The 56,534-nt window shown below is 71.8% G+C and carries 47 protein-coding genes (1 of these 47 cut by a window edge); 21 read left to right on the top strand and 26 right to left on the bottom strand.

Annotation, left to right across the window (positions count from 1 at the left end):
* Positions 1-654 (top strand): alpha/beta hydrolase (locus AB0I52_RS19865; RefSeq protein WP_363074280.1); only part of this gene is annotated, 654 nt, incomplete at its 5' end.
* A 111-nt stretch (positions 655-765) separates the two neighbouring features.
* Here the strand turns inward: AB0I52_RS19865 and AB0I52_RS19860 are convergent.
* On the bottom strand, positions 766-1,665 hold the full coding sequence (locus AB0I52_RS19860; protein WP_363074278.1) for a D-alanyl-D-alanine carboxypeptidase: 900 nt from the start codon (positions 1,663-1,665) through the stop codon (positions 766-768).
* A 209-nt stretch (positions 1,666-1,874) separates the two neighbouring features.
* Here AB0I52_RS19860 and AB0I52_RS19855 point away from each other — a divergent pair, with 209 nt between their 5' ends.
* Positions 1,875-2,555, top strand: coding sequence for a GntR family transcriptional regulator (locus tag AB0I52_RS19855; RefSeq protein WP_363074276.1), 681 nt, complete (start codon positions 1,875-1,877; stop codon positions 2,553-2,555).
* Entirely contained in the window at positions 2,552-3,862 is a 1,311-nt protein-coding gene (locus tag AB0I52_RS19850; protein ID WP_363074274.1) for an MFS transporter, read from the top strand. The genes AB0I52_RS19855 and AB0I52_RS19850 overlap by 4 nt, the downstream gene beginning before the upstream one ends.
* A 146-nt stretch (positions 3,863-4,008) precedes the next feature.
* Here AB0I52_RS19850 and AB0I52_RS19845 read toward each other — a convergent pair whose 3' ends face one another.
* Positions 4,009-4,833 carry a maleylpyruvate isomerase family mycothiol-dependent enzyme gene (locus AB0I52_RS19845; protein ID WP_363074272.1) on the bottom strand — a complete coding sequence of 275 codons (825 nt, stop codon included), beginning with the start codon at positions 4,831-4,833 and terminating at the stop codon, positions 4,009-4,011.
* 178 nt (positions 4,834-5,011) lie between these two features.
* Between AB0I52_RS19845 and AB0I52_RS19840 the strand changes: the two genes are divergently transcribed.
* Positions 5,012-5,812, top strand: a complete 801-nt coding sequence (locus AB0I52_RS19840; protein WP_363074270.1) for a carbon-nitrogen family hydrolase — start codon at positions 5,012-5,014, stop codon at positions 5,810-5,812.
* Between the two features lie 104 nt (positions 5,813-5,916).
* On the opposite strand, the gene AB0I52_RS19835 is transcribed toward AB0I52_RS19840, so the two are convergent.
* Positions 5,917-6,408, bottom strand: a complete 492-nt coding sequence (locus AB0I52_RS19835; protein ID WP_363074268.1) for an LURP-one-related family protein — start codon at positions 6,406-6,408, stop codon at positions 5,917-5,919.
* A 64-nt stretch (positions 6,409-6,472) separates the two neighbouring features.
* Here AB0I52_RS19835 and AB0I52_RS19830 point away from each other — a divergent pair, with 64 nt between their 5' ends.
* Positions 6,473-8,284 (top strand): NHL domain-containing thioredoxin family protein, encoded by a 1,812-nt coding sequence (locus AB0I52_RS19830; protein WP_363074266.1) that lies wholly within the window; start codon positions 6,473-6,475, stop codon positions 8,282-8,284.
* Positions 8,285-8,315: 31 nt separating this feature from the next.
* Here the strand turns inward: AB0I52_RS19830 and AB0I52_RS19825 are convergent, their stop codons facing one another.
* The 7 genes from AB0I52_RS19825 to AB0I52_RS19795 all read right to left on the bottom strand — a co-directional run bounded on the left by AB0I52_RS19825 (position 8,316) and on the right by AB0I52_RS19795 (position 17,013).
* Complete coding sequence (locus tag AB0I52_RS19825) at positions 8,316-8,996, bottom strand: DUF4232 domain-containing protein (protein ID WP_363074264.1); 681 nt, start codon at positions 8,994-8,996, stop codon at positions 8,316-8,318.
* Positions 8,997-9,131: 135 nt separating this feature from the next.
* Positions 9,132-11,924: a BTAD domain-containing putative transcriptional regulator gene (locus AB0I52_RS19820; protein WP_363074262.1), complete on the bottom strand. Its 2,793-nt coding sequence runs from the start codon at positions 11,922-11,924 to the stop codon at positions 9,132-9,134.
* Positions 11,925-12,047: 123 nt separating this feature from the next.
* A complete protein-coding gene (locus tag AB0I52_RS19815; protein ID WP_363074260.1) occupies positions 12,048-12,266 on the bottom strand; it encodes a DUF6458 family protein in 219 nt (72 codons plus the stop codon).
* A gap of 100 nt (positions 12,267-12,366) precedes the next feature.
* Positions 12,367-13,665, bottom strand: a complete 1,299-nt coding sequence (locus AB0I52_RS19810; RefSeq protein ID WP_363074258.1) for a M18 family aminopeptidase — start codon at positions 13,663-13,665, stop codon at positions 12,367-12,369.
* Positions 13,666-13,726: 61 nt separating this feature from the next.
* On the bottom strand, positions 13,727-14,395 hold the full coding sequence (locus AB0I52_RS19805) for a hypothetical protein (protein WP_363074256.1): 669 nt from the start codon (positions 14,393-14,395) through the stop codon (positions 13,727-13,729).
* Between the two features lie 58 nt (positions 14,396-14,453).
* On the bottom strand, positions 14,454-15,077 hold the full coding sequence (locus tag AB0I52_RS19800; protein WP_363074254.1) for a Uma2 family endonuclease: 624 nt from the start codon (positions 15,075-15,077) through the stop codon (positions 14,454-14,456).
* A 109-nt stretch (positions 15,078-15,186) separates the two neighbouring features.
* Positions 15,187-17,013 (bottom strand): acyl-CoA dehydrogenase, encoded by a 1,827-nt coding sequence (locus AB0I52_RS19795; RefSeq protein WP_363074252.1) that lies wholly within the window; start codon positions 17,011-17,013, stop codon positions 15,187-15,189.
* Between the two features lie 205 nt (positions 17,014-17,218).
* Between AB0I52_RS19795 and AB0I52_RS19790 the strand changes: the two genes are divergently transcribed.
* The 3 genes from AB0I52_RS19790 to AB0I52_RS19780 all read left to right on the top strand — a co-directional run bounded on the left by AB0I52_RS19790 (position 17,219) and on the right by AB0I52_RS19780 (position 19,985).
* Positions 17,219-17,659 (top strand): SseB family protein, encoded by a 441-nt coding sequence (locus tag AB0I52_RS19790; protein ID WP_285569696.1) that lies wholly within the window; start codon positions 17,219-17,221, stop codon positions 17,657-17,659.
* A gap of 151 nt (positions 17,660-17,810) precedes the next feature.
* Positions 17,811-18,767: a pirin family protein gene (locus AB0I52_RS19785; protein WP_363074250.1), complete on the top strand. Its 957-nt coding sequence runs from the start codon at positions 17,811-17,813 to the stop codon at positions 18,765-18,767.
* A gap of 81 nt (positions 18,768-18,848) precedes the next feature.
* Positions 18,849-19,985 carry an AI-2E family transporter gene (locus AB0I52_RS19780; RefSeq protein WP_363074248.1) on the top strand — a complete coding sequence of 379 codons (1,137 nt, stop codon included), beginning with the start codon at positions 18,849-18,851 and terminating at the stop codon, positions 19,983-19,985.
* Between the two features lie 62 nt (positions 19,986-20,047).
* On the opposite strand, the gene AB0I52_RS19775 is transcribed toward AB0I52_RS19780, so the two are convergent.
* Positions 20,048-22,198 carry a SpoIIE family protein phosphatase gene (locus tag AB0I52_RS19775; protein ID WP_363074246.1) on the bottom strand — a complete coding sequence of 717 codons (2,151 nt, stop codon included), beginning with the start codon at positions 22,196-22,198 and terminating at the stop codon, positions 20,048-20,050.
* A 164-nt stretch (positions 22,199-22,362) separates the two neighbouring features.
* On the opposite strand from AB0I52_RS19775, the gene aspS reads away from it, so the two are divergent.
* The 3 genes from aspS (at position 22,363) to AB0I52_RS19760 (ending at position 26,030) form a co-directional block, all read left to right on the top strand.
* Positions 22,363-24,180, top strand: coding sequence for an aspartate--tRNA ligase (gene aspS / locus AB0I52_RS19770; RefSeq protein ID WP_363074245.1), 1,818 nt, complete (start codon positions 22,363-22,365; stop codon positions 24,178-24,180).
* 359 nt (positions 24,181-24,539) lie between these two features.
* The gene (locus AB0I52_RS19765) at positions 24,540-25,385 is read left to right on the top strand and encodes a L,D-transpeptidase family protein (RefSeq protein ID WP_363074243.1); all 846 of its coding nucleotides are present in this window, start codon (positions 24,540-24,542) and stop codon (positions 25,383-25,385) included.
* A 69-nt stretch (positions 25,386-25,454) separates the two neighbouring features.
* Positions 25,455-26,030, top strand: a complete 576-nt coding sequence (locus tag AB0I52_RS19760; protein WP_363074294.1) for a Uma2 family endonuclease — start codon at positions 25,455-25,457, stop codon at positions 26,028-26,030.
* 69 nt (positions 26,031-26,099) lie between these two features.
* Here the strand turns inward: AB0I52_RS19760 and metG are convergent, their stop codons facing one another.
* Positions 26,100-27,713, bottom strand: coding sequence for a methionine--tRNA ligase (gene metG, locus AB0I52_RS19755; protein ID WP_363074241.1), 1,614 nt, complete (start codon positions 27,711-27,713; stop codon positions 26,100-26,102).
* Positions 27,714-27,862: 149 nt separating this feature from the next.
* On the opposite strand from metG, the gene AB0I52_RS19750 reads away from it, so the two are divergent.
* Together AB0I52_RS19750 and AB0I52_RS19745 are read left to right on the top strand one after the other, a co-directional pair.
* Positions 27,863-28,516 carry a response regulator transcription factor gene (locus AB0I52_RS19750; protein WP_363074292.1) on the top strand — a complete coding sequence of 218 codons (654 nt, stop codon included), beginning with the start codon at positions 27,863-27,865 and terminating at the stop codon, positions 28,514-28,516.
* Positions 28,513-29,709, top strand: a complete 1,197-nt coding sequence (locus AB0I52_RS19745) for a HAMP domain-containing sensor histidine kinase (protein ID WP_363074239.1) — start codon at positions 28,513-28,515, stop codon at positions 29,707-29,709. Before AB0I52_RS19750 ends, AB0I52_RS19745 begins: the two co-directional genes overlap by 4 nt.
* On the opposite strand, the gene AB0I52_RS19740 is transcribed toward AB0I52_RS19745, so the two are convergent.
* A complete protein-coding gene (locus AB0I52_RS19740; protein ID WP_363074237.1) occupies positions 29,658-31,013 on the bottom strand; it encodes a VWA domain-containing protein in 1,356 nt (451 codons plus the stop codon). The two genes, AB0I52_RS19745 and AB0I52_RS19740, sit on opposite strands and share 52 nt — an antisense overlap.
* A 288-nt stretch (positions 31,014-31,301) precedes the next feature.
* On the opposite strand from AB0I52_RS19740, the gene AB0I52_RS19735 reads away from it, so the two are divergent.
* Positions 31,302-31,706, top strand: coding sequence for a S4 domain-containing protein (locus AB0I52_RS19735; protein WP_363074235.1), 405 nt, complete (start codon positions 31,302-31,304; stop codon positions 31,704-31,706).
* A gap of 62 nt (positions 31,707-31,768) precedes the next feature.
* On the opposite strand, the gene AB0I52_RS19730 is transcribed toward AB0I52_RS19735, so the two are convergent.
* The 4 genes from AB0I52_RS19730 to AB0I52_RS19715 form a co-directional block, all read right to left on the bottom strand.
* Entirely contained in the window at positions 31,769-33,685 is a 1,917-nt protein-coding gene (locus tag AB0I52_RS19730) for an FUSC family protein (protein WP_363074290.1), read from the bottom strand.
* 159 nt (positions 33,686-33,844) lie between these two features.
* Positions 33,845-34,096: a DUF2630 family protein gene (locus AB0I52_RS19725; protein WP_363074233.1), complete on the bottom strand. Its 252-nt coding sequence runs from the start codon at positions 34,094-34,096 to the stop codon at positions 33,845-33,847.
* A 54-nt stretch (positions 34,097-34,150) separates the two neighbouring features.
* Positions 34,151-35,110 carry an NADP-dependent oxidoreductase gene (locus AB0I52_RS19720; RefSeq protein WP_363074231.1) on the bottom strand — a complete coding sequence of 320 codons (960 nt, stop codon included), beginning with the start codon at positions 35,108-35,110 and terminating at the stop codon, positions 34,151-34,153.
* Between the two features lie 93 nt (positions 35,111-35,203).
* Complete coding sequence (locus AB0I52_RS19715) at positions 35,204-36,100, bottom strand: hypothetical protein (RefSeq protein ID WP_363074229.1); 897 nt, start codon at positions 36,098-36,100, stop codon at positions 35,204-35,206.
* A 121-nt stretch (positions 36,101-36,221) separates the two neighbouring features.
* Between AB0I52_RS19715 and AB0I52_RS19710 the strand changes: the two genes are divergently transcribed.
* A complete protein-coding gene (locus AB0I52_RS19710; RefSeq protein WP_363074227.1) occupies positions 36,222-36,620 on the top strand; it encodes a hypothetical protein in 399 nt (132 codons plus the stop codon).
* Between the two features lie 219 nt (positions 36,621-36,839).
* Here the strand turns inward: AB0I52_RS19710 and AB0I52_RS19705 are convergent, their stop codons facing one another.
* From AB0I52_RS19705 to AB0I52_RS19695, 3 genes are all read right to left on the bottom strand, one after another.
* Positions 36,840-37,262 carry a universal stress protein gene (locus AB0I52_RS19705; RefSeq protein ID WP_363074225.1) on the bottom strand — a complete coding sequence of 141 codons (423 nt, stop codon included), beginning with the start codon at positions 37,260-37,262 and terminating at the stop codon, positions 36,840-36,842.
* Positions 37,263-37,397: 135 nt separating this feature from the next.
* On the bottom strand, positions 37,398-38,051 hold the full coding sequence (locus tag AB0I52_RS19700; protein WP_363074223.1) for an FMN reductase: 654 nt from the start codon (positions 38,049-38,051) through the stop codon (positions 37,398-37,400).
* A 4-nt stretch (positions 38,052-38,055) separates the two neighbouring features.
* Positions 38,056-39,144 carry an LLM class flavin-dependent oxidoreductase gene (locus AB0I52_RS19695; RefSeq protein WP_363074221.1) on the bottom strand — a complete coding sequence of 363 codons (1,089 nt, stop codon included), beginning with the start codon at positions 39,142-39,144 and terminating at the stop codon, positions 38,056-38,058.
* Positions 39,145-39,364: 220 nt separating this feature from the next.
* On the opposite strand from AB0I52_RS19695, the gene AB0I52_RS19690 reads away from it, so the two are divergent.
* From AB0I52_RS19690 to trpS, 3 genes are all read left to right on the top strand, one after another.
* Positions 39,365-39,508: a DUF6126 family protein gene (locus AB0I52_RS19690; RefSeq protein WP_363074288.1), complete on the top strand. Its 144-nt coding sequence runs from the start codon at positions 39,365-39,367 to the stop codon at positions 39,506-39,508.
* A gap of 229 nt (positions 39,509-39,737) precedes the next feature.
* Positions 39,738-40,217, top strand: coding sequence for a hypothetical protein (locus AB0I52_RS19685; RefSeq protein ID WP_363074219.1), 480 nt, complete (start codon positions 39,738-39,740; stop codon positions 40,215-40,217).
* 610 nt (positions 40,218-40,827) lie between these two features.
* Positions 40,828-41,889, top strand: a complete 1,062-nt coding sequence (trpS, locus tag AB0I52_RS19680) for a tryptophan--tRNA ligase (RefSeq protein WP_363074217.1) — start codon at positions 40,828-40,830, stop codon at positions 41,887-41,889.
* Positions 41,890-41,893: 4 nt separating this feature from the next.
* On the opposite strand, the gene AB0I52_RS19675 is transcribed toward trpS, so the two are convergent.
* The 4 genes from AB0I52_RS19675 to AB0I52_RS19660 all read right to left on the bottom strand — a co-directional run bounded on the left by AB0I52_RS19675 (position 41,894) and on the right by AB0I52_RS19660 (position 51,993).
* On the bottom strand, positions 41,894-43,882 hold the full coding sequence (locus AB0I52_RS19675; RefSeq protein ID WP_363074215.1) for an NAD-binding protein: 1,989 nt from the start codon (positions 43,880-43,882) through the stop codon (positions 41,894-41,896).
* 33 nt (positions 43,883-43,915) lie between these two features.
* Positions 43,916-48,898: a DNA repair ATPase gene (locus AB0I52_RS19670; protein WP_363074213.1), complete on the bottom strand. Its 4,983-nt coding sequence runs from the start codon at positions 48,896-48,898 to the stop codon at positions 43,916-43,918.
* A gap of 199 nt (positions 48,899-49,097) precedes the next feature.
* Complete coding sequence (locus AB0I52_RS19665; protein ID WP_363074211.1) at positions 49,098-51,200, bottom strand: flotillin family protein; 2,103 nt, start codon at positions 51,198-51,200, stop codon at positions 49,098-49,100.
* A gap of 133 nt (positions 51,201-51,333) precedes the next feature.
* Entirely contained in the window at positions 51,334-51,993 is a 660-nt protein-coding gene (locus AB0I52_RS19660; RefSeq protein ID WP_363074209.1) for a hypothetical protein, read from the bottom strand.
* Between the two features lie 306 nt (positions 51,994-52,299).
* On the opposite strand from AB0I52_RS19660, the gene AB0I52_RS19655 reads away from it, so the two are divergent.
* Both AB0I52_RS19655 and AB0I52_RS19650 read left to right on the top strand, forming a co-directional pair.
* The gene (locus tag AB0I52_RS19655) at positions 52,300-53,385 is read left to right on the top strand and encodes a helix-turn-helix domain-containing protein (protein ID WP_363074207.1); all 1,086 of its coding nucleotides are present in this window, start codon (positions 52,300-52,302) and stop codon (positions 53,383-53,385) included.
* Between the two features lie 176 nt (positions 53,386-53,561).
* Positions 53,562-55,058 (top strand): MFS transporter, encoded by a 1,497-nt coding sequence (locus AB0I52_RS19650; protein WP_363074205.1) that lies wholly within the window; start codon positions 53,562-53,564, stop codon positions 55,056-55,058.
* A 9-nt stretch (positions 55,059-55,067) separates the two neighbouring features.
* On the opposite strand, the gene AB0I52_RS19645 is transcribed toward AB0I52_RS19650, so the two are convergent.
* A complete protein-coding gene (locus tag AB0I52_RS19645) occupies positions 55,068-55,595 on the bottom strand; it encodes a nitroreductase family deazaflavin-dependent oxidoreductase (RefSeq protein WP_363074203.1) in 528 nt (175 codons plus the stop codon).
* A 130-nt stretch (positions 55,596-55,725) separates the two neighbouring features.
* Between AB0I52_RS19645 and AB0I52_RS19640 the strand changes: the two genes are divergently transcribed.
* Positions 55,726-56,289 (top strand): MarR family transcriptional regulator, encoded by a 564-nt coding sequence (locus AB0I52_RS19640; RefSeq protein WP_363074201.1) that lies wholly within the window; start codon positions 55,726-55,728, stop codon positions 56,287-56,289.
* A gap of 3 nt (positions 56,290-56,292) precedes the next feature.
* On the opposite strand, the gene AB0I52_RS19635 is transcribed toward AB0I52_RS19640, so the two are convergent.
* A protein-coding gene (locus tag AB0I52_RS19635) for a cation:proton antiporter (RefSeq protein ID WP_363074199.1) crosses the window boundary here: on the bottom strand, positions 56,293-56,534 show its 3' end. 1,009 nt of this gene lie beyond the right edge of the window; only the last 242 of its 1,251 coding nucleotides appear in the window; its start codon lies off the right edge, out of view — the gene reads right to left on this strand; its stop codon occupies positions 56,293-56,295.

Below are 56,534 nucleotides of genomic sequence, written 5' to 3'. Positions count from 1 at the left end.
CGCGCGCCCCTGGTCCTGATCGGCCACGACGGCGCCAAGCACAAGAAGCACCCGGCGATGACGGGCCGCGCCCACCGTCTCGTGAACCACTGCGGCTTCCATGTCGCCGTCATCGACGCGCCCGGTCACGGCGACCGGCCGCGCACCGCGCACGACGAGCAGGAGCGGGCCGCGCTGTCCGAGGCGTGGGCGACGGGCGAGCCGGTGGGCCCGATCGTCGTGCGCTACAACGAGCATCTGGCGGAGCTCTCCCTGCCCGAGTGGCGGGCGACCCTGGACGCGCTCCAGGAGCTTCCGGAGATCGGGACCGGCGGACCGGTCGGCTACTTCGGCGTCAGGATGGGCACCGCGACCGGAGTGCCGCTCGTGGCGGCCGAGCCCAGGATCACGGCCGCGGCCTTCGGTCTGTACTGGTCCGAGGCCGTGGCCGAGAAGGCGAAGGAGATCACCGTTCCGGTCGAGTTCGCCATGCAGTGGGACGACGAGCACATCCCGCGCGAGGCCGGCCTCGCGCTGTTCGACGCCTTCGCCTCGACGGAGAAGACGTTGCACGCCAACGCGGGCAAGCAGGGGGAGATGCCCAGGTTCGAGGCCGACAGCGCCGTCCGGTTCCTCGCCCGGCACCTCGGCGGTGCGGCGACCTCACCGGCCTGAGGATGAGCGGCAACGGAGGAGGGGCCCCGCGGACTTTCCGCGGGACCCCTCCTCCGTGACGCCGAGCAGGACCGAGCAGGACCGAGCAGGACCTGGCAGGCCCCGGCAGGGCTACTTCTTGAAGCCGTAGTCCATGAGCTTCTTCGCGTCCGCGGTCCGGGTGGACTCGGACGTGGCCGTCAGGACCGTACCGATGACCGTCTTGCCCTTGCGGGTCGCGGCGAAGACCAGGCAGTACTTGGCGGCCGGGCCGGAGCCCGTCTTCACACCGATCGCGCCGCTGTAGGAGCCCAGCAGCTTGTTGGTGTTCGTCCACGACATGTAGCGGTAGCCGCCGCTCTTCGTCGTGACCTTCTGCTTCGTCGACTTGGTCTTGACGACGTTGCGGAAGGTGGTGTACTTCATCGCGCTGCTCGCGAGCTTCGTCAGATCGCGCGGGGTCGAGTAGTTGGACCCGTTCCCTATGCCGTCGAACGAGTCGAAGTGGGTGTTCTTCAGCCCGAGCGTCTTCGCGGTGCTGTTCATCTTGCCGATGAACGACTTCACCCGGGCCGCACGCGTGGAGCCGGAGCCGAACTTGTCGGCCAGGGCGTACGCGGCGTCGCAGCCGGACGGCAGCATCAGGCCGTACAGCAGCTGGCCGACCGTGACCTTGTCGCCCACGATGAGGCGGGCCGAGGACGCGCCCTTGGAGACGATGTAGTCGCTGTACGCCTTCTGGATCGTGACCTTGGAATTCAGGTTGAGGCCCTTCTGGGCCAGCACCACCCGGGCGGTCATGATCTTCGTGGTCGAGCCGGTCGAACGGCGGGTGTCCGCGGCCTTGGTGAAGAGGGTCTTCCCGGTGCCGTTGTTCATCACGAAGCCGCCCTTGGCGACGATCGTCGGCGGCTTCGGCGTGGCGGCCTGTGCCGTGGAGGCGAACGCGCCGCCCGCCATGACGGCACCTGCGGTGAGGGCCACCGTGGCGGATACGGATACGCGCCTTATGCCCTTAATGCCGATATTCAAGTTGAACGCTCCAAATGCCCCTGGAATGCGGCCACATGAGGGTGCCGCGCGATGATGAGACTTATGGGACCGATGAATGGTTGTGGTGTGCGAGAGGGTGATTTCTCGGGACATCCCGAAGCGCCGATTCCGCGGGCGCGCACGAGCCGTGGGCGTCCGCATACTGGAACGGTTCCGTCATGCGTACATGTTGTATCTATGCTGTGCGCATGCCAGCCTCCGCCCCAGCGCCGTCCCCCGTCCACCCGGCCGTGAAGCGGCCCCCGGCCGCCGAGCGCGTCTACACCCACATCAAGGAAGCGGTCCTGGACCGCCGGTACGAGGGCGGGACGCTCCTCACCGAGGGCGATCTCGCCAACGCCGTGGGGGTCTCCCGCACGCCCGTGCGCGAGGCGCTGCTCCGGCTGGAGGTGGAGGGGCTGATCAAGCTCTATCCGAAGAAGGGCGCCCTGGTGCTCGCCGTCTCCGCGCAGGAGATCGCGGACGTCGTGGAGACCCGGCTGCTCGTCGAGGAGTTCGCCGTGCGCCGGGCCGTGCCCGCGTCGGCGAAGCTGATCGCCCGGCTGGAGGAACTGCTGGAGGAGCAGCGGCAGATGTCGGAGGCGGGCGATCTGGCTGCCGTCTCGGTGAAGGACCGCTGCTTCCACGCCGAGATCGTCCGGCACGCCGGCAACGAGATCCTCTCCCGCCTCTACGACCAGCTGCGCGACCGCCAGCTGCGGATGGGCGTCGCCGTCATGGAGGCCCACCCCGGCAGGATCGCCGCCAACATCGCCGAGCACGGCGAGCTGCTGGACGCGATCAGGGCCGGTGACGCGGACGGCGCCGCGCACGTCGTGCGCCGTCATGTGAGCCGGGTCAAGGTGCTGGTCAGGGGTGAGGACCGGTGAGTTCCGCCGCCTCCCCCACCCTGTCCCTGCCCGGCGATCCGCCCGGCGGCCGGCGTGCCGCCCGGGTCTGGGGCATCGGGGTCGCCGTCTACTTCGTCGCCATCATCTTCCGGACCAGCCTGGGCGTCGCGGGGCTCGACGCCGCCGACCGGTTCCACGTCAACGCCTCGGCGCTCTCCACCTTCTCCATCCTCCAGCTGCTGGTCTACGCGGGCATGCAGATACCCGTCGGCCTGATGGTGGACCGGCTGGGCACCAAGAAGGTGCTCACCATCGGCGCCGTCCTGTTCACCCTCGGGCAGCTCGGCTTCGCGCTCTCCCCCTCGTACGGTGCCGCGCTGGCCTCCCGCGCCCTGCTGGGCTGTGGTGACGCGATGACGTTCATCAGCGTGCTGCGGCTGGGGGCGCGCTGGTTCCCGGCCCGGCGCGGCCCGATGATCGGGCAGGTCGCCGCGCTCTTCGGAATGGCGGGCAACCTCGTCTCTACGCTGGTGATCGCCCGCTCCCTGCACGGCCTCGGCTGGACCACCACCTTCGTCGGCAGCTCGCTGGCCGGGGTCGTGGTGCTGGTCCTGCTGCTGCTCTTCCTGAAGGACCACCCCGAGGGGCACGCGCCGCCGCCCGCCGAGCACACCGGCGGGGCGTACGTGCGCAAGCAGATCGCCGCCGCCTGGCGGGAACCCGGCACCCGGCTCGGGATGTGGGTGCACTTCACCACGCAGTTCCCGGCCATGGTGTTCCTGCTGCTGTGGGGGATGCCGTTCCTGGTCGAGGCGCAGGGGCTGAGCCGGGGGACCGCGGGGGAGCTGCTCACCCTGGTGGTGCTCTCCAACATGGCCGTCGGCCTCGTCTACGGGCAGATCATCGCCCGCCACCACGCGGCCCGTGTCCCGCTCGCGCTGGGCACGGTCGCGATGACGGCGCTGCTGTGGGCGTCGGTCATCCTGCACCCCGGGGACCGTGCGCCGATGTGGCTCCTGGTCACGCTGTGCGTGGTGCTCGGCGCCTGTGGACCCGCGTCGATGATCGGCTTCGACTTCGCCCGCCCGGCCAACCCGCCGGAGCGCCAGGGCACCGCGTCGGGGATCGTCAACATGGGCGGTTTCGTCGCCTCGATGACCACGCTGTTCGCCGTCGGCGTGCTGCTGGACGCGACCGGCGACAACTACCGCATCGCGTTCGCCTCGGTCTTCGTCCTGGAGGCGCTCGGGGTCGTGCAGATCCTGCGGCTGCGGGCCAGGGCCGCGCACCGGGAGCGCGAGCACCATGTGATCAGCCGGGTGGAGGCCGTGCACGTACCCGCGTAACCGTGGAAACGGCGGCGTATCCGTGGAAACGGCGGCGTATCCGTGGAAACGGCGGCGTATCCGTGGAAACGGCGGCGTATCCGTGGAAACGGCGGCGCGCCCGTCCCCCTCCGCGGTGCGTGGGGCGGGCGCGCCGGTTGCCGTGACTACGGGGTGACGGCGAAGTTCTGCAGGATGGCGGTGGCCAGCTCCTGGTCGCCCTCGGCCTTGATGCCGTCCGCGACCGCGCTCGCCCGCACCCGGCCGCAGGCCAGCCGTACGTACGTCTCCCAGTCCATCGCCAGCGTCACCGCGGGGCCCAGCGACGGCGCGCCGTCCACCGATCCGCGGCCCTCCGCGTCGACCCGGACGGTGCGCAGGAACTCCACCGGTCCGTGCACGTCCAGCACGACCGCCGAGTTGGGCGGTGCGCCCGCGTCCTTGGCGACCACCTTGGGCAGTGCGGCCAGCAGGGTGTCGCGGACGATCGCGGCACCGGGAGAGTCCAGGTTGCCGGGCTTGCCCAGCGTCGTACGCAGGTCCTGCTCGTGTACCCAGACGTCGAAGGCGCGCATCCGCAGCGCCAGTTCGAGGGTCTGCTCGGCGCCGAGCGGTGCGCGCGTCATGGTCTCCGGGTCACGCGTCTCGTTGCGCAGCTGACGGGCCCGGCGGATGATCGTGTACTCCAGCTCGGAGGTCATCTCCGGCGCGGTGTGGTGGCGCCGCACATCGACCTGCATCTCCATGTAGCGGGCGAAGTCGTTCTGCACATGGTAGAGATCGCGCGGCAGCGTGTGGATGGGGCGCGGGTCGCCGAGCTGCTCGCACTCCATGCCGATGATGTGCGACACGATGTCGCGCACCGACCAGTTGGGACATGGAGTACGGCCGTTCCACTCCCCCTCGGTGAGCGGGTTCACCAGCTCGGCTATCGACTCGATGGAATGGGTCCAGGCGTCGGCGTAGGTCTGGAGGCTGGGATGGACGGTCACGGGACCCCTCGTGCGGTTCTGCGGTGCATGGGCTGGAGAACTGGGCGCGGACGGCGGGCTGCGAGCTGCAATGAGGTTCGGTCGGTCCAAGCTACGCTGCGAGCAGGCACCCCGGCAGTGCTTTCGTGTGACGATCGTAGGCCCGTGTTGACGGCTCATATGCCAGGACGGTGGTAGTGTGCGCGCCTCTCTCATCCAGATCGCAGTAGAACTGGACGAATCCGTCATCGCGCGCAGGGAGCGAGCGGCTTCGCTGGTCGCCGCCCAGCGGGGTGCGGATCTGGTGGTCCTGCCCGAACTCTGGCCGGTCGGAGCCTTCGCCTACACGGAATTCGAGGACGAGGCCGAGCCGCTGTCGGGCCCCACCCACGAGGTGATGGCCAGGGCCGCCGCCGATGCCGGGGTCTGGCTGCACGCCGGCTCCTTCGTCGAGCGGGCCGGCGACGGCACGCTCTACAACACCACGCTCGTCTTCACTCCCGAGGGCGAGCGGGCCGCCGCGTACCGCAAGATCCACCGCTTCGGCTTCGACAAGGGCGAGGCGGTCATGATGGGCGCCGGCGAGGAGCTGGTCACGCTCACCCTGCCGCAGACCACGATCGGCCTCGCCACCTGCTACGACCTGCGCTTCCCCGAGATGTTCCGCGGGCTGGTCGACGCGGGCGCCGAGACCCTGGTCGTCGCGGCGGGCTGGCCCGAGCGCCGCCGCGCCCACTGGACGCTGCTCGCCCAGGCACGGGCCGTCGAGAACCAGGCGTACGTACTGGCCGTCGGATGCGCCGGAACCCACGCCGGAGTCCCGCAGGCCGGGCACAGCATCGTCGTCGACCCCTGGGGCGAGGTGCTCGCCGAGGCGGGCGCGGACGAAGAGGTGCTGAGCGTGGAGTTCGACCCGTCGCGGGTCGCCGCCACCCGCGAGCAGTTCCCGGCCCTCAAGGACCGCCGCCTGGGACTCGCGCCGCCGGCCGTTCGCCGCTAAGGGCTTGCAGGGAAGCAACACCTTGATTCCCTGCAAGCCCTTAGCCGGGAGCCCGTCCGTACGGAACCGGTGCCTGTTTCACGTGAAACAGGCACCGCTGCCGCTCAGTCCTCGTGCTCCTTCTCCGCGAGCACGATGACGCACACCGCCACCGCGATCAACAGGGCCGTGTCGGCGTCCTCCCGCACGATGTCGATCCCGTACGTGTCCCGGATGGTCAGCCAGCGGCGCGAGATCTGGGCCAGCAGCTCCCCGTCGTACTCCACCGCGAACTCGCGGTCCAGGATCTTGCCGCTGACGTCGAGCTCGGTGCCGTCCACCAGCGTCACCCGGTAGTGGTTGCGCAGCAGCGACAGACGCTTCCGCTTGACCTTGGCCAGCTGCTCGCCGTCCCGCTCGATCAGCATCGTGTCGCGCAGGCTGATCAGCTTCTGCTTGATCTCGGCGACGGTCCGGCCCTGGGCGTCCTTCAACTCGAAGGTGTCACGCACCCGCATGGCCTTGCCGTCGACGAGGAAGACCTTGCGGCCGTCCGCGTCCTCGATCCAGTAGTCGTCGCCGATGCCGAACAGTCGCTCACGTACGAGAAGTCTCATGGCTCACAGGTTCCCCGAGGTACCTGTGGAATGCGTGGACGCCACGGTGATGTTGACTGTTCACATGGCAACACGTGCGCGCGTCAGAGCCCCCGAACTGATCGGCAAGGGCGGCTGGCTCAATACAGGCGACCGGCAGTACACCCTCGCTGACCTGCGAGGACGTATTGTGATCTTGGATTTCTGGACGTTCTGCTGTGTGAACTGCCTGCATGTCCTCGATGAGCTGCGCGAGCTGGAGGAGAAGCACCGCGACACCGTGGTGATCATCGGCGTCCACTCGCCGAAGTTCGTCCACGAGGCGGAGCACCAGGCCGTGATCGACGCCGTCGAGCGGTACGAGGTGCACCACCCGGTCCTGGACGATCCCGAGCTCGCCACCTGGAAGCAGTACGCCGTACGCGCCTGGCCGACGCTCGTCGTCGTCGACCCCGAGGGCTATGTCGTCGCCCAGCACGCGGGCGAGGGCCACGCCCACGCCATCGAGAAGCTGGTCGAGGAGCTGGAGGCCGAGCACGCCGCGAAGGGCACCCTGCGCCGCGGCGACGGGCCGTACGTGGCGCCCGAGCCGGTCGCGACGCATCTGCGGTTCCCCGGGAAGGCGCTGCCGCTGGCCGACGGCGGCTTCCTGGTCTCCGACACCACCCGGCACCGGCTGGTCGAGCTGGACGCGGACGGGGAGACCGTCCGCCGCCACTTCGGCACCGGCGACCGCGGGTTCACCGACGGCGGGCCCGAGGAGGTCCGGTTCAGCGAGCCGCAGGGGCTGGCGGTGCTGCCCGACGGGCGGATCGCCGTCGCCGACACGGTGAACCACGCGATCCGCGCGCTCGACCTCACCACCGGTGCGACGACCACCCTCGCCGGCAGCGGCCGCCAGTGGTGGCAGGGGGCGCCGACCAGCGGCGCGGGCCACGAGGTCGACCTCTCCTCGCCGTGGGACGTCGCCTGGTTCGGCGGCAGGCTCTGGATCGCCATGGCGGGCGTGCACCAGCTGTGGACGTACGACCCCGCCGACGGCACCGTGCGGGTCGCGGCGGGCACCACGAACGAGGGCCTGGTCGACGGTCCGGGCGACGAGGCCTGGTTCGCCCAGCCGTCCGGGCTCGCCGCCACCGCCGACCGGCTCTGGGTCGCGGACTCGGAGACGTCCGCGCTGCGCTACGTCGACCTGGAGGGCGCCGTCCACACCGCTGTGGGCACCGGACTCTTCGACTTCGGCCACCGCGACGGGGCCGCCGGCCAGGCGCTGCTCCAGCACCCGCTGGGCGTCACCGCGCTGCCCGACGGGTCCGTCGCCGTCTGCGACACGTACAACCACGCCCTGCGCCGCTACGACCCGGCGAGCGGTGAGGTCACCACGCTCGCCACGGATCTGCGCGAGCCCAGCGACGCCGTGCTGGTGGACGGCGATCTCGTGGTCGTCGAGTCCGCCCGGCACCGGCTGACCCGGCTGCGGCTGCCCGAGGAAGCGGTACGCGTCGCCGATCAGGCGCACCGCACCCAGCGCGTCGCCACCGAGATCGCCCCGGGCACCCTCCGGCTCGACGTCGTCTTCCGGGCGCCCGCCGGCCAGAAGCTGGACACCCGGTACGGGCCCTCGACCCGGCTGCTGGTCTCCTCGACCCCGCCGGAGCTGCTGGCCGGGGGCGAGGGCGCGGGCACCGATCTGTTCCGCGACCTGGTCCTCGCGGACGGGGTGACCGAGGGCGTCCTGCACGTCTCGGCGATGGCCGCGTCCTGCGACGACGATCCCGCGAACGAGTACCCGGCCTGCCATGTCCACCAACAGGACTGGGGCGTCCCCGTCCGCGTCGTCGCGGAGGGGACGCCCCGGCTGCCGCTCGTGCTCGCGGGGATGGACGAGCAGAGCTGACAGCGGTCCGGAGGGGACGGGGACGAGCGGTTCAGAAGTCGTCGGCGCCGTTGCGCAGCTCGTACGTCCAGTAGCCGGTCTTGTACTTCGCCGGGTCGACGGCGATGCCCTCGGCGCCGGGTGCCCGCACGGTGGCCTGGCCGTCGCCGCCCTGGAGCCACACGGCGAACGCGGTCACGGGCTCGACGTCCTCGTCGGCGCCGCCGTCCGACAGCTTCACCAGCGCGTACGCCGGTGCGCCGGCGTCGAGCACGATGCGGGCCTCGGGCTTGCTCTTGGCGACCGACGGGATGTTCTGCTTGTGGCTCTCCAGGAACTGGATCTCCGGGAAGCCCTTCATCTCGCACTTGTGGCCCGAGGTGTTCTTCGCCGTCAGGACGATGTGCGTGTACGGCGGGCCGTCCTGGGTGGCGGCGCTGATCCTGACGTCCTTGGTGGTGCAGAGCGGGGTGCTCGCGGACCCGGTGGTGCCCTTCGCCGCACCGCCGCCGGTGCTGCCGCCCTTGGCGGTCACGGGGGTCTTGGCGGCGTCGGCCTTGGTGGCGGTGCCGTCCTCGGACTTGGCGGCGGACGCCGGCGCGGAATTGCTCGCCGTGCCCTCCGCCTTGGTGCCGGTGCCGCTGTTACTGCCGCCGCAGGCGGTGAGCGCCAGGGCGAGTACGGCGGTGGTCGTGGCGGCCAGGGCCGTGGTGCGGTAGCGGAAGGCAGACATGTGGTTTCCCCCGTGTGGACGGTAAGGCGAGGGACCGGCGCGTTGGTGAGTCGCGCCCGCCCGGTTGACAACCATGAGTCTTCCGGGTGCCGCTCACGTTCGGCTGCCGTGCGGCTAACGTTCCGCTGACGCCGGTCACCCGTCGTCGGTGAGCCGCCGTACCGCCTGTTCGTACCGCCGCACGTACTCCGTCCCCGACGTCACCCGCAGCAGCGCCTCCAGTGACTGCACCACGCCCTCGTCGTACCCGGCGCGCTCCGCCTCCGCGGCTGCCAGGTCCAGCAGCCGGATGCCCTCGTCCTCCGTGCCGAGCGCCAGGTGCGCCTCGCCGCTGACGGCCAGCAGGAGCACGCGACGGGCGGCCTCCTCCTGCTCGGGACCCAGATCGAATGCGGTACGGGCGGAGTCCAGGGCGTCCCGCGGGCGGCCGGCCGAGAGCTGCATCCGGGCGAGGTGCTGGAGGGCGAGCGTCTCGGTGTGCGCGTCGCCCTCCTGCCTGGCCAGCGCGAGGGCTTGCCCGCAGCCCTCCAGCGCCTCGTCCGGACCGCCCTGTTCGGCGTGGACGATCGCCAGGTTGATCAGGGCCGTCGCCTCGCCGAGCCGGTCCCCGGCCCGCCGCGCCAGACCGGGCGAGGGCTTCAGCATCGTCTCGGCCTCGGTGGTCCTGCCCTCTTCCGAGAGCACCCAGCCCAGCAGATTGCGCACCCGCGACTCGGCGTACGGGTCGCTCCGCGCGACCGCCGCGTCCAGCGCCAGTTGCAGCACCGGGGCCCAGCCGTCCCGGGCCCGCCACACCACATGGGGCCACTGGAGCAGGATGATCCGCCAGGTGCGGTCGTCGAGACCGGCGGCGTGGGCTGCCGCAGCCGCCAGGGACAGGTCCTCGCGCTCGGTGGCCAGCCAGCTCATCGCCTCGGCCCGGTCGGTGAAATCCCTCACTGCGGTCGGCCGCCGGTAGCCGTCCGGCAGGACGAAGCAGGGCTCGCCGCCCGGTTCGGCGGTGTCGGCGGCGGCGAGCGCGGTCGCGATGCAGTGGTCCAGGACGCCGAGGAGGGCGTCGGGCCGGGACGCGGGATCGAGGCCGCGGGCGTAGAGGCGCACCAGATCGTGCAGCACCCAGCGCCCGGGGCTCGTCTCGCCGACGAGGTGGGCGGCGGCGAGCCGTTCCAGCGCCGCCGCGGCGACGACCGGGTCGCTGCCCGCGAGCGCGGCGGCGGTGTACGGGTCGAAGTGGCTGCCGGGGTGGTGGCCGAGCCGGGCGAAGTGGTGGACGGCGTCCGGCGGCAGGTGCTGCACGGTCAGCCGCAGCGCGGCGGAGACCCCGGTGTCCTCCACGTCGAGATACGTCAGCCGGCTGCGCTCGTCGGCCAGTTCGTCGGCCGTCCCCGCGAGCGTCCGGTGCGGGCGGCCCGCCAGCCGGGCCGCCGTGACCCGCAGGGCGAGCGGCAGGCCGCCGCACAGCTCGGCCAGCCGGCGGGCCGCCACCGGTTCGGCGAGCACCCGCTCCTCACCGAGCACCCCGGCCAGCAGGGCGGTGCAGTCCGGCGGTTCGAGCACGTCCAGCGGTACCGGACGGGCGGCGTCCGAGGCGATGAGCCCGTCCAGCCGGTGCCTGCTGGTGACCAGCGTGACGCAGTCGGTGCCGCCCGGCAGCAGCGGCCTGACCTGGGCCGATTCGCGGGCGTTGTCGAGGACGACGAGCAGGCTGCGCCGGTCGGTCAGCGAGCGGAACAGCGCGGCGGCGCCCTGGGCCGACTCCGGGACCCGGCGGGACGCGACGCCGAGCGCGAGCAGGAACTCGCGCAGAACCTCCAGCGGCGTCGGCTCCCCCGTGTCGCCGAACCCGCGCAGATCGGCGAAGAGCCGGCCGTCCGGGAACGCGGCGGGGGAGCGGCGCGCCCAGTGCAGGGCCAGCGCGGTCTTGCCCACCCCGGCCGGTCCGGTGACCAGGCAGACGGGCGCCTCGCCGGCCGCCGCCCGGGAGAGCGCGGCCAGCTCGGCCGCCCGGCCCTGGAAGCCGCGGGGGGCCCGGGGCAGCAGATCGGCGGGGTGGGGGTCGCCGCTCCCGGTGCCGCCTGAGGTACCGGCCTCGGTGGCGCCTGAGGTACCGGCCCCGGTGGCGCCCGGCGCAACGACCACAGGGCCGTCCCCCGGCGCCGGCGCCGTGCCCGGTTCGGGTTCGGGGTCGGGGGCGCCACGCAGGATCTGCGCGTACGCGTCCGTCAGTTCGCGTCCGGGGTCGATGCCCAGCTCGTCGGCGAGCAGCCGCCGCGTGCTGTGGAACCAGTCCAGGGCCTCCGACTGGCGCCCCGACCGGTGCAGCGCCGTCATCAGGGCCGCCGCCAGCGACTCCCGCATCGGATGGGCCACGGCCTCGGCCCGCAACACCGCCGCCGCCCGGTGGTGTTCGCCCAGCACGGCGTAGGCGCGGGCCAGTTGCTCGACCGTCGTGAGCCGGGACTCCTCCAGTGCGTGCGCGGCCGCCTGGAGCGGTGCGCTGGGGTACGTACCGGTGAGCGCCGGCCCCTCCCACAGCGACAGGGCCTCCTTCAGCATCAGCACGCTGTCGGCGGGGCTGCGCTGCTCCCGGGCCAGCATCAGCAGTTCCTCGAACCGCTGGGAGTCCAGCAGGGTCTCCGGCACCCGCAGCACGTACGCGTCGCCGAGCGTCGCCAGCTCGACCCCGTACGCCTCCGCGTCCGCGCCCGTCAGCAGGGCGCGCAGCCGGGACACGTGGCCCTGGACGACCGTGCGGGCGTGCAGCGGAGGGGCGTCGTCCCACAGGCAGTCCGTCAGCCGGGCCACGGACACGGGGGTGTTGGCGCGCAGCAGCAGGGCGGCGAGCAGGCTGCGGCGTTTGGCGGGGCCGAGGGGCAGCGGCCCGGTCAGCGTGTCGACGCAGACGGTGCCGAGCAGCCGGAACTCCACGAGCGGCTCCCCTTCCGGGCATGACGCGCCCGGTGCCGGGTCACGGACAAGGTCCCAGAATATCGGGCTTTCCCAGCGGGTGGGGAGGGGGTGCGCCCGGTCCGGCGGGCGCACCCGGTCGGGTCACAGGCGGCGTTCGTCCTCGGAAACCACTGTGGTGGTGGGGGGAACGACCATGCGGCGGCGCCGCATGACGCTCGCGTAGACGAAGACGCCGATGACGCCGACGATCATCATGATCCAGCCGACCATGTCGACGTTGACGCTGTCCATCTCCCAGTCGGTCGCGAACGCGAGTACCGCCCCCGCACCGATGAGAATGATGCATCCTCCGAGTCCCATGAGTTCCGCCTCCTCGACGCCCCGGAAGCTCCGGGGCGTGTACGCAGCGGGTACCCGGCCCGGCAACGACCATGTGTGCGCGGGGCGGTCGGCGCCCGGGTCAGCCCGCGAGGAACGACGCCAGCGCGGTCGCCAGCAGATGCGGGTCGTCGGCGCCGCACAGCTCACGGGCGCTGTGCATCGACAGGATGGCCACGCCGATGTCGACGGTCTGGATGCCGTGCCGGGCGGCGGTGATCGGGCCGATCGTGGTGCCGCACGGCATCGAGTTGTTGGAGACGAACGTCTGCCACGGCACGCCCGCCTTCTCGCACGCCGACGCGAACACGGCCCGGCCGCTGCCGTCGGTCGCGTACCGCATGTTGACGTTGACCTTGAGGATCGGTCCGCCGTTGACGACCGGGTGGTGCGTCGGGTCGTGCCGCTCGCCGTAGTTGGGGTGGATCGCGTGGCCGGTGTCGGAGGAGAGGCAGACGGTGCCGGCGAAGGCGCGGGCGCGGTCCTCGTACGTACCGCCGCGGGCGAACACCGAGCGCTCCAGGACCGTGCCGAGCAGCGGTCCGTCCGCGCCGGTGTCGGACTGCGAGCCGTTCTCCTCGTGGTCGAATGCGGCCAGCACCGGGATGTACGGGATCTCCGCGTCGGGCTGTCCGGCGACGGCGGCGAGCGCCGCGACCGCCGCGTGCACCGAGAGCAGGTTGTCCATCCGGGGCCCGGCCACCAGCTCGCGGTCACGGCCCAGGTAGGACGGCGCCTCGACGGGGTGCGGCATCAGGTCCCAGCCGGTGATGTCCTCGGCGTCGACGCCCGCCTCCTCGGCGACGAACCGGATGAGGTCGCCCTCCGCCACGTCGCCGAGGCCCCAGATCGGCTGCATGTGCTTCTGGCGGTCGAGCTTGAGGCCGTCGGGGTTGGCCGTCCGGTCCAGGTGCACCGCCAGCTGCGGGACGCGCAGCAGCGGCCGGTCGATGTCGACCAGCCGGTGCGTGCCGTCGCGCAGCGAGATCCGCCCGGCGAGGCCGAGGTCCCGGTCGAGCCAGGTGTTGAGGAGCGTGCCGCCGTAGACCTCCACGGCGATCTGCCGCCAGCCGTAGGCGCCCGTGTCGGGCTTGGGCTTCACGCGCAGGTTCGGCGAGTCGGTGTGCGCCCCGGCGATCCGGAACGGGGTGTGCGCCTCGGCGCCCCCGGGCACGTACCAGGCCACGATCGCGCCGCCGCGCAGGACGTACTTGCCGCCGCTGGTCCCGTCCCAGGCCGCCGTCTCCTCGACCTGCCGGAAACCGGCCTTCTCCAGCCTCGACGCAGCGGCGGCCACGGCGTGGTAGGGGGAGGGGCCGGCCATCAGGAAGGCCATCAGATCGTCGGTGTGCCCGCGGTCGAAGCGGAGGGAAGAACTCATGTTCTTCACTGTAACCAGGCCCGTGCACGAGGATTCACCGTCATCCCCCGGTGCGACGCGGCTACCGTCCGGGCAGCGCCGCGGAGGGCCTGTCGCCGTCCTGCGCCTGCCGGGCGCGCTCGGCGAACATGGCGGCGAGGGCCTTGACCTGATCGTCGGAGAGGGCCGAGGTGCCCTGGGAGCCGGTGCTGACGCCGAGCACCGTCGTGCCGACCCGGACCTGCGTGAGGGTGGCGGGCCCGCCCATCGTGCCGGTCTTCGCACGGTTGGACACCCGCTCCTGGCCCGGCTCCCCGATCGGCACCGGCACCGCGTCCACGCCGACCCGGTCCCCGCCGTAGTACTCGGCGAGCGCGTCATAGGCGGCGCCGGCCGTCTTCTCGTCCTCGTACGCGAGCGTCCAGAAGTTCAGCGAGGCGGCGTCGGACTCTCGCACGTAGGCCGATGCGCCCCAGAAGGTGACCGGGTCGCAGGCCGTCCGGTGCTTCTTCTTCGACGTGGTCACGCAGGCCGGCGGAGGGAGCTCCGGGTTCCGTGCCTCGGCCTGCGGCTTCATCGCGGTCCGCCAGCCGGGCACCGCCTTCGCGTCCGGCAGGACCGAGGCGACCTCCGCCTTCCCGAGCGCCTTCGCGGCACTGTCCCCGCCGCCACCGCCGCACCCCGCGAGCAGCAGCGCCGCCGCGCCGCCCGCCATGCCCCGCACGTACCACCGCTTGCCCGGACGACTCATGCGCCGACCTCCCCCTCGGAACCGGGTCCCGATCATAGGAAGGGGCGGGGTACGGCCGCTACAGCTTGTCGATCGCCGTCAGATCGATATCGATGTCGTACGGCACCGAGAGCTTGAGCCGGTCGCGGTGGACGCCGGTGGAGGTGTAGGTCTTGCACATCGCGTCGTACTCGTACGTCCACACCGCGGGCCGGTCGTGCTCGCCGGTCATCTCGACCCGCCAGAAGTGCGGGATGCCCGCGGCCGCGTACTTGTGCGGCTTGGTGTCACGGTCGCGGTCCTCGGAGTCGGGCGAGACGACCTCGACGGCGAGCAGGATGTCGGCGGCCTGGTAGCGGGTCTGGCGAAGGCTCGTGATGGCTTCGGCCTTGACCAGGACAATGTCTGGTTCGGGGGCGGTCCTCTTGCTCAGGACGACCGCCATCTCTCGGCGGACACGCAGATCTTCTGGAACATGCACTCGCAGACCGTTGACCAGCAGGTCCATCACCAGCGTGTGAAATTCTCGCTGCGGACTCACGAAAACCAGGCTCCCGTCGATCAGCTCTGTGTGCGGCGGGAGGTCAAGCGTGAAGAATTCGTCCACGGTGTAGCCGTCCTCAGGCGGGACCGGCCACTTGGAATCGTCGCGGCGCAGCTGCGACGCTTCGGGCAGTGCCTCGGCAGTCATGGTTCCTCCCATGAACGGGATTCTCGGACCTGTACTCAGCGTACCCAGCCCATACGACAGCACCGCCACCCGAAAGCGTGTCCGGGTGGCGGTGCGTGTTGACGGTCCTGAGCGGTGAAACCTAGAACGCGGCCTCGTCCAGCTCCATCAGGGAGTTGTCGACGGACTCGGCCAGCGCGCGCTCGGCGCCGACACCGGGCAGGACGTTCGCGGCGAAGAACTTCGCGGCGGCGATCTTGCCCCGGTAGAAGGCGACGTCCTTCGCCGCGGCGGTCGGCAGCTTCTCGGCGGCCACGGTCGCGCCCTTGAGCAGCAGGTAGCCGACGACGACATCACCGGAGGCCAGCAGCAGGCGGGTGGTGTTCAGGCCCACCTTGTAGATGTTCTTCACGTCCTCGCCGGTCGCGGTGAGGTCGGTGATCATCGTGCCGACGATCGCCTCCAGGTCCACGGCGGCCTTGGCGAGCGAGTCCAGCGCGCCGGACAGCTCCTCGTTGCCCTGGGCGCCCGAGAGGAACTTCTTGATCTCCTCGGACAGCGTGTTGAGCGAGGCGCCCTGGTCGCGGACGATCTTCCGGAAGAAGAAGTCCTGGCCCTGGATCGCCGTCGTGCCCTCGTACAGCGTGTCGATCTTGGCGTCACGGATGTACTGCTCGATCGGGTACTCCTGGAGGTACCCGGAGCCGCCGAACGTCTGGAGCGACTGCGCCAGCTGCTCGTACGACTTCTCCGAGCCGTAGCCCTTCACGATCGGGAGCAGCAGGTCGTTGAGGCCGTGCAGCGCCTTCGCGTCCTCGCCCGCGGCCTCCTTCTCCTGGATCGCGTCCTGGACGGAGGCGGTGTACAGCACGAGGGAGCGCATGCCCTCGGCGTACGCCTTCTGCGTCATGAGCGAGCGGCGCACGTCGGGGTGGTGCGTGATGGTGACCTTGGGGGCCGTCTTGTCCATGAACTGCGACAGGTCGGTGCCCTGGACGCGCTCCTTGGCGTACTCCAGCGCGTTCAGGTAGCCCGTCGAGAGCGCCGCGATGGCCTTCGTGCCGACCATCATGCGGGCGAACTCGATGATGCGGAACATCTGGCGGATGCCGTCGTGCTTGTCACCGATCAGCCAGCCCTTGGCGGGGTGCTGGTCACCGAACGTCATCTCGCAGGTGTTGGACGCCTTGAGGCCCATCTTGTGCTCGACGTTCGTCGCGTACACGCCGTTGCGCTCGGCCAGCTCGCCGGTGGTCCAGTCGAAGTGGAACTTCGGGACCATGAAGAGCGAGAGGCCCTTGGTGCCCGGTCCCGCACCCTCGGGGCGGGCCAGTACGTAGTGAATGATGTTCTCGGACATGTCGTGCTCGCCCGAGGTGATGAAGCGCTTCACGCCCTCGATGTGCCAGGAGCCGTCCTCCTGCTCGACGGCCTTCGTGCGGCCCGCGCCGACGTCGGAACCGGCGTCCGGCTCGGTCAGCACCATCGTCGAGCCCCACTGCTTCTCGACGGCGATCTCGGCGATCTTCTTCTGCGCCTCGTTGCCCTCGTCGAAGAGGATACCGGCGAAGGCCGGGCCGGAGGAGTACATCCACACGGCCGGGTTGGCGCCGAGCAGCAGCTCCGCGTAACCCCAGATCAGGGAGCGCGGGGAGGTCGTGCCGCCGATCTCCTCGGGGAGGCCCAGGCGCCAGTACTCGGAGTCCATGAAGGCCTGGTAGGACTTCTTGAAGCTTTCCGGGACCGGTGCGGTGCTGGTCTCCGGGTCGAAGACCGGGGGGTTGCGGTCGGCGTCGGCGTAGGAATCGGCGAGCTCGTTCTCCGCGAGGCGGGCGACCTCGTCGAGGATGCTCTTCGCGGTCTCGACGTCCATCTCCGCGAACGGTCCGGTGCCGTACAGCTTGTCGCGCCCGAGGACCTCGAAGAGGTTGAACTCGATGTCGCGGAGATTCGACTTGTAGTGCCCCATGGGAAGGCTCCGTAATCAATAGCAGTGGCGCGCAGCGCCCCGTGGAGGGTGAGGATCGGGCGACGGGCTCGCGGATACCGGTCTGCCGGGCGGTCGGGGACCTGGCCGGGCCCAGACGTATCAGCTGACCTCTACGATGATGCTACCCGCCAGTAATAAGACGCAACCCCTCAAGGCAGAGATGTGTCCGATTACTCTTTGCCTCATGTACGGCTACGACCAGAATCAGGGCGCACAGCAGCCGATGGGTGGCGGCTACGGCGAGCAGCCGCTGTATCCCGAACCCTCGCCGCCCTCGCTGGGCGACGCGGTACGGGCCTTCACCACCGGTTCGCTGGCCGCCGAGGACTTCCAGCAGATCTTCGCGACGTCGAAGGTCTACTGCCCGCGCGGTGAGAATCCGGGCTTCCTCGCGCTGCACAACACCCAGCAGCCGGTCATCCCCATGTTCACCACGCTCAAGGAGCTGCGGCTCTACGCGGGCAAGGAGTCCAAGTACTTCGTGATCACCGGCGCCGAGGTGATCGATCTGCTGCCCACCGGCTACGGCTTCGTCCTGGACATGGAGGGCGAGCACCGCATGGTCTTCGACGCCAAGGCCGTGGAGCAGATGGTCGACTTCGCGATGCGCCGCATGTACGGCTGACCGCCGATCCCGACTCCCCGGAAGGGGCCCGTACTGCCGAGTGGTACGGGCCCTTTTCGCTGCTCCGGACGGTGCGGGAATGGAAGCCGCCTTGCTAGATGTTCACCATTCAACTAAATTATTCGCAGAACAGTCCCCGGAGGTGGCTCCCATGCCCGCAGTAACCGTCGAAAACCCGCTGACCCTGCCCAAGGTCGCCGCCTCGGCCGACGCCGTGGCCCGTCCCGTGCTCGCCGTGACCACGGCGCCCAGCGGGTTCGAGGGCGAGGGATTCCCCGTGCGCCGCGCGTTCGCGGGGATCAACTACAAGTACCTCGACCCGTTCATCATGATGGACCAGATGGGTGAGGTGGAGTACGCGGCAGGTGAGCCGAAGGGCACCCCCTGGCACCCGCACCGCGGCTTCGAGACCGTCACGTACCTGATCGACGGCACCTTCGTGCACCAGGACTCCAACGGGGGCGGCGGCACCATCCAGAACGGCGACACCCAGTGGATGACGGCCGGGTCCGGGCTGCTCCACATCGAGGCGCCGCCGGAGTCGCTCGTCATGTCGGGCGGCCTCTTCCACGGCCTCCAGCTCTGGGTGAACCTGCCCAAGGCCGACAAGATGATGGCCCCGCGCTACCAGGACATCCGCGGTGGCCAGGTCCAGCTGCTCGCCTCCCCGGACGGCGGCGCGCTGCTCCGGGTGATCGCGGGCGAGCTCGACGGCCACGAGGGCCCCGGTGCCACCCACACGCCCATAACGATGATCCACGCCACTGTGCGCCCCGGCGCCGAGGTGACGCTGCCGTGGCGCGAGGACTTCAACGGCCTCGCGTACGTCCTCGCGGGCCGCGGCACCGTGGGTGAGGACCGCCGGCCCGTCCACCTGGGCCAGACCGCCGTCTTCGGTGACGGCTCCTCGCTGACCGTCCGCGCGGACGAGCAGCAGGACGGCAACACCCCGGAACTGGAGGTCGTCCTCCTCGGGGGGCGTCCCATCCGGGAGCCGATGGCGCACTACGGGCCGTTCGTCATGAACAGCCAGGCCGAACTGAAGCAGGCCTTCGAGGACTTCCAGGCCGGCCGCCTCGGCACCGTGCCCGCCGTCCACGGGATGTGAGCCGCGCCGCCGCATGACGGTTCGTCACTCGTACGGCGGCGCGGGCGGGACACCGCCCCCGCGGCGTGATCGGGTGGGAGGGTGCAGAACCGGAAGCCCCTCCTGCCCATCGGTGCGCGGCGGCTGGCCGCCTGGTGCGGTGTCGTGCTGCTGGTCACCGGCGTCGCCGCGGTGGCCATCTGGCTGTGCGTCGCCCTCAAGACCGCCGTCACGCCCGTCCTGCTCGCGCTGCTCGGTACGGCGCTGCTCGGTCCGGTCCACCGCAGGCTGACCGCGCACGGGGTGAACCGTTCGGTGGCGGCCGGATTCACCTGCGTCCTCCTCGTCGCGGTGGTCGGCGGCGCCGGCTACATCGTCGTCACCGCGCTGATCGACACCGGCGGCCATATCGTCCAGTCGCTGAAGGACGCCGGTCAGTGGGTCGTCGACCACTTCGGGATCGCGGGCAACACGAACGTGGACGATCTGGCCGGCAACGCCAAGCAGCTCGTCGAGAAGTTCGGCGCGAGCGCCGCGGGCGGGCTGCTGACCGGCATCAGCCTGATCGGTTCGCTCGTCGCCACGAGCGTGCTCGCGCTCCTGCTGACCTTCTTCTTCCTGCGCGACTCCGACCGGGCCGCGCACCTCGCGCACTCCGTCGCCCCGCGCGGCGCGGGCGACCTGGTCGAGGCGATGGGCCGGCGGGCGTTCGAGGCCGTCGAGGGCTTCATGCGCGGTACGACGTTCATCGCGCTCATCGATGCCGTCTGCATCACGGTCGGGCTGCTGATCCTGCGCGTGCCCGGTGCGGTGGGGCTGGGCGCGCTGGTGCTGGTCGGCGCCTACATCCCGTATCTCGGGGCCTTCCTCTCCGGCGCCGTGGCGGTGCTGGTGGCGCTCGCGGACCGGGGTTTCGTGATCGCGCTCTGGGCGCTCGGGGTGGTGCTCGCCGTGCAGGTGCTGGAGGGCCACATCCTCCAGCCGGTGATCCAGAGCCGTACGGTCCAGATGCACCCCGCCACGATCATGATCGCGCTGACGGCGGGCGCGAGCGTGGCGGGCCTGCTGGGGATGCTGCTCGCGGTCCCGGTGTGCGCCGCGGCCTTCGGCATCCTCGGCGAACTGCGCAACGGACGTCTGCCCCCACCGGACGCGACAGCCGGCGCGGACCCCGCCCCGGACGCACCCACCGCACCGCCCGGCCCGCCGGACGCCCCACCCAGCCCGTCCGGCGTTTGAGGACGGAACCCTCGCACCGGGGGCCCCGGCGCACCACGTCCTGGGCGCGCCGGGCCTCCCGGCTACGGCTCGGGCTCGGGAACCGGCTCCGCCTCCACCAGCTCCACCGGCTCCACCGACTCGTACAGCTCGAACCAGATCGACTTGCCCTCACCCCGCGGATCCACCCCCCACGCGTCGGCGAGCAACTCCATCAGCACCAGCCCCCGCCCGCTGGACGCCATCTCGCCGGGCCGCCGTTTGTGCGGCAGTTCGTCGCTGCAGTCGGCCACCTCCACCCGCAGCAGCCGCTCCCCGTGCTCCCCGCTGGCCTGGGCGACCATCAGCGCGTCGCCGTCCGTGTGGACCAGCACGTTCGTGGCCATCTCGGAGATCATCAGCACCGCCGAGTCGACCTGCTCCGGGTCCGCCCAGTCGTGCAGCATCTCGCGCACCTGCTGCCGGGCCGCCGAGATCCGCTCCGGTTCGGCCTGGGCGATGGTCAGCGCCGTCCGCCGCGGCGCGGTCGACCGGTCCGCGGGGCCCTCGCGGCGCAGCAGCAGCACCGCGACGTCGTCCTCGCGGCGGTCCGAGAGGGCACCCGTCGTGTAGTGCGAGGCCGGCCCGTGCACGGCCTGCACCAGGGCGTCCGCGAGCTTCTCCAGATCGCCGGTGTGCTGCTCCAGGAGCGGCCGGAGCCGGACCCAGCCGGTGGCCAGGTCGTGCCCGCCGGTCTCGATCAGCCCGTCCGTGCAGAGCATGATCGTCTCGCCGGCCTCCAGGGTGAACCGGGTCGTCGGGTAGTCCGTGTCCGCCTCGATGCCCAGCGGCAGCCCGCCCGCGGTCTGCCGGATGACCGCAGTCCCGTCCGCCGTCATCACCACGGGGTCGGGGTGCCCCGCCCGCGCGATGTCGAGGGTGCCGGTGTCCGGATCCGCCTCCGCGTACAGGCACGTCGCGAAGCGCGGCCCGGTGTGCTCCCCGTCCTCGTAGGCGTCGGTGAGCCCGGAGAGGAAGCGCGAGGCCCGCGCGAGCACCGCGTCCGGACGGTGCCCCTCGGAGGCGTACGCGCGCAGGGCGATCCGCAACTGACCCATCAGCCCCGCGGCCCGCACGTCGTGGCCCTGGACGTCACCGATGACGAGGGCGACACGGCCGTTGGGGAGCGGAATCATGTCGTACCAGTCACCGCCGACCTGGAGCCCGCCCCCGGTCGGCACGTAGCGGGCGGCCACCGTCATCCCCGGGATGCTGGGCACCAGGGACGGCATCATCGTGCGCTGGAGCACCTGCGAGAGCTCCCGCTCGGTCTCGGCGATCCCGGCGCGGGCCAGCGCCTGCGCGAGCATCCGGGCCACCGTCGTCAGCACGGACCGCTCGTCCGGCGAGAACGACACCGGATGCCGGAAGCCGGCCATCCAGGCGCCCATCGTGCGCCCCGCCACGATCAGCGGCAGGAAGGCCCAGGAGCGGCGCCCGAACCGCCGGGCCAGCGGCCAGGTGGCCGGGTAGCGGCGGTAGTACTCCTCGGGGCTGGGCAGATAGATCGCCCGCCCCGTCCGTACGACCTCCGCGGCCGGATAGTCGGTCTCCAGCGGCATGTCGTTGAACGGTCCCTCGTCGCCCGTGGTGTGACCGTGTTGCCCGACGATCGTCAGCCGTTCGCCCTCGACCCCGAAGACCGCGAGTCCGTCCGGCGAGAATCCGGGCATGGAGAGCGAGTAGGCGACCCGCAGCACCTCCGCCGTCGACCGGGCCTCGGCCAGCGCCCGCCCCGCGTCCAGCAGGAACGCCTCCCGGGACCGGCGCCAGTCGCCGGTGATCCTGTTCTGTGCCCCGACGGCGCCCGGCGGCGGATCGGCGACCTCCTGGAGGGTGCCGACCAGCACGTAGTCCAGGGAGCCGTCCATCACGTCCACGTCGCCGCCCTCCACGGGCCGGAGCGGCCTGGAACGGGTGCGCACGGTACGCAGTACGCGCCCGTGCTCGTCCACGATCCGCAGCCGGGCCTCGGCGAGCGTGCCCTCGGCGACGGCCAGGTTGACCACCCCGTGGATCTCGTTCCAGTCGACGGGATGGAAGCGGGAGCGCACCTCCGACTCGCGGAAGACGCCCTCCTCGGAGGGCAGCTCCAGCAGCCGGGCCGCCTCCGCGTCGAGCGTGACCGTCCCGGCTCTGTTGTCCCAGCGCCAAAGACCGGTCGCGGTCGCGGCCAGGACATCCTCGGTGCGCATTGCCCCACTTTAGGAAGATGTGCGTCCCGAACGCCACCGAGGGTCGCGCCGCCCTGGCCTTCAGGTGGTCCTGTCGCGGGCCATGGCAATGAAACGGTCCGGTCGCGGGCGGTAGCCTGGGGTGGCTGTATCCGCCCCCAACCGCGAAGACTGGATGAACGACGATGCATCGGTACAGGTCCCACACCTGCGGCGAGCTCCGCGCCTCTGACGTCGGCACCGACGTCCGGCTGAGCGGCTGGCTGCACAATCGCCGAGACCTGGGTGGCATCCTCTTCATCGATCTGCGCGACCACTACGGTCTGGTGCAGCTCGTCGCCCGCCCCGGCACCCCCGGCAACGACGCCCTGGCGAAGCTCACCAAGGAGACCGTCGTACGGATCGACGGCAAGGTCTCCGCCCGCGGCGCGGACAACGTCAACCCGGAGCTGCCGACCGGCGAGATCGAGATCGAGGTCACCGAGGTCGAGGTGCTGGGCGAGGCCGCCCCGCTCCCCTTCACGATCAACGCCGAGGACGGGGTCAACGAGGAGCGGCGCCTGGAGTACCGCTTCCTCGACCTGCGCCGCGAGCGCATGCACCGCAACATCATGCTGCGCTCGTCCGTCATCGCCGCGATCCGCGCCAAGATGGTGGCCCTCGGCTTCAACGAGATGGCGACACCGATCCTCACCGCGACCTCTCCCGAGGGCGCCCGTGACTTCGTCGTCCCGTCCCGGCTGAACCCCGGCAAGTTCTACGCGCTGCCGCAGGCCCCGCAGCAGTTCAAGCAGCTGCTGATGATCTCCGGCTTCGACCGCTACTTCCAGATCGCGCCGTGCTTCCGCGACGAGGACGCCCGTGCCGACCGCTCGCCCGGCGAGTTCTACCAGCTCGACGTCGAGATGTCCTTCGTCGAGCAGGAGGACGTCTTCCGCCCGATCGAGAAGCTGATGACCGAGCTCTTCGAGGAGTTCGGCAACGGCCGCCACGTCACCTCGCCCTTCCCGCGCATCCCGTTCCGCGAGTCGATGCTGAAGTACGGCAACGACAAGCCGGACCTGCGCGCCAAGCTGGAGCTCGTCGACATCTCCGACGTCTTCGCGGACTCGGAGTTCAAGGCCTTCGCCGGCAAGCACGTCCGCGCCCTCCCGGTGCCGGACACCGCGGGCCAGTCCCGGAAGTTCTTCGACGGCCTCGGCGACTACGCCGTCGAGCACGGCGCCAAGGGCCTCGCCTGGGTCCGGGTCGGCGAGGACGGCAAGCTGGCGGGTCCGATCGCCAAGTTCCTCACCGAGACGGACGTCAAGACCCTCACCGAGCGGCTCTCCCTGGTCCCCGGCCACGCCGTGTTCTTCGGCGCCGGCGAGTTCGACGAGGTCTCCAAGATCATGTCGGTCGTCCGCGTCGAGGCGGCCAGGCGTGCCGGTCACTTCGAGGACGGCGTGTTCCGGTTCTGCTGGATCGTCGACTTCCCGATGTACGAGAAGGACGAGGACACCGGGAAGATCGACTTCTCGCACAACCCCTTCTCGATGCCCCAGGGCGGCCTGAAGGACCTTGAGGAGAAGGACCCGCTCGACATCCTCGCCTGGCAGTACGACATCGTCTGCAACGGCATCGAGCTGTCCTCCGGCGCCATCCGCAACCACGAGCCCGAGCTGATGCTCAAGGCCTTCGAGATCGCCGGTTACGACCGCGAGACCGTCGAGCACGAGTTCGCGGGCATGCTCCGCGCCTTCCGCCTCGGCGCCCCCCCGCACGGTGGCATCGCCCCGGGTGTCGACCGCATCGTGATGCTGCTGGCCGACGAGCCCAACATCCGCGAGACGATCGCCTTCCCGCTGAACGGCAACGCCCAGGACCTGATGATGGGCGCGCCCACGGTGCTGGACGAGACCCGGCTGCGCGAGCTGAACATCCAGCTCCGCAAGCCGGCCGCGCCCGCGAAGGAGAAGGCCGAGGCCACGGACTCGGTCGCGAGGGACACCGGCGCGAAGTAAACGTCAGCGGTTCCGCTTCGGTTCCACGTGAAACAGCCCCCGGCCGCCCGGCCGGGGGCTGTTCCGCGTCCCGGCCGCCCCCGGCTGTCCCGCACCAGCCCGCACCGGAGACGCACCGGCTGCACCGGAACGGGGACGTGATCGCACAGACCTGCCCCGGCCGCACCGCCGACGCATGAGGGGTTCCGGGCATACAAATACACAAATCACCTGAACGGTTACAGCCGGATGGCCCCGGTGCCGGATTGGCGAATCCCGGCTGCGGCAAAGACTGCCTGGGCCGACATCGGCACAGCGGACCCCAGGCCGTGTCCGCAGAGCCCCCGCGGCTTCGCCACCGACTGCTCAGGAGCCCCTCCGTGTCCGTGCCCCGTTCGAGCGTTCCTCTGCGGCTCCCGTACGTCGTCTGCGCCGTCCTCGTCCTGCTGCTGGCCGGGTGCGGAACGGGTGGCATCACCGGTACGGGTGAGGGCGGCGCCCTCACGAGGACCGCGGGCGCCCCCGGCGTTCCCGGCCCGCCGGGGGCCGGCGGGGCGCCGGCACCGTCGTCGGGCGGACCGGCGTCGGCCGGGCCCGCCGCCGCACCGCCCGCACCGTCACCCGCCCCGCCGCAGGAGATCCCGGGGCTCGGCCCGCGGACCAGGGCGGCGATCCCGGCCGGTGCCCGTCAGGCGTTCGTCGTCACCGGCGAGTCCCCGGACTCCAACCGCTCCACCGCCGCGCTCTACACCCGGGACGGCCCCGCAGCGGACTGGCGGGCGGCCACGGCGCCCTGGCCCGCCCACAACGCCCTGAACGGCTGGACCGCCGACCACTGGGAGGGCGATCTCCGCTCACCCGTCGGCGTCTACACGCTGACCGCGGCGGGCGGCCGGCTCGATCCCCCGGCCACGGCGTTCCCGTACGACCTGAGCCCGGACTTCAAGGTGGCGGGCGAGGGCTTCCACGGGGAGCCGCTGGAGGGTTCCTTCGACTACGTCATCGCCATCGACTACAACCGCGTCCCCGGCACCTCCCCCCTGGACCACACCCGTCCGCTCGGCACGGAGCGCGGCGGCGGCATCTGGATCCACGTCGACCACGGCGGCCCCACCCAGGGCTGCGTATCGATCGCCGAGGACCGGATGAAGGAGCTCCTGGGCCTGCTCGACCCCGCCAAGGACCCCGTCGTCGTGATGGGGGACGCCGCGTCCTTGAGCGGCTGAGACCACGCGCCCGGCAAGTACCTCTGGCCTGAGGGCCGCGAGACCGGTTCCGAGAAGGCAGGCGTGAGCGTGGTCGACGACAGGGTGCTGACCCAGGAGATCTTCGAGGACCTGGCCCGTCATGCCATACGCACGGAAGAAGCGCCGCGTCTGGAGTCCGTGAACGGGAAACTGGGGGTCAAGGCCTTGCCGGACGGGGATCACGGGCGGATCGTCGCCTGGCTCACTCGTCAGTGCTTCCAGGCTGATCCCAGCCGCTGGCTCTACGCCCAGCAGGGTCTGCGGATCGGGACGTACTGCCGGGGGAACGCCCGGTCCGACGGGGCGCTCGCTCGTAGCGGGGCCTTCGTCGGCCAAGGCGAATGGGCGGATCCCGCCGCCGTCCTCATGCTCGTCGAGGTCACCTCGTACGACGACGACACCGACCTCCGGGACCGGGTCGAAAAGCCGCGTGCCTACGCGGAGACCGGCATTCCGGTGTACCTGCTCATCGACCGCGACGGCTACGAGGTCAAGGTGCACTCCCAGCCGGACGGTGTGCGGTACGAGACGGTGGTGACGGTCCCGTTCGGCAAGACGGTCCGGCTGCCCGAGCCGGTGGGCATCGAGCTGGACACCGAACCGCTCAAGAACTGGGTGCGCTGACCGGGAGTCCGGACACGCGGGAGGGCCGGGACCCGTGGTGCGGTCCCGGCCCTCCCGCGTGTACGTCCGTTACTCGGGCTTCTCCTCCAGGCGCGGGAACAGCACCGCGCCCTTCGTCACCGTCGCGCCCGCCGGCAGCCGGCCCCAGGTGGGGGCGTCCTGCACGCGCTGGCCGGAGAGCGCGCCGAGGGACTCCTCGGCGCCCAGGCACTCCCACAGCTTCTGCGAGGTGTCCGGCATGACGGGGTTCAGCAGGACGGCGACACCGCGCAGCGCCTCGGCGGCCGTGTACAGGATCGTCGCGAGGCGGGCCCGGCCCTCCGGCGACTCGTCCTTGGCGACCTTCCACGGCTCCTGCTCCGTGATGTAGCCGTTGACCTGCTTCACGAAGTCGAAGATCGCCAGGATGCCGCCCTGGAAGTCCAGCTCCTCGCCGATCTTCAGGTCGGCCACGGCGACGGCCTTCGACAGCCCGTCGCGCACCGCCTGCTCGGCCTCGCCCGAGGCCGTGGCCTCGGGGAGCGCACCGCCGTAGTACTTGCCGACCATGGCCGCGAGGCGCGAGGCCAGGTTGCCGTAGTCGTTGGCGAGCTCGGAGGTGTAGCGGGCGGTGAAGTCCTCCCAGGAGAACGAGCCGTCGCTGCCGAAGGCGATGGCCCGCAGGAAGTACCAGCGGTACGCGTCCACCCCGAAGTGCGAGGTCAGGTCCTGCGGCTTGATGCCCGTCAGGTTCGACTTCGACATCTTCTCGCCGCCGACCATCAGCCAGCCGTTGGCGACGACCTTGCCCGGCAGCGGCAGACCCTGCGCCATCAGCATCGCGGGCCAGATCACCGCGTGGAAGCGCAGGATGTCCTTGCCGACCAGGTGCACGTTCGCCGGGAACGTACCGTCGAACTTCTCCTGGTTGGCGCCGTAGCCGACCGCCGTCGCGTAGTTGAGCAGCGCGTCGACCCACACGTAGATGACGTGCTTGTCGTCCCACGGGACCGGGACGCCCCAGTCGAAGGTCGAGCGCGAGATCGACAGGTCCTGGAGACCCTGCTTCACGAAGTTCACGACCTCGTTGCGGGCCGACTCCGGCTGGATGAAGCCGGGGTTGGCCGCGTAGAACTCCAACAGTTTCGGGCCGTACGCGCTCAGCTTGAAGAAGTAGTTCTCCTCCTTGAGGATCTCCACCGGCTTCTTGTGGATCGGGCACAGCTTCGTGCCGTCCTCCGCCTCGATGAGGTCGCCGGGGAGCTTGTACTCCTCACAGCCCACGCAGTACGGGCCCTCGTACCCGCCCTTGTAGATCTCGTCCTTGTCGTACAGGTCCTGCACGAACTCCTGCACGCGGTCGGTGTGCCGCTTCTCCGTCGTACGGATGAAGTCGTCGTTCGCGATGCCGAGGTGCTCCCAGAGGGGCTTCCAGGACTCCTCGACGAGCTTGTCGCACCACGCCTGGGGTGTGACGTTGTTCGCCTCGGCCGTGCGCATGATCTTCTGACCGTGCTCGTCCGTGCCGGTGAGGTACCACACCTTCTCGCCGCGCTGGCGGTGCCAGCGGGTGAGCACGTCGCCTGCGACGGTCGTGTAGGCGTGGCCCAGGTGAGGAGCGTCGTTGACGTAGTAAATGGGGGTCGAGACGTAGAAACTCCGCACGTCCTCGCCCCCCTGCTTCTCTGATCCAGTGGCCGCCATGGTCGAAATCCTAACGGTCCGTGGGAGATCCACTCGCACCGAATAAACGCGGGGGCGGATGCGGAGAGCTTTGCGAAACATCGCTTCCCGTAGCAAAGACGCATCCTGGGATGGAGTGGACACGCATGCACGAGGCAGAGGACATCACGATGCGGGTACTGGTCGCCGAGGACGAGGAGATCCTGGCGGAGCTGGTCGCCACCGGGCTGCGGCGGGCGGGGTTCGCCGTCGACACGGTGTACAGCGGTGATGCCGCCCAGGCCTACCTGGGACTGCACGACTACGACGTCGTCGTCCTGGACCGCGACCTGCCCCGGGTGCACGGCGACGACGTGGCCCGCGCACTCGTGGCCTCCGGCTCCCGGACCAGGATCCTGATGCTCACCGCCGCCGGGTCCATGGAGGACCGGGTCTCCGGGCTAGACCTGGGCGCCGACGACTATCTCGGCAAGCCCTTCGAGTTCCCCGAGCTGGTCTCCCGGGTACGCGCGCTGCGCCGGCGCAGCGCCCGCCCCGTGCCGCCGCAGCTGGAGCGGTACGGAATCCGGCTCGACACCGTTCGGCGCAGCGCGTCCCGGGACGGGCAGGAGCTGGACCTCTCGCCGAAGGAGTTCACCGTGCTCCAACTGCTGCTGGAGGCCGACGGCGGGACGGTCAGCGCGGAGGAGCTGCTTGAGCGGGCCTGGGACGCCAACGCCGACCCCTTCACCGGGGCCGTCCGCGTCTGCATGAGCAAGCTGCGCGGCAAACTCGGCGAACCGGCGGTGATCCGCACCGTGCAGGGCGTCGGGTACGCCCTGTGAAGCATCCGGCCCGGGTGCCGCACTCCACGATCAGGACCCGGATCGCGCTCGTGTACGGCGGGGTGTTCCTGGTGCTCGGCACGGCCCTGCTCGTCACCGTCAACCTGGCCTCCCGCGCCGGTACGGACTCGCAGGCCCGCTCCATCGCCCGCAGGGCCGCGGTCGTCCAGCCCGGCTACGCGGTGAACGGCCCCCTCGTCACCCGCCGGAGCCTCGGTCCGCCGACCGTCTACGACCTCACCGACCACGTGAGCGACGCGGCCGGTCATCAGCTGCTCATCTGGTCCGCCGCCTCCCTGCTCGTGATGACGGCCTGCGCGGTGGGCGTCGGATGGTGGACCGCGGGGCGGGTCCTGCGGCCCGTCCACGCCATGACCGCCAAGGCGCGCCGGCTCTCCGAGCACACGCTGCACGAGCGGATCGCCTCCAGCGGCCCCGACGACGAGCTCAAGGAGCTCGGTGACACCCTCGACGCGCTGCTCGCCCGGCTGGAGCGGGCCTTCGACAGCCAGCGGCGGTTCATCGCCAACGCCTCGCACGAGCTGCGGACCCCGCTGGCCACCCAGCGGGCGGCGATCCAGGTCGGTCTGGACGACCCGACGCCGGACGACCTCGTACGGACCCGGCAGACGCTCCTGGACAACAACCGGCGCAGCGAGCGGCTCATCGAAGGCCTGCTGGTGCTGGCGCGCAGCGAGCGCGGGCTCGCGAAGGGCGAGCGGGAGGACGTGGACCTGGCCCGGGTGGTGGCGGAGGAGTCGGGCCGGCACCCGGGGGTGACGGCCGAGTCCGTTCCCTGCGCGGTGCTGGGGAACCGGATGCTGCTGGCCCAGCTGGTGGCCAATCTGCTGGCCAACGCGGTGACGTACAACGTGCCCGGCGGGACGGTGGAGGTGTCGCTGACCACCGGGGGCGGGGGCGGGGTGCTCCGGGTGTGCAACACCGGTCCCGTGGTGGACGGGGCGGACATTCCCGGGCTGTTCGAGCCGTTCCGCAGGGGCGAGGGCAAGGACCGGATGGGGCCCGGCTCCGGACTCGGTCTTTCGATCGTACGTTCTATCGCGGTGGCGCACGGCGGTACGGTCACGGCGGTGCCGGGCCCGGAGGGCGGGCTCGCCGTGACCGTACGCCTGCCGGTCGATCAGGCGCCGGCGGCGACCCAGGCGGGCAGCGCGGCGAGCACCTCGCGGTAGAACGCGGCGTCCGCGACCTCGCGCGGGGCGGGGCCCGCGTGGAAGAAGCCGGCGTTCGGGGCGTCCAGCTTCCGCAGGAAGTCGAAGCCCTTCGCGTCCTCGTCGCCGAACGCGACGAACTGGAAGAACAGCGGCAGCCGTGCCGCGTCCGTCAGGGCCTGGCGGGCGGCCTGCTTGACGTCCGGCGGGCCGTCCGTCTGGAAGATCACCAGCGCCGGGCCGGTGGCCTCGGACTTCTCGTAGTGCGCGACGACCTCCTCGACGGCGCGGTGGTAGTTCGTCCGGCCGAGCCGGCCGAGGCCCGCGTTCAGCTCGTCGATCCGGCCCTCGTGGCCGGACAGCTCGACCGTGCCGGTGCCGTCGATGTCCGTCGAGAAGAAGACGACCTGGACGGTGGCGCTCTCGTCCAGGTGAGCGGCGAGGGCGAGGGTGCGGTCGCCCAGGTGCTGGGCACTGCCGTCCTTGTAGAACGGCCGCATGGAGCCGGAACGGTCCAGGACCAGGTAGACGGTGGCACGCAGGCCGGTCAGCCCGTGCGCCTTCAGCCCGGCCTGGGCGGCCTTGTACGGGGCGACGAGCCCCGGCGCGCGGGACTTGACCCGGGCGAGGGAGAGCGCGGGCTTGCCGTCGGCGGGGGGCGCGGGGGCCGCGGCGGCCGGCTGGGGCTCCGCTTCGAGTTCCGGTTCCGGTTCCGGTTCTGCCTCTGCTTCTGCTTCTGCGGACGGTTCCGTTTCCGGTTCGGGGTCCGGGTCCATGTCGATGGTGATCGGCTCGGGCGCGGCCTCGGCGGCAACCGGCTCGGCGGCTGAGGCGGCTGCGGGGACCGGGGCTTCGGCCGGAGCCTCAACGGGCTCCGGGGCCACGGCATCCGCCGTTACCTCGACCGACTCCGGCTCCGACTCCGGTTCCGGCTTCGACTCGGGCTCTGCCTCCGCGGCCTTCGTCCTGGGCCCGGAGCCCTGCGACGGAACCGTGGGAGCGGCCTTGGGTGCGGGGACGGCGGCCTTGTCGAAGGCGGCTGCCACCAGATCCGTTGCCAGATCGCCGTCGTCCTTGACGGACTTGGACGGGGACTTGGCGGACCGGGACGAGAGGGAGGAGGCCGGGGCCGGTACCGATGCCTTGGCGGCGGCGGCGGGTTCGGGCTCCGACTCGGTCTGCACAACCGCTTCGTCCACCGTCACCGACTCCGACTCAGTGGACCGGGTGCGCTCGCCCTGGGGCGGGACCGTGGCCGTCGTCCGGCCGTCCTGCTCCGTGACGTCACGGCCGAACACCTTGCGCAGCAAGCTCCGAATGCCCATGGGCGAGGCCTTTCACGTGAGTTGGGTGCGATGAATGTCCGTACTGCGGGAATTGATCCCTGGCCAGGGCGGATACGTAAGGTTAGCGGCCGGATCAGGCCGTTCGGTGGCGCGGCCCGCCTGAGGGACAACTGAGCCGAAACCGATCCCGGACCGAGTCCTGTAACCGCGCTGTGGTGTTCTGATGTACGTCATTCACATGTATTTCTGTAGTGCCGAGTTGCCTGGTTGACGCGTTGACGCGAGCAGCCGGGTTCCGCGCGTATCGGGCGCACTAGAGTCGGAAGCATGGTTTCCGGTGAGGCACCGCAGGCGGCGGGCAGCGTTCGGGTCGACGTCTGGATCTGGTCGGTCCGGCTGACGAAGACGCGTGCGCAGGCTGCCGCCGCCTGTCGCGCGGGTCATGTGAAGGTGGCCGGCGAGCGCGCCAAGCCGGCCCAGGCGTTGCACGTCGGCGACGAGGTACGGCTGCGCCACGCGGGCCGGGACCGGGTCGTGGTCGTGTCGAAGATCGTGAGGAAGCGGGTCGGGCCTCCGGTGGCGGCGGAGTGCTTCGTCGACAACAGCCCGCCCCCGCCGCCGCGCGAGGCCGCGATCCAGGTGCCGGTGCGGGACCGGGGCGCGGGGCGGCCGACGAAGCGGGACCGGCGCGAGATGGACCGGTTGCGGGGGGACGGGCCGCCCGCGGAGTGACCGGGCCCGTGCGGAGTGAGCGCGGCCCGTGCGGGGTGACCTGGCCCGTGCGGGGTGTGGCGTTACGGCTGTGGGGAGGCGATCGCCCTGGCCGCTGCCACCTCCTGGCGCAGCGGGGCCAGTACGCCGTCCTCGTCGCCCGGGAGTTCGGCGCGCACCTCCACCAGGACCTCGCTCGCGCTGATGCCCGCTGCCAGTTCGCGGAGCTGCTGCTGCACCTCGGCCACCTCGGCCGGTTCCGGTTCCGGGGCCCCGTGGTTGACGCGGACCCGGGCCGCGGTCGTGGCGTCCACGATCCGTTCCACCGCGACGACCAGGGGCCACCACGCGGCGGCCCGGCGGCCGGTCGGGGGCGGCTCCGTCAGGGCGCGCTGGAACTCGGAGCGTACGGCGGACAGATCGCGGTAGATGCGGCGCCGGGCCCGTACCCGTTCCGCCCGGTCGCCGGAGGCCTCCGGTTCGAAGGCGTACGCCACGTAGTCCGCGATGTCCGTCACCGCGTCGGCCAGGCGGTGGCCGATCCGGGTGTGCCAGCTCTCCGGCCACAGCAGGTATCCGGCCACCAGCACGATGCCGCAGCCGATCAGGCTGTCCAGGAAGCGCGGCCGGACGAGGTCCAGGCCCTGATGGTTCAGCAGATCGGACAGGAGCAGGATGACCGGGGTGACGGCCGCCGTCTGGAAGGCGTAACCCTTCGCCGTGAACGCCGGGATCAGCGCGGCGAGCAGCACCATCACCGGCACGTCCCACCAGCCGATCGGCACCTTCGCCAGCACCGGCGCCGCGATGACGAGGCCCGCGGCCGTGCCCACCGAACGCAGCACGGCGCGGGAGAACACCGAACCGAAGTCGGGCTTGAGGACGAAGGTGACGGTCAGCGCCACCCAGTAGGAGCGCGGCACGTCGACCAGTGAGGTCAGCGACTGGGCCAGCCCGATGCAGAGCGCGAGGCGCAGCCCGTACCGCCACGAGGGCCCGGAGCGCAGGACGCTGCGGGTGGCACGCCGGACACGTACCCCCAGCGCGGCGGGCCGTCCGAGCCGGTCGTCGACGTTGTACGGGTCGGGTTCGGCCTTGTGGACGACCGCGGCGGCGTGCCGCAGGGCGCTGTCCACGGCCCGGGTGGCGGGCGAGTCCGGTGCGGGCAGGGCGGGTTCGGCGCCGCCGGTGCGGCTCTCCTCGATGTCATCGGCCAGGTTCCGCACCGCCGCCGGGATCTCGGCAGGCAGCGGACGCCGCCGAAGGTGCACCGCTGGGGCCGCCTCGACCAGCGGGATGACGACGTTGAGCTGGGACAGCATCCGCACCATGGCGCCGCTGCGGCCGTGGTAGCGGGCGCGGCGGGCCAGGATCAGGTCGTAGGAGGTGTTGAGGGACTGGGTGACGGCCTGCCGCTTCTCCTCGTACGCGTCGGTGCCGGCGGCGGCGAGCAGATCGGCGACCGCGCAGTACGTCCCGGCGACCGAGACCCGTTCCGGCAGTTTCCGCCGCAGGGGCCAGGCCAGCAGCGTCAGGACGAGGACGAACAGTCCGCCGAGCGTCAGCAGCAGCGGCGCCACCCACCACGGGTCCGGCATCGGAAGTCCGGCGCCCACGACCGAGTTGAGCAGGAGCAGCAGGCCCGAGACGGAGGCCACCGCGCCGATCGTCGACATCATCCCGGAGGCGAGCCCGACGACCGTGAGCACGGCCACGGCGCCCCAGCCGGACCCGTGCACGAGCGTGCCGATCATGATGCCGAGCGCGCCGAACACCTGCGGTACGGCGATGTTGAGGATGCGCATCCGGTACGCGTCGGCGGTGTCGCCGATCACGCCGGAGAGCGCGCCCATGGAGACGAGCGCCCCGTACACCGGCCGGTCGACGGCGAACCCGGCGGCGAGCGGCGCGGCCAGGGCGACGGACGCGCGGGCGACGGCGGCCCAGGGGACGGGGGTGGGCTGCGGGCGCAGCCCGTACCGGAGCCAGACGGGCGGCATCCCCCGCCGCGGCGCCGCGGCGGAACCGGTGCCGGCCAATGCGTTTTCCCTCCGGTGTTCGGCGGTCGGTGTGCGTTTCCCTCAGGTGTTCGGCGGTCGGTTTGTGTCTTCTCTCAGGTGTTCAGCGGCCGGCCGCCGTATCCCTCCGGTGTTCGGCGGTCAGCCTTGGTATCCCTCGACCTCGTCGGCCGGGCGGACCCGGGCCCGTGACGGGTCGTCCCCGAACTCGCTCAGCGCACGGCGCTGCCGCAGTAGGTCCCAGCACTGGTCGAGCCGGACCTCCACCGTACGCAGTCGCTCCTGCTCGTCGGCGGTGAGGCCCGGGTCCCGGCCGCCGCGGTCGCGCAGGGCGCGCTCCTCCGCGACGAGTCCGTCGATGCCGCCGATGATGTCGTGCTCCTGGTCGCTCATGACGTCCTCGTTCCTCTCGGTGCCGGCTGCTGCCGATGTGCGTGGGGGTGAGGTTCAGCGGTGGCCGCGGTTGCGCAGCACGATGACGGTCTTGCCGCGGGCCCCGCCGGCCCGGTTGCGGTTCAGGGCCTGCGGGGCCTTCTCCAGCGGGAGTTCGATGTCGATGGGCACCCGGAGCACCCCTTCCGCGGCGCCCGCGGCCAGGACGTCCAGCAGGACGGGGCTCGGGTCGAGCCGGAAGTCGATGCCGCGCACGCCCTCGGGGAGCGCCGCCCCGGCCGCGGCGCCCCGGGTGCTGATCGCGATACCGCCGGGCCGGACCGTCGCTGCGTGGACGGCGAACGCCTCCGGGGCGGCGGAGACCAGGTCGGCCAGCGCGTCGATGCCGTCCGGGCAGACCGCCCGCACCGAGTCGGCCACCGGGCCCCGGGTGGTGTCGACCGTGGCGGCGGCGCCCAACGAACCCATCCTGGACCGCTCGTCGCCGCGCACCGCCGCGATCACGCGCACGTCGCGGGCCGTGGCGAGCTGGGTCAGACAGCTGCCGACGCCGCCCGCCGCGCCGATGATCAGCAGGCTCTCGTGGCCGCGGAGCACCGCCGTCTCCAGGATCTGCGCGGCCGCCATGCCGGCCGACGGCAGCGCGGCGGCGGTCCGGCCGTCCAGGCCGGGCGGGACGAGCGTGATGGCGGCGTCCTGCGAGACGCAGACGTAGTCGCAGTACGTACCGGTGCCGACCGGCGGCCCGGTCCGGCCGAAGACCTTGTCGCCGACCCGGAAGCGGTTGTCGCCGCTGCCGATCATGTCCACCCGGCCTGCGAAGTCCACGCCGACGACCAGCGGGAACACATGCGGGACCTGTCCTTCCAGGGAGCCGTCGGCGGTCTGCCAGTCGTAGGGGTTGAGGGAGGCGTACTCGACCCTCACCCGTACCTCGCCGGCTGCCGGTTCCGGCTTGGGAACCTCGATCAGTGCGGGGTCGGCCCGGAACGCGCCGACGGCGATGGCTCGCATACGGAAGACCTTCCAGTCGCCCCCGGCAGTGCACGCGATCCACTCTTCCCCGGCCCGCCCGCGCCCGCACGTCGGCGCCCGCGGGCGCATCCGTCACGCTTCGGGCGGCGGTACCGGCAGCACCCGCTGGGCCCAGATCCGTGCCGCCACCGCGCACACCGCCAGGGCAAGACCCACACCGAAGACGATCCACACCGTCGTGCGCAGGGACGCCGTCAGCGCGTCGTAGACCGCGGCCGCCCCGTCGGTCTCGTTGCCCGGCACCTCGGCCAGCACCCGGTTGCGGGCGAAGGCGAGCGCCCCGCGCAGCAGCAGCGCGCCGACCGCGAAGCCGGTTCCGGCGACGGCGGTGGCGGCCAGCGCGGCGAGCGCGGAGCCCCGGCGTCCCGGCCCGCCGCGCACCCAGGCCAGGACCACGGCCAGCAGGGCGAACACCAGCGTGCCGACGGCCGGCCAGATGCTCGCGGCCCGCAGCCACCGGAAGCTCTGCCGCAGCTGGTCGGCCCGGTCGGCGGAGACGATCTGGATGTCGGTGTGCTCGATGGGGATGCGGTCGGCGAACGGCACCCCGTTGTCCAGCAGGTTCTGCTTCACCTGTTCCGTCACGGGTGCCAGGTCGATGGTGACGCTCTCGCCGGTCCCGCCGTCCAGCGCGGCGGTGACGGCCTCGTGGGCGGTGCGGTTGGCGGCCTTCCACGCGGCCCGGAAGGCATCGGTCGTGGTGAAGGACCGCACGGCCTGGTGCAGGAAGCCGCGCACGGTGTCCCCGAGCGGACCGACGTCGATCTGCTTCATCGCCTCGTCGGTGATCAGGTCGGCCACGGTGTTCTGCACAGCGGGATCGGAGGCGAGTGGCTCCACGGCCGCGACGTAACGGTCCGTGTCGTCGATCTCCAGATCGACCCAGGCGGAGAGCGCGCTCAGCGGTACCAGGACGGCGAGCAGCACCAGCAGTGCCGCCGAGAGTGCCGTCGAGAAGTAGGTCCGCACCTCACCAGGGAATCCCGGATGCGCCGGGAGCGCCCCGGGCCGTGAGCCATTCGAGTTGCCGGGCGGCGCGACCAGGTGTGCTCTGGAGGGAAGAGGGGGGCGACGGAAGGAGCTTCCCGCCATGGCCGCACATGCTTCGGTGCAGGCACGCAGGACGCGCGCGCGTGCACAGCGTCACTCCACCCTCGGCTGGGCGCTGCCCGTCACGCTCGGGGTGATCCTCGGCTGGTACGCGACGTCCATCGTCCGGGGCGGTGGTGTGCTCACCGGCGGGCAGCTCGCCCTCGGTCTGATCTCGGGCGCCGTCCTCGCGGTCCTCTGCTTCGGCCTGGGCCGGATGCAGAAGCGGCTGCCGGTCGGACTGCGGGCGGCGGCCTACGGTGCGCTGTTCGGCGGCTCGATCGGCTTCCTGTACAGCCTGTCGGGCAAGAGCGTGCTCGCGGCTTCGGTGCTGGGCCTGCTGACCGGGGCGGGCATGCTGCTGGCCGCGTTCTACACGTTCTACACGCACGAGGACTGAGCGCCCCGGGGCCCGTGCACACAGGGGACTCGGGGGCGTATGCGCTGCGCGAGGGCGAACTGTTCCGGATCACGAGAACCGGCCCGGTGGCGGACGTCGTGGCGATGTGACGGCACGGGGCGGGCCCGCGCGGTCGCGATGTACGCCCGAGACGGCAGAGGGCGGGCCCGCGCGTTCGTGGTGAACGCGCGGGCCCGCCCCCGCTTGTGCGTGTCGGCGTCAGCCGCGTACCACCGTCACCGGGCACGGTGCGTGCTGGGTGACGTGGAGGCTGACCGAGCCGAGCAGGGTGGCCTTGAAACCGCTGTATCCGCGCGCGCCCACCACCAGCAGACTCGCGCCCTCGGCCCGGTCCAGCAGGGACTGTGCCGGGTTGCCGATCACCACGACCTTGCTGACCGCGGCGGCACCCACCGCGCCGAGGGCCTCCTCCAGCGCCTCGGTGAGTGACACGGTGGCCAGCGCCTGCGGGTCGAAGTCCTCCGGCAGGCCCGGCATCATGGACGCCCAGCTGGTGGCGGGGTACTCCCAGCTGTTGACGGCCTCGACCGTGTCACCGGTCAGCTCCGCCTGGCGTACGGCCCAGTGCAGTGCCTTGATCGACGACTCGGAGCCGTCAACGCCCACCACGATCCTGCCCATCTCTGCCTCCAGCTCGGTTCGGTTCGGTTGCGCGGGTGCGCCGTGCGGATTCCCGACGGCGCGCCCTCCCGGCCAACTCTAATCAAATGGGACGAAACAACAGCACTGGGGTCGGTACCACAGCACTCGGGTCGGTCAGGCCGGCCGGAGACCGGCCAGTTGCTGCTCGAACGGGACCACCTCGTCGTCCACGCCGAGGGCCCTGGTCGCCCCGGAGACGGCCCGGCCGCCGGTGATCGCGCTCGCCAGCTCGCCGCCCGCGCGCCGGATCCGGGCCGGCAGCCCGTCGGCGTACGCGTCGCCCGACGCACCCCAGTCCTCCGACGCCGCGTACACCGACGTCGGCAGCGTGACGGCCCGCAGGTAGGCGAAGAGCGGGCGCATCGCGTGCTCCAGTACCAGCGAGTGCCGGGCGGTGCCGCCGGTCGCGGCGACGACGACGGGCTTCCCGGTCAGCGCGGTGTTCTCGACGAGGTCGAAGAACGACTTGAACAGTCCGCTGTACGAGGCGGTGAAGACGGGGCTGACGGCGATCAGCCCGTCCGACTCCGTGACCGCGCCGATCGCTTCCTCCAGCGCGGCCGAGGGGAACCCGGTCACCAGGTGGTTGGCGATGTCGACGGCCAGGTCACGCAGCTCGATCACCCGGATCTCGGCCGGGCGGTCCTGCTCGGCGTCCAGCCGGTCCCGGGTGGCCCCGGCCAGCCGGTCGGCCAGCAGCCTGGTCGACGAGGGGCGGCTCAGCCCGGCCGAGACGGCGACGATCCTCAGCGGTTCGGTGGCGAACACGGTGTCAGCTCTCCTTCGCGACGGTGGCGGCGGTGACGGCGGGGTGCAGGGGCGCGGACTCGGGGACCCCGGCCGGCCGCAGGGCGGCGAACTCCTTGCGCAGCACCGGTACGACCTCCTCGCCGAGGATGTCGAGCTGCTCCAGGACGGTCTTCAGCGGCAGCCCCGCGTGGTCCATCAGGAACAGCTGGCGCTGGTAGTCACCGACGGCGTCCCGGAAGGACAGCGTCCGCTCGATGACCTCCTGCGGGGAGCCCACGGTCAGCGGTGTCTGCTGGGTGAAGTCCTCCATCGAGGGGCCGTGCCCGTAGACCGGTGCGTTGTCGAAGTACGGGCGGAACTCCCGTACCGCGTCCTGCGAGTTCTTGGCCATGAACACCTGCCCGCCCAGGCCGACGATGGCCTGCTCGGCGGTGCCGTGCCCGTAGTGGGCGTAGCGCTGCCGGTAGAGGCGCACCATCTTCTCGGTGTGCTCGATGGGCCAGAAGATGTTGTTGTGGAAGAAGCCGTCGCCGTAGTACGCGGCCTGCTCGGCGATCTCCGGGGAGCGGATCGAGCCGTGCCAGACGAACGGCGGCACGCCGTCCAGCGGGCGCGGGGTCGCGGTGAAGGACTGGAGCGGTGTGCGGAACTTCCCCTCCCAGTCGACGACGTCCTCGCGCCACAGCCGGTGCAGCAGGGCGTAGTTCTCGATGGCGAGCGGCATCCCCTGGCGGATGTCCTTGCCGAACCAGGGGTAGACGGGGCCGGTGTTGCCGCGGCCCAGCATCAGGTCGACGCGGCCGTCCGCGAGGTGCTGGAGCGTGGCGTAGTCCTCGGCGATCTTCACCGGGTCGTTGGTGGTGATCAGCGTCGTGGACGTGGACAGGAGCAGGTTCTCGGTGCGGGCGGCGATGTAGCCGAGGGTGGTCGTGGGCGAGGACGGGACGAACGGCGGGTTGTGGTGCTCGCCGGTCGCGAAGACGTCGAGGCCGACCTCCTCCGCCTTCTGCGCGATGGCGATCGTGGCCTTGATCCGCTCGTGCTCGCTCGGCGTCCGGCCGGTCGTCGGGTCGGTGGTGACGTCCCCGACGGTGAAGATCCCGAACTGCATGGCGCCCGCCTCCAATATTGTTGAACGTTGAACTATGTGAACACACTCTACAACGGAGCACCCCGCTTCCCTATTCCGCGAGACCGCCCGGCGCGGACCCTGGGTACGCTGAAGGGGTACGGAGGTCGCCCGAGCCCCGGGCGGGACGGAGGCGGAAGCGGATATGAGCGGGACCGGCACAGGGAACGACGACGCGCCTCGGCCCGAGCCCGGGAGCGGGATCGACCACGACTACGGCGGCGGCAGCGAGGCCTGGAAGGAACGCGGCGTCGCCCTGCGCGTCTTCATCTACATCTTCGCCACGCACCTGTTCGCGGGCTTCGTCATGATCCTTTTCTACGTGGGCGAGCACGCCAAGAAGTGAGCGCCGCAGCTCACCGAACCGGCAGGGTTCGACGTCCAGCACCCACAGGATGAGCACCTCTGCGGGTGGCTCAGGGCCACGGCGACGAGGGTCTGGCGGGGACGGTCGGGCTGCTCCGGAGGGCGTGAGGGGCGCGTGAGAGGCGTACGCGCGCTCTGTCGCACCACCGATTCCGTGTCACTCGTGCGGGCGATAGTCGAAGGGGAACTTTCGAAGTAGTTTCAAAGTCATGAGCAACGAGAGCGCTGCCGTGAACTTCTCCGAGTTGGTGAACAAGAACAAGCAGACCCTTGCCCGGCTCGATGAGTCACCACAGCTGCTGCTGCACCGCAGGGACGGCGAGGATCTGGTCCTCACCACGGCGGTGCGGGCCGAACAGGACCGGAGGGTGGTGTCGGCCGCGACGCGCCTGCTCGCCGCCATGGCCCGACGGGAGCCCGGCAGCATGGAGCTGCTCCTGGACATACTGCCGGACGCGTTCCCCTGGGTCCGGTTCCTCCCCGAACCTGATGTCCAGGCCTTCGCCGTCGAACTGGTCGACACCATGCGCGCGGCTGACTCGGTCGGCAACAGCGCTTCCGTCGCACAGATGCTCACCGCATGGCAGCACAGTGCCGAGGTCCACTCCGACCCCGAACTGCTGGCCGCGCTGACCAGGGACCAAGAGGCGGACTACGGGCAGGTGCCCGACCCGCGGGAGCTCGCGTGAGCGCGGGTCGCGGCGACCGGGCAGCACCTCCCGCGCCTGAAAGGCAGTGGGAAGTCCGCTTCGCCGATGCGGCGGCGGCCAAGGGCTGGAGAGCTTGGGCCGGCAGGCCCTCAGCAACACATACCGCGCCTGGATCACCATGCGTACGGACCCGAGGCCGCCCGCCGAGGCGCCCCGGCATCACAGGCTGAAGGGCAGCCTGGCCCACGGAACCCACCGGGGGCAGACCTGCGAGCAGTGGCAGATCGAGGTGACCGGGGGCGGACGCGTCCGGTACCTCCTGGACACTGCAGCCGACACCTGCTGGATCACCTTCGCGAGCACAGGGCACCCACGGGCCACAGGCCGGTCATGAGCCCCGCAGAAGGCGCCGAACCGCGCCCGGGGCGCGCGAAGTGCCGTGACGCGGGGCCGGGGCGCGTTACGATCGCCCCATGACCTCCGTGCCGTGCCGGAACTGGTGGCGCTCCTCCTAGGAGCGGCCACCTCTTCTGCGCGGGACCAGGGCCGTTCGACATGGACGGCCCTTTTTCTCTGCCCTTTTCCGGTACGGGCTCCTCGCCCGGCGGGCCGTCCTCCACGCACACACCGACGCGAGGAGAGACCACTCATGACCACGACCACCTGTGCCGACGCCGTCCAGGACGACACCCTGGAGGGGCGGATCCGGCGCGACCCCGCCCGCTTCCGGGTCCTGACCGGCGACCGGCCCACCGGGGCGCTCCACCTCGGGCACTACTTCGGCACGCTCCACAACCGGGTGCGGCTCCAGGGCCTCGGGGTGGAGGTGTTCGTACTCATCGCCGACTACCAGGTACTGACCGACCGGGACGTCGCCGAGCGGCTCACCGCGACGATGGAGGGGCTGCTGCTGGACTACCTGGCCGTCGGCATCGACCCGGAACGTTCGGTGATCTTCAACCACAGCGCCGTGCCCGCGCTCAACCAGCTGATGCTGCCGTTCCTGAGCCTGGTCTCCGTCGCCGAGCTGGGCCGCAACCCCACGGTCAAGGACGAGATCACGCACTCCCGGCAGGCCTCCGTCAGCGGCCTGATGTTCACCTACCCGGTCCACCAGGCGGCCGACATCCTGTTCTGCAAGGGCAACCTGGTACCGGTCGGCCAGGACCAGCTGCCCCACCTCGAAGTGACCCGGACCGTCGCCAGGCGGTTCAACGAGCGGTACGGGCCCGTCTTCCCGAAACCCGACGCGCTGCTCTCCGCCGTGCCGCAACTGCTCGGCACCGACGGCACCAAGATGAGCAAGAGCCGCGCCAACTCCATCGCGCTCGGCGCCGGCACGGACGAGACGGCACGCCTGATCAAGGGCGCGACAACGGATGCCGACCGGCACATCACCTACGACCCCGAGGGGCGGCCCGGGGTGTCCGGCCTGGTGCTGCTGGCCGCGCTCTGCCTCGACCGTGATCCGCACGACGTGGCCGAGGAGATCGGCGGCGGGGGCGCGGCCGCCCTGAAGCGGACCGTGACCGACGCGGTCAACACCCGGCTGGCACCGATGCGCGCTCGGAGGGCCGAGTACGCACGGGACATGGGGTACGTACGGTCCGTGCTGCGGGCCGGCAACGAGCGCGCGAACGCCATCGCCGACGCGACGCTGACGCAGGTGCGGGAGGCGATGGGGGGCCTGGGCCGGGGCCCCGCCTCATGACCGGTCAGCGAGGTGTCAGCGAGCCCCGCCCGCGCAGGAGTTCGGCCAGGCCGCGCCGGGTGGCCGCGATGACCACCCGGTCGGTGGGCCGGAGTACGTAGCCGGGGTGCAGGTTCCACACGAGGCCGCCGGGGCGGTCCCCGGAGCCGGGGACCGTCCCCGGCGCCGTCAGGTCCGGGCGGCGGTCGGCGGGCGGGGCGACGTCCAGGGCGAGGACCCGCCAGGCACCCGACCGGAACGCCTGCTCCACCGTCCGGCCCTCCAACTGCGGGTGCCCGGCCACCTCGATCGCGGCGAACAGCATCACCTTCCGCTCGACCGGCACCGCGCCCAGGATCTGCCGGCCCATCATGGCGACCGCGAAGGAGGGCGCGGCCAGATGGGAGACCGACCGGGAGCGGGTCAGCGCCTGCGGGTGGGCGGTGCGCAGGGTGCGGTAGACGGCGGTGGCGAACTCGTCGTCGAACAGGCGCAGCGTCACCCGCAGGTCCGGCTTGACCGAGCGGGCGTACAGCGCGGCCTCCAGATTGGTGGTGTCGATGCTGGTCAGGGCGAGCAGGGCGCGGGAGCGCCGGATCTTCGCCGCCTCCAGCACGCCCTCCTGCGTGACGTCCCCGATGACCACCGGCACGTGCAGCCGCCGGGCGACCGGGATGCCGCGCGCGTCCGGGTCGTCCTCCACGCACACGACGGGGATGCCGAGTTCGCGCAGCTGGACCAGGACACGGGTGCCGATCTTGCCGAGGCCCAGCAGCACCACGTGCCCGGACAGACCGCGCGGCGGGCGGCGCAGCGACGAGACCGTACGGAGCGAGCCGAAGGCCTCCAGCACTCCGGCGACGAGCAGCGGCAGGAGCATCAGCCCGGCGACCCCGGACAGGAGCTGGATGATCTGGCGGGCGGTGGGGTCGCCGATGGCCGGATCGCCCATCGCGAACAGGTCGAGCAGCGTCAGGTAGGCGGCGTGCAGCGGATCGTCCCCGGTGGTGAACGTGGACGCCACCGCGAGCGCGAGGACGGCCGTGCCGACGCCCAGCGCGGACCAGCGCAGCCGGCGCGAGAAGATCTGGCTCAGCGGTGCGCCCCGCCCGCCCATCAGGGGCGTCGAGGAGGCCGGACCGCTCTGGCTGACGGCTTCCAGGACGACGGTTCCGCGCCCGGTCGCGGCGGCCACCGCGGTCCGGTCGGGCAGCAGCTGGGGGCCCTCGTCGCCGCTGCTGTCGGAGCCCTCGGTGCCCGCCGGGTCATGGGTGGTGGAGGAGAGCAGGGCCAGGGTGCACAGGCCGGGGTCGGCGACCTGGCCGTCCCGGGGCGGGGTGCGTTCCGCGGCCCGCAGGAGCAGGCCCTCCGCCTGGATCACCTTGCTGGATCCGGCGAGTGCGGTCGCCGCGAGGGCGGGAGCGGCGGTGTCGGCGTCGGACAGGACCGTGGTGGAGGCGTCCAGCGCGGTCGGGTCGAGCCCAGGCGAGGCGACGGCGGCCGCCTGGTCGAGCAGGGTCTCCAGATGCTGGCCGAGCTTGCGGTTGTAGAGCCGGATCACCAGCCGGACGCGGGGGTTGAGCCGGCGGGCGGTCAGCGCGGCCCGGATGTTGCGCTCGTCGTCGTCGTAGACGAGGGCGAGCGCGGCGGCCGTGGCGACACCGGCCTCCTCCAACGCCTCGTCGGAGGGCTCGTGCGCCTGGATGATGCGTACCGCCTCCACCCCGGCGTTGGTGTCGCTGTCACCGTTCCCGCCGCCGTTGCCGCCGTTGCGGCTCATCGCCGACGACATCCGGCCGAACAGGGCCGCAGCCCGGCCGCGCCCGGTCAGCGGCAGTTCCGGCCGTCCCGGATCGGGCCCCGGCGGCAGGACGAGGGTGACCCGCTCCCCGTAGACGTAGCGCAGCTCCACGGCGAGCCGCTGGGCGAGCGCGTCGTCGCCGCAGACCACCATGTGGCTGGAGAACGGGGAGCGTTGGGGCTGCTGAGGAAGTGGGGGCACATGACCCAGCATGCCTGTTCCCTTCCGGAGGCCATAGGACAAACCCTAGGACGACACGGCCTGGCGATCGCCGGGGTCAGCGGTCACGGGTGTTCCGGGCGTCCCAGGTGTCACGGACGCCGGCCGGGCGAGGAGCTGGCGGGGGTCCGCCGCCCGGCTGATGGCCGATTCGACCGCCGCGATCCGGTCCGCGAGCAGGCCGAGCGCGGCCACCGCACGGGTCACGGGGTCGCCGTCGGGCCCGCCGAGCGCCTGGGTGCGGACGTAGGCGGCGGTGATCGCGGACCAGCGGGCGGCCCGCTCCGGACCGAGTGTCCCGCGCAGCGCGGCGAGCTTCAGCAGGGCGGCCTCCGCGCCCGTGGTGAGCGTCTGGGCCTCGCCCGCGTAGTGGTCGTCGATGACGTCGGACAGTTCGGCGTCGTTCATCACGGGCACGATCCGCTCGGCGATCCGGTTCATGTTCCGGTACGAGCCCTGGAGCCGGAACGGCGGTTCGGTGCGCGTCGCGTCCGTCTGCGCCGCCGAGGCGATGTACGCGGCGTTGACCGCGAGAACGGTGTCGCGGGCGGTGAGCAGATGGCGCAGCACGGCGACCACGCGTTCCACCTCGGCGGGCGCGTACGGGTGCTCCAGCCGGTTCGCGCCGGACGCGGGTTCCGTGCCGGCGGCGAGCCGCAGCAGAACCGCGAGGTCGTCGCGGGACCGGCCGGCGAGCGGGGCCAGCACCGGGTTGGCGGTCAGCGCGTTCTCCACGAAGCTCAGCGCGAAGACGTCCTCCCGGCCGCTCAGCACCTCGCCGAGATTCCAGACGTCGGCCCGGTTGGCGAGCATGTCGGGAATCCGGAACTGCTCCCCGGACTCGGTGTAGGGGTTGCCCGCCATACACACCGCGAACCGCTTGCCCCGCAGGTCGTAGCTGCGCGGCTCGCCGTCCCGCACCCCCTCGATCCGGCGGGTGGCGTCGCAGAGCGGGATGAACTTCTGGAGCAGTTCCGGTGAGGTGTGCTGGATGTCGTCGAGGTAGAGGAGGGTGTTGTTGCCCGCCTCCAGCGCGAAGTTGATCTTCTCGATCTCCTGGCGCGCGGTCGCGCTGCGCGCCTGCGCCGGGTCCAGCGAGGTCACGTCGTGGCCGAGGTTGGGCCCGCTGATCTTGACGAGGACCATGCCGAGCCGGTCCGCGACGTACTCCATCAGCGTCGTCTTGCCGTAGCCGGGCGGCGACACGAGCAGCAGCAGGCCCTGCGAGTCGGTGCGCCGGTCGGCGTCGGCGGTGCCCAGCTGCTTGGCGAGGCTGTCGCCGATCAGCGGCAGGTACACCTCGTCGAGCAGCCGGTTGCGGACGAACGCCGACATCACGCGGGGCCGGTGGTCGTCCAGCCGCAGCCGGGTGCGCTCGGCAGCGGCCAGCGCGGTGCGCCGGCGCTGGTAGGCGCGGAAGCCGGGCACCGTGACCGTGCGGAACTCATCGGTACGGAAGAGGAGTTCGTCGATCCGCAGGGGCAGCCGGCCCCGGTCGATGCGCGGGTGGACGCCGAGGAGCCCCTCCACGGTCGCGGTGAGCGGCGCCTCGCCCTCGTAACGGCGGACGTCCGGTTCCGGGCAGAGCTCGACGGCGACGGCCTCCGCGAGATCGCCGTCGTCGAGGTCCGAGCCGCTCGCGCGGGAGTACGGGGTGAGCCACCCCTCGACGAGCTGGCGGCGGGCCGGCAGATCGTCCCCGAGGGCCGCGAGGTCCTCGTCGTACGCCGAAGTGCCGGTCGTACGGCGGAACTTGTCCAGGAAGGTGCGGACCCCGGCACTGGTGACGAACCCCTCGGGGCCGCTCGTCAGCTCCTCGAAGAGGTACGCGGCGACGGACCGCGCGCCCTCGCCCGCGATGACGCCGGCCCACTCCTCCTGGAGTGCGGCGACGGCCGGGGTGAGCCCGAAGGTGTCACGGGCGCGGGCCAGCGAGCGGGCCCGGCGCGTCCAGGAGGTCCGCAGGGCGTCGTCCGCCCGGTGCGCCCAGAAGAGCTGGGCGGCGGCCCGGACGGCGGGCGGGCAGCGCAGGAGTCCGGCCCCGGCGTGCAGCCGCAGCAGTACGGTCAGGATCGCGCCGGCGTCCTCGTCGTGCACGCCGCGCTGATACCCCTCGTCATAGGCCACGGCCGCCGACTCCCGTACGAGTGCGGCGAGTTCGGCCGGGTCCAGGGCGGCCAGCCGGTCCGCGCCCTGCTCGGCCAGGAGCCGGGCCGCCAGGTGCTCGCCGCGGTAGACGGACGGGGATTCGGAGGGCAGCTGCTGGTCCCAGTACGGGCGGGTCTCACCGAAGCCCGGGTCGCTGACCCGCATCCGGTAGTCGGTACCGGTGACGGCGAACGCGAGCCCGTCCCCCTGGGGGACCAGCGTCAGATCGAACGGCTGGGTGTTCACCGCGAACCGGTGGCGGCCCAGCCGGATGGTGGCCCCGCCGTCCGCGTACAGCTCGCTGCGGTCGCGCAGCGCCCGCCCGGCCTCCTGGCGGGCCGCGAGCAGCTGCCCGTCCAGCTCCTCGGCCCGTACCGAGTCCCCGAGTTCGCGCAGCTCGGCCGCCGTGCGGCGGACCTTGGCGACCATCGGGTCGGAGGCGAAGTAGGTGTGGACGGCGTCCGCGTCGGGCAGTGCGGCGCTGCGGCGGGAGACCGTCTCCAGCACCCGGGCGGCGGACTGGGCGAGGCGTTCGGTGCGGCGGGCGAGGGCGTCCTGAAGGGTCTGCCTGCGGGCCGAGAACGCCTCGTACACCTCCGTCCGCCGCTCGCCGAGCGCGGTCAGGAAGTCGTCGAACTCCGCGAACCGCGCCTCCAGGTTCTCCAGCTGGAGCAGCAGCCGCGCGAGCTGCTCGTCGCAGGCGTCGGGGGTGGCGGCGGCGGCCAGCGCGCCCGTCACCGCCTGTCCCAGCAGGGCGAACTCGGCGGCGAACTCGGCCCGGCCCTCGTGGTCGAGGAGTTGGCGGCGGCGGGCGTCGAGGGTGGCGCGGACCCGGTTCACCCCGCCGAGCACCTCCGCGATCCGCTCCAGGATCGAGGTGCGGACCACGCCGTCACCGATGTCCAGCCCGGCGACGACGTCCGTGACCGTGCTCAGCCCGTCCGTCATCCCCGTCAGCCGCTCGCCGAGCGCGGCGGCGTCCGTGACGGTGGCGAGCGCGGTCGCCTCCTCGGTGAGGCGGGCGATGTCCTCGTGGTAGCCGGCGAACGCGTCGTCCCTGGCCAGGAACGCGACCGCGCGCCGGCCGGCCGAGGCCAGGTCGTCGGCGGTGGCGGCGCTGAGCTCGTCGATCCGCGCGGTGTCCGCGTACCGCATCTCACCGAGCGTTGCCAGCCGGCCGTGCGCGCCGCGGAGTTCGGTGAGCCGGGTGACCCACTCGGCGGCGGACCCCGGGGCCTCGCCGCGGACCCGGCGCACCAGCGCGGTGATCCGGTCGGCGCTCTCCGCGAGCGCGTCGGCGGCCTGCCGGGTCAGCTCCTGGACGCCCTCGAACTCGGCCAGCACCTGCTGCGCGGTCTCGCGGAGTTCGGTCAACGGGACGGCGAGCGCGCCCAGTTCGCTGTCGCCCAGCCAGTGGTAGCGGTCGGTGGCGCGGGTGCAGTCGGCCACCAGTCGCGCGTAGACCGCGCCGGTCGGGGTGGTCCCGTCCGCGCTGTGCGCGAGCGCGAGGCAGTCGGAGATGCCGCGCACCAGGTCGGCGTTGCCGATCCGGGCCAGCGGGCCGGTGCCGGCGGGGCGGGAGGCGGCGTAGGTGTCGGAGACGTACGGCGTCTGCCAGCGCTGCACCGGGTGAACCCGTGCCGCTCCGGCGTCCGGTCCCTCCACCGGGTCCCGCAGGAGTACGAGGGTCCCGTCGTCGAGCAGGGCGTGGCCGCGGCCCTGGAGCGGGGTGGCCACTTCCTGGCGGATCACGTTGTAGGGGAGCAGCAGGCTGCGGCCGTCGTCCCGGGAGCGGAACGCGTAGAGCACGTCCTCGCCGTTGGGGGAGCGCACGGCCCCCTCGAAGGCGGGCTCGGTGAGCGGCCGCGCGATGTCGAAGGTCTTGGCGGTGCCGGTGGTCAGGTAGAAGCCGCCGGGGAAGATGATCCCCTGGTCCTCGGGGAGCCGGTGGCAGGCCGGGCCGATGCCGTCCAGCCGCAGCACCGTGCCGAGGAGCGAGTTGAACACGAGGTGGCGGGCGGCCTCCTCCTTGTACGGACGGACGCGGAGCAGGACCAGCGGGCCGAGCTCCGCGTACTCGACCTCGGCGTCGGCGAGCGACTGGAGGGGTTCGGTGACCGGCTCCCGGTAGATCCCGTCCGGGGTGTCCGTGTCGTTGACGGCCTTGACGGTGAGGCTGCCGCCGAGGGTGGTGACGAACAGCCGCGCGTCGCTTCCGTCGCCCGTTCCCCCGATGGCGATGTGCGGGTGCCGGCCCGGGATGTGGGACTCGCGTCCGGCGACGGTCCAGGCGAAGTCGTGCGACGGCGGGAACACGTGGTCGCGCTCGCCGCGGGCGTCGAGGAACGCGCCGGGTGTGCCGTCGGCGTCGAGGGCCCAGCGCAGGACGCGGATGTCCTCGGCGCTCTCGCCGGTCCGGAACACGGCGAGGAGCCGGCCGTCGGTACGGCGCAGCCGCAGCAGCCGGGCGTCGCGGTAGTAGCGGTGCAGCCCGTCGAACTCGCGGACGAACGCCTCGTCGGTGAGGAGCGGACCGGTGCCGGGGGCCAGCTCGGCGTCGTACAGCGCGAGTACGTCGTCGACGGCGGGCTCGTCGCGCCGGCCGGGGCCGCGTTCGAAGCCGAACAGCAGCCGGCCGCCGATCGCGACGAGGTCGCGGGGGTTGGCGGGCTGCTCGGTACGGATCTGATCGCTGCCGAGCAGCCGCAGCCCGGTGGAGCCGAACTCCTGCGTGCGACGGGAGTTGAGCGCCTCGGCCCGGCGGGTGAGCTCCGCGGCCTGGGCGGAGAGCCGGCGGCGCAGCACGTCGTAGGCCCCGGCCTCCACGGGGCCGCCCGGGGGCGGCGGGGTTCCGGTGTCCATGCGGTGCGGCTCCTTACGGGTGGGCGGATGCGTGGGGTGTGGGCGGCGGTGTCCTCGATCGCGGGACGGGCTTGAGGGGGACGGGCCCGAGAGGGGTTCGGGTGCGACCCGGGCACCGTCCGTCCTCAATCGCCGGACGGGCTTGAATTGCCGCCCGCCGCGGGCACCATCCGTCCGGCGATCGAGGACACCGTGCCGGTTACGACACCGGCGTGCCGTTCCGGGACGGGACCGGGACCGCGCTGACGGGCAGGTCCGCGAGGCCCAGCTCACGCGCGTGGTCCAGGAGCCGGCGGACCTGGTCCGCCCCCGCGCCTCCCACCCCCGGCGCGGCCATCATCCGCATCAGCAGCGCCGACACCGTCAGGTTCTGCACATCACCCGATGACACCGACCCCAGCACCTTGGTCAGGTCGTCCGTGAACGACGACGTGCCGTTCAGCCACGGCCCGGCGAGCGCCTTCGCCGTGTCCGAGTTCTCGACGAAGCCGTCGAGGCTCTTGCCCATGGAGATGGACGAGACCAGCCGGTCGAAGAAGACCGACTCCCCGCCGACGATGTCGATGTCGGCGTTCTCCAGCCCGGCGGACACGATCGTCGCCTGCGCCTCGGCCACCTGCCGCTGCACATCAAGACCGGCGAGCCGGATCTCCTTCTCCGCCTCCAGCCGCAGCCGGTACTCCTCGTGGCCGCGCGACGCGTCGTCCAGGGCGGCCATCGCGGCCGCCTTGTCGGTGAGCCCCGCCGCCTCGGCCTTCAGCTTCTCGCCGATCATCGCCGCGTCGGCGGTCGCCTGGGCCTGCGTGCCCTCCGCCGCCGCCAGCGCCTTCAGCCTGGAGCCCTCCGCCTCGGCCCTGAGCCGGGCGGACGTCGCCTGGGCCTCGGCCAGGCCGGTCTTCTCGATGACCTCGGCCGCCGCGTCCTGTACCTGCACCTCCGCGAGGCCGGCCGCGGCCGACTCCGCCTGCACACCCTCGGCCAGCCGCAGCTTCGCGCGGGCGTCCAGGTCCGCGGTCTTCAGCCGGGCCTCGGCGAGCGTGAGCTGCTCGGCCGCCCGGTGCGTGGCCGACACCTCGGCGGCCTCCGCGGCCTTGATGTCCTTGACCAGCTGTTCCTGGGCCTCCGCCTCGGCGGCGATGATCACCGACTTGCGGGTGCGCTCGGACTCCTCGACGGAGCGCAGCGTCTTGATGGACTCCTCCTGCTCGGCGACCGTACGGTCCACCGCGATCCGCTCCCGGATCACATCGGCGACATCGCGGCGCTCGGCCTCGACCTCCTTCGTCGCGGCGATCCGGTTCAGCTCGGTCTGCCGCTCGCGCCCGATGACCTCGATCATCCGGTCCTTCTCGATGCGCTCGTTCTCCACCGCGATGACCCGCTCGCGGTTCTTCTGCGCGACCGCGATCTCCCGGGCCTGGTTCTCCCGCTGGATGCCGAGCTGCTCCTCGGTCTTGATGAACGCGCCCTGCGCGCCGAGGCGTTCCTCCTCCTGCACCCGGGCGGTCACCGCCTCCTCGCGGGCCCGCAGCGTCTCGACCTCGCGGCGCTGCTTGATCTCGGCCTCGGCCTGCCGGCGCTCCAGCTCCAGGATGGTCTCCCGGGCGTCGACGTCCTGCCGGGTGATCTCCTTCTGCTCGGTGCGCTGGAACTCGTTGGTCCGTACGTGCTCGATCGCGGTCAGCTCGGTGATCTTCCGAATGCCCTGCGCGTCGAGGATGTTGGCGCCGTCGAGCTGCACCATCGGGGTCTGCTCAAGGAAGTCGATCGCGGCGTCGTCCAGGTGGTAGCCGTTCAGATCGGTGCCGATGACGCGGATGATCCGGTCCCGGAACTCCTCGCGCTTGGTGTACAGATCGACGAAGTCCAGCTGCTTGCCGACGGTCTTGAGCGCCTCGGAGAACTTCGCGGCGAAGAACTCCTGGATCGCGACCTTGTCGCTGGCCCGCTCCGTACCGATGGCCTGGGCGACCTTGATGACGTCCTCGACGGTCTTGTTGACCCGTACGAAGAACGTGATGTGGATGTCGGCGCGGATGTTGTCCTGGCAGATCAGGCCCTCGCGCCCGGTGCGCCGGATCTCGATGGTCTTCACCGAGATGTCCATCGACTCGGCCTTGTGCAGCACCGGCAGGACGACGGCACCGGTGAAGGTCACATCGACCTTCTTGGTCTTGGAGATGATCAGGGCCTTGCCCTGCTCCACCTTGCGGAAGAGCCGGGTGACGATCAGCAGCAGGGCGATCGCGATGAGCAGGACCACGGCGATGAGCAGGCCGAGGCCCAAGGAGATGGCTTCCATGACAGTCCTTGGCGGCTGGTGGTACGGAGAATGAGAGGTGGAGGGGGCACGGCTCCGGGTCCGGGCGCCGCGCCGTGTCCGGGCGTGGCCGTGCGGGCCGGTACCGCGCGCGGCGGTGCGGTGGGCGTCGGGCTCAGGCGGTGTGGCCGGGGGCCGCTCGCCGGTGCGTGGGCAGCGGCTGCGGCGGTCCGGGGTCGAGCGCCCTGTCGTACGGCGAGACCCAGAAGAACTCGCCCGCGTCGTCGTACGCGTACAGCAGTCCCGAACTCCCCGAGGTCAGCTCCGCGTCGTCCGCCCGCAACTGCCGGACCTGGACGATCGCGGTGGACCCGTCGGCCGCGGCGACCTCGGCCTGGCCGAAGTCCGGACCGACCGAGCCGGTACGGACCGTGCAGACCCGGCCCAGGAAGTCCTGGCGGGATGGTGGGGGCTGGTCCGGGAAGAAGCGGCGGAAGTGGTGCACGAGCACCCGCGCCACGGCCCAGGAGATCAGCAGCGCGCCGGCGAGGATGCCGAAGGCGAGCGCGGCGCGGGCGGTGCCGGTGACGTCGGTGCGGTGCAGCAGGACCGAACCGGCCAGCGAGGTGAACCAGGCGACGGTCACCATCAGCGACACCGAGACGGTGACCGGCACACCGCCGACGCCGGCCAGATCGGTGTCGAGGTCCGCGTCGAACGAGTGGTGGTCGGCCGCGCCGGCCAGGACGAGCAGCCAGAACGCGATCACGACGACGAGCGCCGCGGCGAAGAGAACGGCCGGGAAGGACAACGTCGCTGTCAGGAACTCCCGCATCGGTTCCACCCCCTGCCGTCCCGCCGGCAGCACTGCCGGCGTCTGCGCGCGGTCCGGCGGTGACCCAGGTGCTGCGGTACCGCCGTCAGCGGCACCGCAGCAGCCGGGCCTTCCCCCGTACCCCGTTGCACCCCCGTGTTTCCCCCGTGGTCCCCCGGTTGGTGCTGACCGGATCGTGTCATCCGGGGCCGGCCCGTCGCACTGCCGGAATACGGCAGTCTTTCTCTGTCCTCGATGCCGGGCACCGGCACCGGACCGTAAGCGTTGTGCCAATGTCAGCAACGAACGAGCACTGGAGGCGGGCGCGTGCCTGAGCCGGAGATCCCCGACAGCTTTCTGGAGGGCTACGCCCACGTCCTGGGCGAGGTCGCCGTCACCGGACGCCGGCTCACCCGGGAGGAGCTGGAGACCCGTCGCACTCTGGGCAGGCAGGCCGCCGAGGCCGGACACCAGCTGCGCGCCCTGGTCCGTATGCACCTGACCGAGACCCGCGCCTGCTGGCCGGTCGCCGCCCCCGGCGCCACGCCGGCCGCCGTGGCCGCGGTCGCCGAGAGCGTGCTGGCGGCCGCCGAGCAGGCGGTCGACGCGTTCGCCGAGGGCTTCGAGCGGGCGCAGCGGCTCACCGTGCGGCGCGAGGAGGCGGCCCGCCGGGAGTTCATCGACGATCTGCTGTACGGGCGCAGCGACCTGGGCCGGCTCGCCGAGCGGGCCACGCGCTTCGGGCTGCGGCTCTCGCGTGCCCACGCGGTGGCGGTGGCGGCGGGCCCCGAGGCGTACACCGAGACCGATTCCGTGCCCAGGCAGGTGGAGTCCGCGCTGCTGGCCCGGTTCAGCGGCCGGAAGATCCTCATCACGACGAAGGACGGGCGGCTGATATGCATAGCCCCCGGCAGCCAGCCCGACGTCCTGAGGTACTTCGCCAAGCAGGCGCACGCGGCGACGGACGGCGGCCGGGTCGCCGTCGGCCGTGCCCACCGGGGCCCCGGCGGCGTCGTCCAGTCGTACGACGAGGCACTCGACGCGCTCGATCTGGCCGACCGGATGGACCTGGACGATCCGGTGCTGTACTCCGCCGATCTGCTGGTCTACCCGGTGCTGACCCGGGACCGGCAGGCGATGTCCGATCTGGTGCGCAGCGAGCTGGGCCCGCTCCAGGAGGCGCGGGGCGGTGCGGAACCGCTCCTCAAGACGCTGTCCGTGTACTTCGAGTCGGGCTGTGTCGCGGCCGAGACGGCCCGCCGGCTCGCGCTGAGCGTGCGCGCCCTCACCTACCGGCTGGAGCGGATCCACCAGCTGACCGGCTCCGACCCGTCCGACCCGATGCACCGCTACACCCTCCAGACGGCGGTGATCGGGGCCCGGCTGCTGGACTGGCCCGCGAAGGATGTGTGAGCCGCCCGCCCGCTGTTCCCTGGTCCTCCCCTCCCCAGCCCTCCCCTCCCCGGTCCTGCCGGGTCCCGGCAGGACCGTGCGCCGGCGGCGCTCCCCGCATGCGGGCGGGCCGCCCTCCGCCTAGCGTGATCACTCGGGGGAATTCGGCGGTGTGCGCTACGAGGGAGATCCGCACCATGGCCCGACACGCGCGTCAGCCACGGGAGTCGGCCGAGGGCGGGGAGGAGCGAGGCCCGTCCCACCGGTGGTGGGTGCTGGGGGTGATCGGGCTCGCCCAGCTGATGGTGGTGCTCGACGCGACGATCGTGAACATCGCGCTGCCCTCCGCCCAGCAGGCTCTCGGCTTCAGCAACGGCAACCGCCAGTGGATCGTGACGGCGTACGCCCTCGCCTTCGGCTCGCTGCTGCTGCTCGGCGGCCGGATCGCCGACCTGGTCGGCCGCCGGGTGGTGTTCCTGACCGGACTGGTCGGCTTCGCGGTGGCCTCGGCGATCGGCGGTGGCGCCCCGAGCTTCGAGGTCCTGGTGGTGGCCCGCGCCCTCCAGGGCATGTTCGGCGCGCTGCTGGCCCCCGCCGCGCTCTCCCTGCTCACCACGACGTTCACCGTCCCGAAGGAGCGCGCGAAGGCCTTCGGTATCTACGGGGCCATCGCGGGCGCGGGCGGCGCGGTGGGCCTGCTGCTCGGCGGGGTGCTCACGGAGTACCTGAACTGGCGCTGGTGCCTGTACGTGAACCTGCTGTTCGCGCTCGTCGCCTTCCTCGGCGGCTGGCGGCTGCTCGACGCGGGTGCGCCCGCCGACCGCCCGAAGCTCGACATCCCGGGGACCGTGCTGGTCTCGGCCGGGCTCTTCTGCATCGTGTTCGGATTCTCCAGGGCCGAGACCCACCCGTGGAGTTCACCCGACACCTGGGGGTTCCTGCTGGCCGGGGCGGTGCTCGTGGCGGCGTTCGCGTGGTGGCAGACCAGGGCCGCGCATCCGCTGCTGCCGATGCGGGTGGTGCTCGACCGGGACCGGGCCGCGTCGTTCCTCGCGATGTTCATCTCCGGCGGCGGCCTGTTCGGGGTGTTCCTGTTCCTCACGTACTTCCTGCAGAAGAGCCTGTTCTACTCGCCGGTCAGCACCGGCCTGGCGTTCCTGCCGATGATCGCCGTCATGATCGTGACGTCCGTGACGACGACGAACGTCCTGGTGCCGAGGCTCGGCGCCAAACCGATCGTGCCGCTCGGCATGGGTCTCGCGGCGGGCGGCATGGTGTGGCTGACCACCCTGGACCTGAACAGCACCTATCTCGCCCATGTGCTGCCCCCGCTGATCTGCCTGGGCCTCGGACTGGGCATGATCTTCGCCACCGCGATGAACCTGGCCACCGCCGGGGTCTCACCCCGTGACGCCGGAGTGGCCTCCGCGATGGTCAACACCAGCCAGCAGGTGGGCGGCTCCATCGGTACGGCGCTGCTGAACACCCTCGCCACCAGCGCAGCCGCCAACTACTTGGTCGGCCGCCGCCCGACCCCGGCGGCCGTCGCCCAGGCCCAGCTGGAGAGCTACTCCACCGCGTACTGGTGGTCCGCGGGCTTCTTCGCCGTCGGGCTCCTGGTCACGGTGATCCTCTACCGCCGGGGCGTGCCGAAGTCCCACCCGGTGGAGGAACCCGCACCCGTACGGACCTGACCCCGCCCCTCAATGGTCGCTTCCGGTGGGCCGGGCGCCCTCCGTGAGACGTACGAACGCGATGGCCTCGCCCACGCTCCGGTAGTCCGCCTCGCTGCCGTCGACGGTGAACCCCATGTACGCGCAGAGCCGCCGCGCGATCCGGGGGTGCCGGGGCGCGTACCGAGCCATCAGCTCGCCGCCCTCCTCGGCCGGCAGATCGGCCGCCGTCACCGCGTGGAACCGGCGGCCGACCTGCACGGTGGCCTGCGGCGTGTGTTTCAGATTGCGGTACCAGTCGGCGGCCGTCCCGAATCCGGACGCCACGGTCCAGCTCCGCCGGCCGTCCACCGTCGCGGACTCGACGACCTCGACGGCGGTCCGGCGCGGCTGTCCCGAGGTGCGCCCGGTGTGGACGAGGAGCAGCAGGCGTCCCCGGAACAGTGGTCCGAGGCCGGCCCGGAACATATGGACCGGCAGCCGGACAGCGGTACGCCGCCAGCCGGCCTGAGGAGCCGGGTGCCGGGGTTCGGGCGAAGCTTCGGAGCGATGCGTCACGGTGCAAACGTTGCACAATCCAAAGGTGTGCGCCACCGTCGCACGCCGTGGACCGGGTACCGGTACGACATCTTTCGGTCACGGTCGCGCCAGGGTTCGAGTACTGCCGGCCGGCACGGTACAAAGGGGCATGGCCGCGCACGAACAGGCACACGAACAGGCATCTGCGAAACGACCGCCCGCCCCGGGCAGGGGCGACGTCGATGCGGTGACGCGGGCCGTGCTGACCGCGTCGAGACTGCTGGTGGCCGTCTCCGCACGGTCACTGGCGGCGGTCGAGGACCGGGTGACGCTGCCGCAGTTCCGGCTGCTGGTGGTCCTCGCCACGCACGGGGACGCCAAGCTGGTCTCGCTGGCCGAGCGGCTGGGCGTCAATCCGTCGACCGCGATGCGCATGCTGGACCGGCTGATCGTCGCCGGTCTGGCCGAACGGCAGGTCAACCCGGCCAACCGCCGCGAGACGGCGCTGCGGGTGACCCCGGAGGGCCTCCAGCTGGTCGAGGACGTCACGGCCGGCCGCCGCCGCGAGATCGCCTCGATCGTCGAACGCCTCGCGCCGGAGCAGCGGTCCGCGCTGATCGAGGCGCTGACGGCGTTCACCGCGGCGGGCGGCGAGCCGACCGTGTCCGGGGGCGGCGCGGACGCGTACCCCCTGGGCTGGTTGCCCGACCTCCCCGCCGCCCAGGACGACTGAGGGTCAGTCGGCGGTCGGAGCCAGCTCCTCCTGCCGCGCGGGCACCGGCGCGGCGGGAACGGTGCCGCTACCGGCCCCGGGAGCCGGGCCGCCGTCCTGGCCGCGCCACTTCTTGATCAGCTCGACCGTGGGCTGGGTCCAGCGCGCGGTGAGCGGGCCGACGATGACCAGGATCAGGACGTACGCGGTGGCCAGGGGGCCGATGCGGGGCTCGGTCGCCACGGCCAGACCGGCGATGACGATGG

It is taken from the genome of Streptomyces sp. NPDC050423, from assembly GCF_040655445.1.
In the GTDB taxonomy this organism is placed as follows: Bacteria; Actinomycetota; Actinomycetes; order Streptomycetales; family Streptomycetaceae; genus Streptomyces.
This window is presented reverse-complemented; position numbering and strand designations above follow the sequence as displayed.

Excerpts from the sequence above, each read along its gene's own strand:
- AB0I52_RS19710 (WP_363074227.1), top strand. The coding sequence starts at position 36,222 with ATGGCCGCACATGCTTCGGTGCAGGCACGCAGGACGCGCGCGCGTGCA.
- AB0I52_RS19825 (WP_363074264.1), bottom strand. The coding sequence starts at position 8,996 with ATGTCTGCCTTCCGCTACCGCACCACGGCCCTGGCCGCCACGACCACC.
- AB0I52_RS19670 (WP_363074213.1), bottom strand. The coding sequence starts at position 48,898 with ATGGACACCGGAACCCCGCCGCCCCCGGGCGGCCCCGTGGAGGCCGGG.
- AB0I52_RS19650 (WP_363074205.1), top strand. The coding sequence starts at position 53,562 with ATGGCCCGACACGCGCGTCAGCCACGGGAGTCGGCCGAGGGCGGGGAG.
- AB0I52_RS19805 (WP_363074256.1), bottom strand. The coding sequence starts at position 14,395 with ATGAGTCGTCCGGGCAAGCGGTGGTACGTGCGGGGCATGGCGGGCGGC.
- metG (WP_363074241.1), bottom strand. The coding sequence starts at position 27,713 with ATGGCGGCCACTGGATCAGAGAAGCAGGGGGGCGAGGACGTGCGGAGT.
- AB0I52_RS19800 (WP_363074254.1), bottom strand. The coding sequence starts at position 15,077 with ATGGGAGGAACCATGACTGCCGAGGCACTGCCCGAAGCGTCGCAGCTG.
- aspS (WP_363074245.1), top strand. The coding sequence starts at position 22,363 with ATGCATCGGTACAGGTCCCACACCTGCGGCGAGCTCCGCGCCTCTGAC.
- AB0I52_RS19705 (WP_363074225.1), bottom strand. The coding sequence starts at position 37,262 with ATGGGCAGGATCGTGGTGGGCGTTGACGGCTCCGAGTCGTCGATCAAG.
- AB0I52_RS19665 (WP_363074211.1), bottom strand. The coding sequence starts at position 51,200 with ATGGAAGCCATCTCCTTGGGCCTCGGCCTGCTCATCGCCGTGGTCCTG.
- trpS (WP_363074217.1), top strand. The coding sequence starts at position 40,828 with ATGACCACGACCACCTGTGCCGACGCCGTCCAGGACGACACCCTGGAG.
- AB0I52_RS19730 (WP_363074290.1), bottom strand. The coding sequence starts at position 33,685 with ATGCCGCCCGTCTGGCTCCGGTACGGGCTGCGCCCGCAGCCCACCCCC.
- AB0I52_RS19790 (WP_285569696.1), top strand. The coding sequence starts at position 17,219 with ATGTACGGCTACGACCAGAATCAGGGCGCACAGCAGCCGATGGGTGGC.
- AB0I52_RS19810 (WP_363074258.1), bottom strand. The coding sequence starts at position 13,665 with ATGAGTTCTTCCCTCCGCTTCGACCGCGGGCACACCGACGATCTGATG.
- AB0I52_RS19735 (WP_363074235.1), top strand. The coding sequence starts at position 31,302 with ATGGTTTCCGGTGAGGCACCGCAGGCGGCGGGCAGCGTTCGGGTCGAC.
- AB0I52_RS19740 (WP_363074237.1), bottom strand. The coding sequence starts at position 31,013 with ATGGGCATTCGGAGCTTGCTGCGCAAGGTGTTCGGCCGTGACGTCACG.
- AB0I52_RS19775 (WP_363074246.1), bottom strand. The coding sequence starts at position 22,198 with ATGCGCACCGAGGATGTCCTGGCCGCGACCGCGACCGGTCTTTGGCGC.
- AB0I52_RS19815 (WP_363074260.1), bottom strand. The coding sequence starts at position 12,266 with ATGGGACTCGGAGGATGCATCATTCTCATCGGTGCGGGGGCGGTACTC.
- AB0I52_RS19685 (WP_363074219.1), top strand. The coding sequence starts at position 39,738 with ATGAGCAACGAGAGCGCTGCCGTGAACTTCTCCGAGTTGGTGAACAAG.
- AB0I52_RS19695 (WP_363074221.1), bottom strand. The coding sequence starts at position 39,144 with ATGCAGTTCGGGATCTTCACCGTCGGGGACGTCACCACCGACCCGACG.
- AB0I52_RS19660 (WP_363074209.1), bottom strand. The coding sequence starts at position 51,993 with ATGCGGGAGTTCCTGACAGCGACGTTGTCCTTCCCGGCCGTTCTCTTC.
- AB0I52_RS19725 (WP_363074233.1), bottom strand. The coding sequence starts at position 34,096 with ATGAGCGACCAGGAGCACGACATCATCGGCGGCATCGACGGACTCGTC.
- AB0I52_RS19830 (WP_363074266.1), top strand. The coding sequence starts at position 6,473 with ATGGCAACACGTGCGCGCGTCAGAGCCCCCGAACTGATCGGCAAGGGC.
- AB0I52_RS19835 (WP_363074268.1), bottom strand. The coding sequence starts at position 6,408 with ATGAGACTTCTCGTACGTGAGCGACTGTTCGGCATCGGCGACGACTAC.
- AB0I52_RS19795 (WP_363074252.1), bottom strand. The coding sequence starts at position 17,013 with ATGGGGCACTACAAGTCGAATCTCCGCGACATCGAGTTCAACCTCTTC.
- AB0I52_RS19720 (WP_363074231.1), bottom strand. The coding sequence starts at position 35,110 with ATGCGAGCCATCGCCGTCGGCGCGTTCCGGGCCGACCCCGCACTGATC.
- AB0I52_RS19855 (WP_363074276.1), top strand. The coding sequence starts at position 1,875 with ATGCCAGCCTCCGCCCCAGCGCCGTCCCCCGTCCACCCGGCCGTGAAG.
- AB0I52_RS19640 (WP_363074201.1), top strand. The coding sequence starts at position 55,726 with ATGGCCGCGCACGAACAGGCACACGAACAGGCATCTGCGAAACGACCG.
- AB0I52_RS19675 (WP_363074215.1), bottom strand. The coding sequence starts at position 43,882 with ATGCTGGGTCATGTGCCCCCACTTCCTCAGCAGCCCCAACGCTCCCCG.
- AB0I52_RS19750 (WP_363074292.1), top strand. The coding sequence starts at position 27,863 with ATGCGGGTACTGGTCGCCGAGGACGAGGAGATCCTGGCGGAGCTGGTC.
- AB0I52_RS19785 (WP_363074250.1), top strand. The coding sequence starts at position 17,811 with ATGCCCGCAGTAACCGTCGAAAACCCGCTGACCCTGCCCAAGGTCGCC.